Raw genomic sequence first — 56,710 nt, 5'->3', positions numbered from 1 at the left:
GCGTGGGCGAGCGCCGTCAGATCGCCCTCGAAGACGGCAGCCAGTTGCAGCTCAACAGCAACTCGGCGGTGGACGTGAAATTCGACGGTCACCAACGGGTGATCGAACTGCTGCAAGGCGAACTCTGGGTTGACGTGGCCAAGGACGTGCAACGGCCCTTCGTGGTGCGCACCGACCAAGGCACGGCGACCGCCCTGGGCACGCGTTACCTGGTCAAGCGTGCGCCAGACGGCACGACGGTGGTGACGGTGATCGAGTCCACCGTGGCGGTCGAAGGTGATGCCCGCGAAGGCGTCAAGGTCAGCGCCGGCCAGCGGTCGATCCTCGACCATGGCCGCGCCCAGCCACCCGAGGCCATCGGCAACGCCGACCCGGACGCCTGGACCCGTGGCCTGCTCAGGGTCAACGACCAACCGCTGAGCGAGGTGTTGCAAACCCTGGCCAGCTACCGCCACGGCCTGCTGCGCTTCGACCCCCAGGCCCTGCAGAACCTGCGGGTGACGGGGGTGTTCAAGCTGGATGACACGGCGGCGGCGCTGTCGACCCTGGCGGATAACCTGCCGATCCAGGTGGAGTACTTCACCGACCTGCTGGTGGTGGTCAAGCCACGCTGAGGCCTCTCCCCGCATATCCACCATCACACAAATCCGTAGCAGCTGCCGAGCGCAAGCGAGGCTGCGTTGGCGGTGTGTCAGGCATAACGCAAACGCAGCCTCGCTTGCGCTCGGCAGCTGCTACGGGGGGCGCGATGGGTGGCTACGTGCGTTCAGTCATTGCCTTGGCGCAGGCGCTTGTACAGGGTGTTGCGGCTCACCCCCAGCTCCCGCGCCAGGTGGGAAATGTTCCCACCGGCCGCCTTCAATCGCTGGCTCAGGTCGATGCTGTCATCCGGGTACTCATTGGCGGGCAGCGGTGCCGTCACTTTCAAATCGACAAAAAAATCATCCGGCAGATGCTCCGGGCGAATCGGCTGTTCCTCGGCCATCGCCAGCGCCACCTGCAGCACGCTGCTCACCTGGCGCAGGTTGCCCGGCCATGGGTGCTGTTCGAACAGCGCCAGCACCTCGGCACTGAGCCCGGCCCATTGGCTTGGCTCACGGTGTTGCTGCCACAACTGCTGGAACAGCGCCCGCTTGTCGCTGCGTTCGCGTAATGGCGGCAATTCAAGGGTCAGGCCGCCGATGCGGTAGTACAAATCCTCGCGAAAACGCCCGGCCTGGACCCGCTCGCGCAGGGCCCGGTTAGTGGCCGAGATGATGCGCAAATCCACCGGGAACAACTCGCTGCTGCCCACCGGTTGCACGCAACGCTCCTGCAATACCCGTAGCAGGCGCGCTTGCGTCGGCAGCGGCATATCGCCGATTTCATCGAGGAACAGCGTGCCCTTGTCGGCCTTGCGGATCAGGCCGATGCTGCCTTTCTGGTTGGCGCCGGTAAACGCGCCTTTTTCGTAGCCGAACAGTTCCGATTCCACCAGCTCCGCGGGAATCGCCGCACAATTCACTGCGATAAAGGCCTGCTGGCTGCGGGAACTGGCCTGGTGCAGGGCCTTGACGAAGACTTCCTTGCCCACGCCGGTTTCACCGTGGATCAGCAGCGGGATGTCCTTTTCCAACAAACGCTCGGCCTGGCGCACGGCTTTTTCCACGCGCACATCGCCAAAGTGCAAGGTCTTCAAGCCAATCGCAGCGGGCTTTGGCGCAACGGGCTCACTGAACACCCGCGCCTGCACCGGCATCTGCTTCGGCCGTTTCAGCAGGCACTGGAAGCGATTGCGCCCCGCCGCCTGCAACGAAAAGGGCAGGCCCTCCGGCTGATTGAGCAACTCCAGCAGCGACACCTTGAACAAACTGTCGATCATCACCCGCGACAGACTGATGCCCAGCAAATTGTCGGCCCGACGGTTGGCCGAGAGCACCTGGCCGCTCTCGTCAAAGATCAGCAGCCCGGCCCATTGGCTGTCGAGGTTGCTCAGGCCGGTGTTGAACGTCAGTTGGAAGTGTTCACCGCGAAACAGGTTGAGGATCAGCCGGTTTTCCACGGTCTGGCTCATCATCTTGACCATGCCCAAGGTGTGGGAGGGCGGCAGGTAGCTGTCGCTGGACACATCCAGCACCGCGATGATTTCGCGCTGGGCATCGAAGATCGGCGCCGCCGAGCCGGTCATGAAGCGGTTGGCCTTGAGGAAGTGTTCGTCATGCTCGATATGCACCGCCTGGGCGCAGGCCAGTGCGGTGCCGATGGCGTTGGTGCCGCTGGAGCGTTCCATCCAACTGGCGCCGGCGCTGAAGCCACGGGCCAGCTTGGGCTCGATAAAGCGCTGGGTGCCCCAACTGGTCAACACCTGGCCCTGATTGTCGGCGAGCATGATCAGGCAGTTGGAATTGCTCAGGATATTTTCGTAATAGGGCAGGACTTCCTGGTGCGTGGTCTGCACCAGGGAATGCTGGCTTTCCAGCAATTGGCTGATGCCCTCGGCGGGCAGTTGATCGAAGCTGGGCGTGCTCTGGTGGTCCAGGCCGAAGGCGCGGCAACGGCGCCAGGATTCCTGGATAAGGGTGTCGTGAGCCAGGGGTTCGGCCATGGGGCGACCTTCTTTTTATTGTTTTGGGGTCTTGCACAATCCAGCGGATGTAACCAGATCAATCGGGTTCAAAGAGTGTTGTTCAGAACTGTTCATTGTCAACCCCCGGATTGTTCAGTTGTTCAGCCCGACCTGTTCATTTCTGTTCGCTCCTGAACATCCCGTTCAGCTCATTGCCTTATGGATCAAGCACCTGCCATTTTTGGCACGAAACTCGCTCTGACGACTGGCCAGATTCATTCCAATAATAAAAAGGTCGTGTCATGTCATTGACCCTGGAACATGTCTCCCGCGTCGTCGAAGGCCAAACCTGGATCGACGATGCCAACCTGCGCTTCGAAGCCGGTTCCTTCAACGTCTTGCTTGGCCGCACCCTGTCCGGCAAGACCAGCCTGATGCGCCTGATGGCTGGCCTGGACAAGCCCGACAGCGGCCGCATCCTGATGAACGGCGTGGACGTCACGCAAAAGCCGGTGCGCCTGCGCAACGTGTCGATGGTGTATCAGCAGTTCATCAACTACCCGACCATGACCGTGTTCGAAAACATCGCCTCGCCGTTGCGCCAGGCCGGTGTATCCAACGAGCTGATCCAGAGCAAAGTGCTGGAAACCGCAAAGATGCTGCGCATCGAGAAATTCCTGCAGCGCCACCCGTTGGAATTGTCCGGTGGCCAGCAGCAACGCACGGCCATGGCCCGGGCCTTGGTCAAAGACGCCGAACTGATCCTGTTCGACGAGCCGCTGGTGAACCTGGACTACAAACTGCGCGAAGAGCTGCGTCAGGAAATGCGCGAGCTGTTCAAGGCGCGGCATACCATTGCCATCTACGCCACCACCGAGCCCAACGAGGCCCTGGCCCTGGGCGGCACCACTACCATTCTTCATGAAGGCCGGGTGATCCAGAGCGGCAAGGCTGCCGAGGTCTATCACCAGCCACAAACCGTGTTGGCCGCCGAGCTGTTTTCCGAGCCGCCGATCAACTTGATGCCGGGGCGTATCAGCGGTAACGAGGTGAGCTTCGCCAATTTCGTGCACTTCCCGCTGAACGTCGACCTGCGCCCCATCGGCGAAGGCGAGTTCCGCTTCGGCGTGCGCCCCAGCCATATCAGCCTGGTGCCGAGCAACGATGACGACCTGGAACTGGCCGTGACCGTGGAAGTCGCCGAGATCAGCGGCTCGGAAACCTTCCTGCATGTGCGCAGCGAACATTTCCTGCTGGTGCTGCACCTGCCGGGGGTACATGAGTACGACGTCGACGCGCCGATCAGAGTGTATATCCCCACCCATAAACTGTTTGTGTTCGATGGCCAGGGCCGTTTGGTCCAGGCCCCCGGGCGTCGCGTCGCGAGGGTTGCCTGATGGCCGAGATCCATTTGCAGAACCTGGCGCACAGCTACAGCCCTACACCGAACGGGCCTGAGGACTACGCGATCCGGGAAATGAACCACATCTGGGAGCAGGGCGGTGCCTACGCCTTGCTCGGGCCGTCGGGCTGCGGCAAGTCGACCCTGCTCAATATTATCTCCGGCCTGCTGAGCCCGTCCGAAGGCCAGGTGCTGTTCGACACCCAGGTGGTCAACGACCTCACCCCGGAAAAACGCAACATCGCCCAGGTGTTCCAGTTCCCGGTGGTGTACGACACCATGACCGTGTTCGATAACCTGGCCTTTCCCCTGCGGAACCAGGGTATGGCCGAGGCGAAAATTCACAGCAAGGTGCAGGAAATTGCCGAAGTCCTCGACCTGCAAACCCTGCTGAGCAAAAAGGCGCGCAACCTTACTGCCGACGAAAAACAGAAAGTCTCCATGGGCCGTGGCCTGGTGCGTGACGATGTGTCGGCAATCCTTTTCGACGAACCGCTGACGGTGATCGACCCGCACCTGAAATGGAAGCTGCGGCGCAAGCTCAAGCAGATTCACGAGCAGTTCAATATCACCATGGTCTACGTCACCCATGACCAGCTCGAGGCCTCGACCTTCGCCGACAAGATCGCGGTGATGTACGGCGGGCAGATCGTGCAGTTCGGCACGCCCCGTGAGTTGTTCGAACGGCCAAGCCACACCTTTGTCGGCTATTTCATCGGCAGCCCTGGGATGAATCTGATCGAAGTGCAGGCCGAGGCCGGCGGTGTGCGGTTTGCCAGCACGCTTCTGCCGTTATCCGAGGCTTTGCAACAACGCATCGCCGGCACCGACTACAAGAAGCTGCAGGTGGGCATCCGCCCGGAATTTATCCACGTCTGGGACGAGTACAACCCTGACGCCCTGCAGGCCGATGTCACTCACCTCGAAGACCTCGGCACCTACAAGATCATGACCCTCAACCTCGACGGCGCCACGCTGAAGATACGCCTGGCCGAAGACAAACCGGTGCCGGAGGGCAAGGCCTGTATCAGCTTCCCCGCGCAGTGGCTGATGGTGTATGCCGACGACTACCTGCTGGAGGTGCTGCCATGAACAAGGTGCAGAACAACAAAGCCTGGTGGCTGGTGCTGCCGGTGTTCCTGCTGGTGGCGTTCAGCGCGGTGATCCCGATGATGACCGTGGTCAACTATTCGGTGCAGGACATCTTCGACCAGTCCAGCCGTTACTTCGTCGGCGCCGACTGGTACAAACAGGTGCTGCTCGACCCGCGCCTGCATGACTCGCTGCTGCGCCAGTTCATCTATTCGGCCTGCGTGCTGCTGATCGAAATCCCCCTGGGCATCGCCATCGCCCTGACCATGCCGACCAAGGGCCGCTGGTCGTCGCTGGTGCTGATCATCCTCGCCATTCCGCTGCTGATTCCGTGGAACGTGGTGGGCACCATCTGGCAGATCTTCGGCCGCGCCGATATCGGCCTGTTGGGCTACAGCCTCAACGCCCTGGGCATCAGCTACAACTACGCGGCCAACACCATGGACGCCTGGGTCACAGTGCTGGTGATGGATGTGTGGCACTGGACCTCGCTGGTGGCGCTGCTGTGCTACTCCGGGCTGCGGGCCATCCCGGATGTGTACTACCAGGCGGCGCGTATCGATCGGGCTTCGGCGTGGGCGGTGTTCCGACATATCCAGTTGCCGAAGATGAAAAGCGTGCTGCTGATCGCGGTGATGCTGCGCTTCATGGACAGCTTCATGATCTACACCGAACCCTTCGTCCTCACGGGCGGGGGGCCGGGTAATGCCACCACCTTCCTCAGTCAGACGCTGACCCAGATGGCCGTAGGCCAATTCGACCTGGGCCCGGCGGCGGCGTTTTCCCTGGTGTATTTCCTGATCATCCTGTTGGTGTCCTGGCTGTTCTACACCGCCATGACCCACTCCGACGCCAACCGCTGAGGCCGCCAACATGAGCAAGCGCAAGGTTATTCCGCTGCTGATCTACATCCTGTTCCTGCTGGTGCCGATCTACTGGCTGCTGAACATGTCCTTCAAGAGCAACACCGAAATCCTCGGCGGGCTGACCCTGTTTCCGCAGGATTTCACCCTGGCCAACTACAAGGTGATCTTCACCGACCCGAGCTGGTACACCGGTTACCTCAACTCGCTGTACTACGTGAGCCTGAACACGGTGATTTCCCTGAGCGTGGCGTTGCCGGCAGCCTATGCCTTCTCGCGCTACCGCTTCCTGGGTGACAAGCACCTGTTTTTCTGGCTGCTGACCAACCGCATGGCGCCACCCGCAGTGTTCCTGCTGCCGTTTTTCCAGCTGTATTCGTCCATCGGCCTGTTCGATACGCACATCGCCGTGGCCCTGGCCCACTGCCTGTTCAACGTACCGCTGGCGGTGTGGATCCTGGAGGGCTTCATGTCCGGGGTGCCCAAGGAAATCGACGAAACTGCCTACATCGACGGCTACAGTTTTCCCAAGTTCTTCGTGAAGATTTTTATCCCGTTGATCGGCTCCGGCATCGGTGTGACGGCGTTTTTCTGCTTCATGTTTTCCTGGGTCGAGTTGCTGCTGGCGCGTACCCTGACCTCGGTCAACGCCAAGCCTATCGCGGCGGTGATGACCCGCACGGTGTCGGCGTCGGGGATCGATTGGGGCGTGCTGGCAGCGGCGGGGGTGTTGACCATCCTGCCCGGCATGCTGGTGATCTGGTTTGTTCGCAACCACGTGGCCAAGGGCTTTGCCCTGGGCCGGGTCTGAGGAGTCGATGATGGAATGGATGGCCTGGACCACCCCCACTGCACTGTTCTTTGGCGGCATTGCCCTGATTCTGGCGGGCATGACCACCTGGGAGCTGCGCTCGCCGAGCATCCCTCGGCGCGGCTTGCTACCGATCAGCACCACCCGTGGTGATCGCTTGTTTATCGGTCTTCTCGGCAGCGCCTACCTGCATTTGCTGGTGATCGGCGTTACCGACTGGAGCATCTGGGTAGCGTCCGCGCTCTCCCTGGTATGGCTGTTGAGTGTGATGCGTTGGGGCTAGTGCCCTTATGAATAAACAACCAGGAGGTCTCTATGTTGAATAAAAACAATAAGCTGCGACATAGCATTTCATTGGCCGCCGTACTGGCCCTCAGCGGTTTGAGCGCCACGGCCTGGGCCGATGCGTACGAAGATGCCGCGAAAAAATGGATCGGCAGCGAGTTCAAACCGTCCACGCTCACCGAAGCCCAGCAGCTCGAAGAGTTGAAGTGGTTTATCAAGGCGGCGGAACCGTTTCGTGGGATGAAGATCAACGTGGTGTCGGAAACCCTCACCACCCACGAGTACGAGTCCAAGGTGCTGGCCAAGGCCTTCAGTGAAATCACCGGCATCAAGCTGACCCACGACCTGCTGCAGGAAGGCGACGTGGTGGAGAAGCTGCAGACCCAGATGCAGTCCGACAAGAATATCTATGACGGCTGGGTCAACGATTCCGACTTGATCGGTACGCACTTTCGCTATGGCAAGACCGAATCCATTACCGACCTGATGGCCAACGAAGGCAAGGCCTTCACCTCGCCCACCCTGGATATCAAGGACTTTATCGGCATCTCCTTCACCACCGCGCCGGACGGCAAGGTCTACCAACTGCCCGACCAGCAATTCGCCAACCTCTATTGGTTCCGCGCCGACTGGTTCGAGCGTCCGGAGCTGAAAGCCAAGTTCAAGGAAAAATACGGCTATGAGCTGGGCGTGCCGGTGAACTGGTCGGCCTACGAAGACATCGCCAAATTCTTCAGTGAAGACGTCAAGGAAATCGACGGCAAGCGCATCTATGGGCACATGGACTACGGCAAGAAAGACCCGTCCCTGGGCTGGCGTTTCACCGATGCCTGGTTCTCCATGGCCGGTGGCGGCGACAAGGGCCTGCCCAACGGTTTGCCGGTGGACGAGTGGGGCATCCGCGTGGAGGACTGCCACCCGGTGGGCTCCAGCGTGACCCGTGGCGGTGACACCAACGGCCCTGCCGCGGTGTTCGCCACGCAGAAATACGTGGACTGGATGAAAGCCTACGCGCCACCGGAAGCGGCGGGCATGACCTTCTCCGAATCCGGCCCGGTGCCGTCCCAGGGCAACATCGCCCAGCAGATCTTCTGGTACACCGCGTTTACCGCCGATATGACCAAGCCGGGCCTGCCGGTGGTGAACGCCGACGGCACGCCGAAGTGGCGCATGGCGCCGTCGCCGGTCGGGCCGTATTGGGAAAAGGGCATGAAGAAGGGGTATCAGGACGTGGGTTCCTGGACGTTCCTCAAGTCGACGCCGGAGAAGCAGAAACTCGCGGCCTGGCTGTATGCGCAGTTCGTGACCTCGAAAACCGTGTCGCTGAAGAAAACCATCGTCGGCCTGACGCCGATTCGTGAGTCCGACATCAACTCACAGGCCATGACCGACATGGCGCCGAAACTCGGTGGCCTGGTGGAGTTCTACCGCAGCCCGGCGCGGGTCGAGTGGACCCCGACCGGCACCAACGTGCCGGACTACCCGCGCCTGGCGCAACTGTGGTGGAGCAACATCGCCGCCGCCGCCAGCGGCGAGAAAACCCCGCAACAGGCCCTCGACAACCTGGCCAAGGAGCAGGACGCGATCATGACGCGCCTGGAACGCTCCAAGGTGCAGCCGGTATGCGGCCCGAAAATGAACCCCGAGCGTGACGCGCAATACTGGTTCGACCAGCCGGGCGCGCCGAAACCGAAACTGGCCAACGAGAAACCAAAAGGCGAAACCGTGGCCTACGGCGACCTGCTCAAGCAGTGGGAGGCAGCGCGTAAGTAAACGTCCCCGGGCGTGGAACACAAAACGGCACCCAGGTGCCGTTTTGTTTTGTTGCAAACATAAAGCTGCTGCGCGCGTTAGTCAGGCAATCCTGAGTATGGGTAGCTTACTCTCGTGGAGGCCTTCGGGCCGACCATGTCGTTGGCTTTGACCGAGTACATATCCGTTGCTGCGGTAACGGCTGCCTATGGTTCCGCTCTTACAGCGGGTCACTTTTGGAAAGACCCAAAAGTAACCAAAAGGTCTTCGCCCCAACACTCGGCACCTCGCCTAGGCTCGGTGTGCCCTCACTCCGGCTTTGGAGCGTGGGCCGCCGCGATGGGCCATCCATGGCCCAGCGCGGCTAACCCGGCGTCCTGCCGGGTTACCCACGCTCCAAAGCCTGCGTTCGGCCAGCGTGTTTGACGGGGCGATTTGAGATCAAAAGCCAAAGCGCGGCGGCCTTAGAGCCGACCGGAGTTGGGTCTGGTGTACTGGGTTAAAAATGTGGGAGGGGGCTTGCCCCCGATAGCGATGAGTCAGTCAACCCAAGTATCACTGACCCACCCTCATCGGGGGCAAGTCGAATCGTCGCACCGCCCCTCCCACATTTGGATCTCCATCCAGCAGGTAGACCTCAGCCTGCTTTTGCTCTGCTTTTGCTCTGGCTTTTGATCTTGATCCTAGGCGCCCCGTTAACCACGCTGGCCGAACGCAGGCTTGAATCCGTGGGTAACCCGGCAGGACGCCGGGTTAGCCGTCCTGGGCCAAGGATGGCCCATGACGGCGGCCCACGGATTCAAGCCTTCGTTCGGGCATACCGAGCCTAGGCGAGGTACCGAGTGGTGGGGCAAGAGCCCTTTGGTTACTTTGGGGCTCTTTTCCAAAGTGACCCGCCGTAAGGGCGGAACCAATATCAGCCGTTACCGCAGCAACGGATATGTACTCGATAAAACCCAACGACATGGTCGGCCCAAAGGCCGCCACGGAACCAACCTCCCTCACCACAGCGAGATTTTTCAGCCTGAAAGACAGACTCGCTAGCCAGCGCTGCAACAACCCCCTGTTCCGTAAACCACCGCTGATCCTTCAGCAACAAGGCTCCAGGACTGCCAAGCCTGTCACCCACCGGTCATAAACCAGACGGAAGGCACCTAAGTCGCCTCAAGTTGCGAGGTACCGAGCAGATAATAACTAAGTCACCTACATCCGCAACAACGTTCAAGGATCGAACTCATGCCCCAGCGCCATTCCAGCAGCATGCCTCTTCCCGTTTATCCACGTTTTCGCTGGTTCGCTTTGATCCCGGTCGTGCCTGCCGTTTTGTGGATACTCGTGCAATCAACCTCGCCGGCCAATCTGTTGGCCTGCACAGTACTGGTGCTGATCGGCATCGGTGCCTGTGCCTGGAGCGCGGGTTCGCAGCGCAACGCCATGCTGCGAGCGATTGCGCGGGCGCAGGCGGATCAGTCAGAGGTGGACGCGGCGCACAACGGCATGGCCTCTCGTGCACAGCTCGATGAGGTATTGCTGGGCGCCATGCCGATCTGGGCCAAGCAGGTGGAAAGCTCGCGGCATCAGACCGAAGAAGCGATTGTGAGCCTGGCCAACCGTTTCACCGGGATCGCCGCACGATTGCAGGAAACGGTACAAGCCTCGCAGCACGCGGCCGGCGAACTGGATGGGCAGGCCGCCGACGGCGCGCTCGAGGTGCTGGCCCGCAGTGACAGCGAGCTGAGCCAGGTGATCAATTCGCTCAAGGCCACTCAAACCAGCCGTGACCAGACCCTGGCCCAGGTCCGCAGCCTTACCGCCTACACCGGCGAACTGCGCACCATGGCCGCCGATGTGGCGGCGATTGCCGCACAAACCAACCTGCTGGCCCTCAACGCAGCCATCGAGGCGGCGCGGGCCGGTGAGGCCGGGCGCGGCTTCGCGGTGGTGGCCGATGCGGTGCGCAGCCTGTCGAGCAAATCCAGTGAAACCGGCCAGCAGATGTCGGCCAAGGTCGACATCATCAATAACGCCATTACTCAATTGGTGCAGGCCGCGTCCAGCAATGCCGACCAGGACAGTCATTCAGTGGCCGAGTCCGAAAACAGTATTCAAGTGGTGCTCGAACGCTTCCAGAACATCACCGGGCGTTTGGCCGAATCCGCTGACCTGCTCAAGCAGGAAAGCTACGGCATCCGGGATGAGATGACTGAGGTGTTGGTCAACCTGCAGTTCCAGGACCGGGTCAGCCAGATCCTCAGCCACGTGCGAGACAACATGCACGCCCTGCATGACCACCTCCTGCAGGCCAGCCAGGCCCCGGACCAGGCGGTGGCCGTCGACGCCCGCCAATGGCTGGCGCGCATGGAAGCCACCTATGCCACCGACGAGCAACGGCGCCTCCATCGTGGCGAAGCGGCCGTGCAGCAGAATTCTCAAGACATTACTTTCTTTTAGGAGCACATCATGGCGAAGAATGTATTAGTGGTCGACGACTCCAGCAGCGTGCGGCAGGTGGTCGGCATTGCCTTGAAAAGCGCCGGTTACGACGTTATCGAGGCCAGCGACGGCAAGGATGCCCTGGGTAAGCTGACCGGGCAGAAAGTGCACCTGATCATCAGCGACGTGAACATGCCCAACATGGACGGCATCACCTTCGTCAAGGAGGTCAAGAAGCTGGCCAACTACAAGTTCACCCCGATCATCATGCTGACCACCGAATCCCAGGAGTCGAAGAAGGCCGAGGGCCAGGCCGCCGGCGCCAAGGCGTGGGTGGTCAAGCCGTTCCAGCCGGCGCAGATGTTGGCAGCGGTGTCTAAACTGATCCTGCCCTGATCCCCGGCGCCAGGGAGGCTCCCATGCCGATAAGCACTGAAACAGTCGACGACACTGCCCGCGTGTGCATTGACGGCGAGCTTACGATCTACACCGTAGCGGAACTGGCGGGTGCGTTGCTGCCGCAGATAGGCGCGGCACCCCGCCTGGAGTTGGACCTGTCGCAGGTCACGGAAATGGATGGCGCCGGCCTGCAGTTGCTCGCCGTCATCGGGCGTGAAGCCGGCATCGCCGGTACAGCCTTGAGCGTGACCGGCCAGAGCCAGGTGGTTATGCAGGCGCTCCAACTGTGTCGCAGCGCGGCTTCATAGTCAGCGCTTCCCACGTTTTTTGATCGACAAGGAAAGTCCCGGTGAGCATCAATCTCGATCAGGCACAGCAGACATTTATCGTAGAGGCGCGCGAGCTGTTGCAGGCCATGGAGCAATCCCTGCTGCAACTGGAAAGCGAGCCCGGCGACCAGGATGCCATCGGCGCGATTTTCCGCGCCGCGCACACCATCAAGGGTTCGGCGGGCCTTTTCGGTCTGGCGTCGATCGTGGGGTTCACGCATATCGTCGAAGACGTGCTTGACCGCCTGCGCGAAGGCAATGTGGCGGTGGACGCCGCATTGATCGCGCTGCTGCTCAAGTGCGGCGACCACATGCTCGAACTGGTCGAAGTGGTCGCCAACCGCGGTGAGGTGCCGACGCCTGCCGCGCTGGAGCGCGGTGAGGCATTGCGCGAGGCACTGAGTGCCTATCAGCCGATGCGAACCGCCACTGCCAGCGTCGAAACCGTCGAGGTGGCCGACGACGCGGCGGTCGAAGTGCTCTGGCACATCTCCCTGCGCTTCGGCGTGGACGTGTTCCGTAATGGCATGGACCCACTGTCATTCCTGCGCTACCTCGAGACCTTGGGGCAGGTGATGCAGGTCCTCACCCTGACCGATAGCATCCCGCCAATCGACAGCTGGGACCCGGAAAGCTGCTACCTGGGGTTCGAGATCGAGCTGCGCTCCACGGCCAGCCACGCCACCCTCAACGAAGTGTTCGACTTCGTGCGTGACGACTGTGAAGTGCACATCAGTGCTGTCGACGAAACGCCCGACAACACGGCGGCCATGGCTGACGACCGGGGCACGCAGGCAGAGCCCGGCCTTGTGAGCGCCGCACCGCAGCGTCCGGCAGCCAGCGAGGCGAAAAATCGCGACGGCAATTACGTGCGCGTCAACGCCGACAAGCTCGACGAGTTGATCAACCTGGTCGGCGAGCTGGTCATCGCCAGCGCCGGCGCGAACCTGCTGGCCCGTTCCAGTAACAACGACCCCTTGCAAGAGGCCGCCTCGACGGTATCGGGGCTGGTCGAAGAGATCCTCGATGGCGCCCTGCATTTGCGCATGATCCCCATCGGCGACACGTTCAACCGCTTCCGCCGCGTGGTGCGCGATATCAGTCAGGAGCTGGGCAAGGACATCGAACTGATCATCAGCGGCGCGGAAACCGAACTGGACAAGACCGTGGTCGAGAAGATCGGCGATCCGCTGATGCACCTGCTGCGCAACGCCATGGACCACGGTATCGAAAGCGCCGATGCGCGGCGTGCGGCCGGCAAGTCGGCCAAGGGCCATCTGAGTCTCAATGCCTACCATGACTCGGGGAGCATCGTCATCGAGATCGCCGACGACGGCGCCGGGCTCAACCGCGAACGCATCCTGCAAAAGGCCCAGGAACGCGGGCTGGTGGCCAGCGGCGCGGTGCTCACCGACCAGGAGATCTATAACCTGATCTTCGAGGCGGGGTTCTCCACCGCCGAGGCGGTGACCAACCTGTCCGGGCGCGGCGTCGGCATGGACGTGGTCAAGCGCAATATCACCTTGTTGCGCGGCACCGTCGACCTCGACAGCCGTCCCGGCCAGGGCACCGTGGTGCGCATTCGCCTGCCGCTGACCCTGGCGATCATCAATGGGTTCCTGGTCGGCATCGACCAATCCACCTACGTGATTCCGCTGGACATGGTCCAGGAATGTATCGAGCTGGATCAACACCAGCGCCAGTCCAGCCGCGACACGGGCTATCTGGACCTGCGTGGCGAGGTGTTGCCGCTGGTGCACCTGCGTGACCACTTCAGCCATGAGGGCCCCGTGGCCCGACGCCAGAATGTGGTGGTGGTGCGCTACGCCGAGCATAAGGCCGGGCTGGTGGTGGATGACCTGCTCGGTGAGTTCCAGACCGTGATCAAACCCCTGGGCAAGTTGTTTGGCGCACTGCGTGGCATCAGCGGCTCGACCATATTGGGCAGCGGCGCGGTGGCCCTGATCCTGGATGTACCGGCACTGCTCAACCAAATCGTACAACTGGAAGCCCGCACGCCCCAGGCGCCTCAATCGCCGTCGGTCGTCGCTCGCTGACGTCTTTGCAATTCCATGGAGGTTCCCCCGATGAAATGGTTCTACGATCTAAAAATTTCCACCAAGTTGATCTGCTCATTCCTGGTGGTTTTGGCGCTCACTGCGGGCATGGGCGGCTTCGCCATCCTTCAGCTCGGTGCCGTGAACCAGGCCGCCCAGGACATCAAGGGCAACTGGATGCCCTCCATGCGCGCAGCAGCCGGCATGCGTTTTTTTGCCGCCAGCTATCGCTTGAAAGAAAATCGCCACATCGGTACCGATATTGCCGAGGAAAAGGCCCAGGCCGAACGCGAAGCCGCCGAAGTGCGCCAACAGTTCGAAACCCGCATGGGTACCTACGAGCAATTGCTGTCGAATGATGAAGATCGGCAGCTCCTGACCAGCGTCAAAAGCGCTTGGGACGCCTACCTTGCAAGCAGCAAGCAGGTGCTTGAGTTTTCCCGGCAGAACCAGGAAGACCAGGCGCGCGGTTTGCTCAGGGGAGAGTCCAAGGGGCATTTCGATGAGATGACCGCCCGCCTGCAGAAAATGGTCGAGCTCAATGACGCCGGTGCGACTGCTGCGGGTGACAAGGGCTCGGCGCTGTATGAAAGCGCCCGCCTGTCGATCATCGCGGTACTGGTCGCGGCCCTGTTGATCGGCCTGGGCCTGGCGATATTCATCGCACGGATCATTTCCCGTCCGTTGCGCCAGGCCGCGAGCGCCGCCGAGCAATTGGCCGAAGGCAACCTTAACGCGCACATCGAGCCCGGAGGGAAAGATGAAACCGGCATGGTGCTCAACGCCATGCGCAACATGGTCGGCAAGCTGGCACATATCATCGGTGAAGTGCGCAATGCCGCCGATAACCTGGCCAGTGCCTCCGAGGAGGTCAGCGCCACCGCGCAATCGATGAGCCAGGCCACCAGTGAACAGGCCGCCAGCGTCGAGGAAACCAGTGCGTCGGTCGAGCAGATGAGCGCCAGCATCAACCAGAACACCGAAAACGCCAAGGTCACCGATGGCATGGCCAGCAAGGCCGCCAAGGAAGCCACCGAGGGCGGCGAATCGGTCCAGCAGACGGTGGTGGCGATGAAGAAAATCGCCCAGCGCATCAGCATCATCGATGACATCGCCTACCAGACCAATCTGCTCGCGCTCAATGCCGCCATCGAGGCCGCTCGGGCCGGCGAGCACGGCAAGGGGTTCGCCGTGGTAGCCGCCGAAGTGCGCAAGCTGGCCGAACGCAGCCAGGTAGCCGCCCAGGAAATCGGTGAACTGTCCTCCAGCAGCGTGGACATGGCCGAGAAAGCCGGCAAGTTGCTCGACGAAATGGTGCCTTCCATCAACAAGACGTCCGACCTTGTGCAGGAAATCAGCGCCGCGTCCGAGGAACAGGCCGCCGGTGTCGCGCAGATCAACACGGCGATGACCCAGCTCAACCAGGTGACCCAGCAAAATGCCTCGAGCAGCGAGGAACTGGCGGCCACGGCCGAAGAAATGAGCAGCCAGGCCGAGCAACTGCAACAGGCCATGAGCTTCTTCGTGCTGGATTCAGCGCCCAAGGCCGCGGTTCAAAACAGCAGCGTGGACAGCCCTGGCAGCAAGCCCAACCGTCAGGTGCCACGTCCAAAACCACCGGCGCAGCGCAAGGCGTTCGCCTACACCATGGCCAGTGCCCCGGACGAAGCGGATTTCACCCGCTTCTGATCGCACGATCAATACGGCCTACTAGGGAGAGTGACATGGGCGCAGTAATGACGACTCGGCAGACCGCGGTGGCGGTAGATGAGGATGCGCAGTACCTGACCTTCATGCTCGGCGGCGAAATGTTCGCCATCGGCATTCTGGGGATCAAGGAAATTATCGAATACGGCAGCCTGACCGTGGTGCCGATGATGCCCGCTTTCGTGCGCGGGGTGATCAACCTGCGCGGCGCGGTGGTGCCGGTGGTGGACCTGTCGGCACGCTTTGGGCGGGCCAACTCGGCGATCACTCGGCGCTCCTGCGTGGTCATCATCGAAGCGCGTAGCGAAAATGGCCAGCCCCAGGACATCGGGCTGCTGGTCGATACGGTGTCTGCCGTGCAAGAAATCCCGGCCACGCAAATCGAGCCGCCGCCCAGTTTCGGCGCGCGCATTCGCGCTGATTTCATCAGCGGCATGGCCAAGGTCGACGGCAAGTTCGTGATCGTGCTGGAGGTGGACAAGGTGCTGTCCATCGATGAGATGTCCAGCCTCGCCGAGGGTGGCCAGGCGCCGGCCCTCGACCTCGACCCGCGTTGAGGCCAGACCATGCCAGACACCGCCTCCATCGATGATCGTGAATTCGGTCAGTTCCAGACCTGGCTGTACCGCGCGGCCGGTATCAACCTGTCGCCGGCCAAGAAAGCCCTGGTGGCCGGGCGCCTGTTCAAACGCCTCAAGCACTATGAGCTGCAGAGCTATGGTGAGTATTTCAAGCTGATCATGAATGGTGAGCGCAAGGGCGAACTGCAGGTTGCGCTGGATTTGCTGACCACCAACGAAACCTATTTTTTTCGCGAGCCCAAGCACTTCGAGTTCCTGCGTCAGCAGGTGCTGCCCCATGCCGCGCCGGGCAAGGTGTTTCGCGTGTGGAGCGCGGCCAGTTCCTCGGGCGAAGAGCCCTACAGCCTGGCGATGACCCTGGCCGAAAGCCTTGGCAGCACGCCCTGGGAAGTGACCGGCTCGGACATCAGCACCCAAGTGCTGGCCAAGGCGCGCACTGGCCATTACTCCATGGAACGCACCGAGACATTGCCCCAGCCGCTGCTGACCAAATACTGCCTCAAGGGCATTGGCCGCCAGGAGGGCACCTTCCTGATCGACAAGGCCTTGCGTAACCGCGTCAAATTTGTCCAGGTCAACCTCAACGAAGCGCTGCCCGCCCTGGGGGAATTCGAGGTGATCTTCCTGCGCAACGTGATGATTTATTTCGATCAGCAAACCAAGAGCCAGGTGGTCGCGCGCCTGCTGCCGCTGCTCAAGCCCGGCGGCTACTTGATCATCAGTCACTCGGAAAGCCTCCACGGCGTCAATGACACCTTGAAACTGGTGGCGCCGTCGATTTATCGCAAGCCATGAAAAAGCCTGTCGGTACGGCCGAAGTGGTCTTGGCACCTGGGCAGGTCAGCTTTGCGACGCGGTCGACGCGCCTGCGCACCTTGCTCGGTTCCTGCGTGGCGATCACGTTTTGGCACCCGCAACGGCTGATCGGCGGCATGTGTCACTTCATGCTGCCGGGGCGCCTGCGCGACCATCAGCCCCTGGATGGCCGATATGCCGACGAAGCCCTGGAACTGCTGCTGCGCCACGCCGAGGGCAATGGCACGCATGCACGGGATTACCAGGTCAAGTTGTTCGGCGGCGGCAAGATGTTTCCCGAGCAGCAGCGCCGCCTGCCAACGCAGGACGTGGCCAGCCTGAATATTCGCGCGGCGCTGGACCTGGCTGAGCACTATCACCTGCACCTGACGGCCCAGGACATGGGCAGTACCGGTTACCGCACGATCATGTTCGACCTGTGGAACGGCAACGTCTGGGTCCGGCACCAACCAATGGGAATACTTCAACAAGATGCCTACCAAAAAAATCAGTGTGCTGCTCGTCGATGATTCGGCCGTGGTGCGCCAGGTACTGCTGGCGATTCTCAGCGATACGCCGGATATCCACGTCATGGGCGCCGCCTCCGACCCGATTTTCGCCATGGACAAGCTCGCCCGGGAATGGCCGGATGTGATCGTGCTGGACGTAGAAATGCCGCGCATGGACGGCATCACCTTTCTCAAGAAAATCATGAGCGAGCGGCCGACGCCGGTGGTGATCTGTTCCTCGCTGACCCAGAAAGGCGCGGAAACCTCCCTGCAGGCGCTGTCGGCGGGCGCTGTGGAAATCATCACCAAGCCCTCCACCGGGTTGAAGAGTTTCCTGATCGAGTCGGCGGCCGAGTTGGTGGCAGCGATCCGCGCCGCAGCGAACTCCAACGTCAGGAACCTGGGCAAGCGCAGCGCCAGCCCGGCGCCGTCACTGGCACCGGCCAGCAAGCTCACCGCCGATGCGATCCTGCCCGCCGCCAATGGCCATGCCATGGCGCAGACCACCGAGCGTATCGTCGCCATCGGCACGTCTACCGGCGGTACGCAAGCGTTGGAGGCAGTACTGACGGCATTGCCGAGGGTGTGCCCAGGCATGGTGATCGTGCAGCACATGCCAGAAAAATTCACCGCCTCGTTTGCCGAGCGCCTCAACAGCGTGTGCGAGATCGAGGTGCGCGAAGCGCGCAACAACGACCGCATCCTGCCAGGCCTGGCGCTGATCGCCCCAGGCGGTAAGCACCTGATGGTCACCCGCAGCGGCGCCTATTATCACGCCCAGGTCATTGATGGACCGTTGGTCAACCGGCACCGGCCATCAGTGGATGTGCTGTTTCGCTCGGTGGCCAAGTTCGCCGGCAGGAACGCCACCGGCATTATCATGACCGGCATGGGCGACGACGGCGCGCGCGGACTCAAGGAGATGCTCGAGGCCGGAGCCGCCACGGTGGCCCAGGACGAGGCCAGTTGCGTGGTGTTCGGCATGCCCAAGGAAGCCATCAAGCTCAACGCGGCCCAGCGCATCATGGCGCTGGAGGATATCCATCAGGCGATCTTGTATAAGTGAAGTTGAGCGCTGGCCGGTGTTCACTGTCCTTTGCTCTGTGCCAGGATCCGCGCCGTGTCCCGCGCCGGTGGCAGCCCGAACACGCGCGCATAATCACGGCTGAACTGGGTCGCGCTTTCATACCCCACTTCAAACGCAGCCTTGGTCACGCTGCTCGCGCTGGCCAACATCAACATGCGCGCGTTTAACAGGCGCACGCGTTTCTGGTACTGCAACGGGCTCAAGTTGGTCACCGCCTTGAAGTGCCGGTGAAAGGCCGAAACACTCATCACCGCCTTCTGTGCCAAGGCCTCCACCCGGATCGGTTCGGCATAGTCCCGGCGTATCCACTGGATCGCCTGGCTGACCCGCGCCAGGGCGGTATCCGGCGCGGCGATTTCCCGCAGCATCCAGCCATGGGGACCTTGCAGCACGTGGTAGAGAATTTCCCGCTCATACACCGGCGCCAAGGCCGCGATGGCCACCGGGTCGCCCATCAGGCGCAGCATGCGCACCCAGGCGTCCATCAACGCAGGCGTCACCGTCGCCACTGAAAACCCCGCGTCCTGTTTTCCGCGACCGCTTGGCGCGGGCAGGTCATTGAGCAAGGTGGTGAGCACCGCCGGGTCCAGGGTCAGGCTGACCGCCAGGTAGGGTTCGCCCGTACTCGCCGGGTTGACCACGCCCACGGCGGGCAACTCGATGGACATCACAAAATACGTCGCCGGGTCGTAATGGAGCGTGCGGTCACCCACCGTCAGGGATTTGCTGCCCTGCAGGATCAGGTTGATCATCGGGTCATACACCGCCGCGAGCATATGCTCAGGAATCTCGCCCTGAACCATCGCCACCCGCGGGATACCGGTCTCGGTGCGGCGGTTTTCGGCCTTGGCGGCCAGGGTGCGCAGTTCGATCAATTGAGTATTCATGCTGGCCATGCTGTGCCTTCCTGCAGACCTTGCGCAAGCAAAAAGCAGAAACAGGCAGGATTGGAGTAGGAACGGCTGCGTCACAGGGGAGGGCGGTGGCTATTGTGGTCACTCGACTTTTCGACAGTGGAGCAAGCCATGAGCGTTATCGTGATTACCGGAGGCAGCCGTGGTATCGGCGCCAGCACCGCCGAACTGTGTGCCCGCCAAGGTCACGGCGTGATCCTCACTTACAACCGCAACCCCGAGGCGGCACGTGCGGTGGTCAGGCGCATCGAGTCGGCCGGCGGCAAAGCGGCGGCGCTGCAACTGGACGTCAGCGCTACCGGCACATTCGCAGCGTTCCGTGACGCCGTGGTGCAGACCCTGCGTACCACCTGGGGCGCGAACACCCTGGGCGGGCTGGTCAACAATGCCGGCTATGGCCTGTTCAACCCGCTTGAAAGCGTGACCGAAGCGCAATTCGACGGCCTGTTCAACGTCCATCTCAAGGGCCCGTTCTTCCTCACCCAGACCCTGCTGCCGCTGCTGGAAGAACACGCCAGCATCGTCAACCTCACCAGCGCCACCACCCGCGTCGCTACCGCCGGCGTGGCGCCGTATGCCGCGTTCAAGGGTGGCCTTGACGTGCTCACCCGCTACATGGCCAAGGAATTCGGCGAACGCCGTATCCGTGCCAACGCGGTGTCACCCGGCGCCATCCGCACCGAACTGGGCGGTGGCTTGAACGATGAGTTCGAAGCGCTGCTGGCCGGGCAAACCGCCCTCGGCCGTGTAGGCGAACCGGAAGACGTGGCACGGGTTATCGCCATGCTGCTGTCGGAAGAAGGTCGCTGGATCAATGCCCAGACAATTGAGGTCGCGGGCGGCTACATCATTTGAATCGCGAGGCTACAGCATGCTTGATCATCTCTTTCTTTCAGTCAGCGACATCCCGCGTTCCGTGGGTTTCTACACCGCCGCGCTGACGCCCCTGGGCATCACCGCTCGTCATGACTTCGATGGCAAGGACGGGCCTGCCGGTCACCCGGATCTCAAAGGGTTCGGAGCCCATGGCCGCATGTTTTTCTGGCTGCGCGAGGGTGTCGTTGAAGGCCGTTCGGTGCATGTGGGGTTCGTCGCCAGCAGCCGTGCCGAGGTCGACGCCGCCTATGCCGCCGCCCTGGCCCATGGCGCCCGCGATAACGGCGCGCCCGGCGCACGCTTGCACTACGACCCCAATTACTACGCCGCCAACGTACTGGACCCGGACGGGTACAGCCTCGAATTCGTCTACAAGAACTGGCAGCACACCCTATGAAGACCTTGATGATCTACGGCGCCACCGGCTATACCGGGCGCATGGCCGCCGAACACGCCAAAAAACTGGGCCTGGACCTGGTGATCGCCGGGCGCAATGCGGAAAGACTGGCGCCACTCGCGGCCCAACTCGACGTGCAATACCGCGTCTTCACCGCGCAGGCACCTACCGCTGAGGCCCTGGACGGTATCGATGTGCTGCTCAATGTCGCCGGGCCCTTCGCGCACACGGCGGGCACATTGATGCAGGCCTGTATCAAGGCCGGGGTCGATTACCTGGATATCACCGCCGAGATCAACGTCTATCGCTTGGCCGAACAACTCGGCACCGACGCCGCCGCAGCCGGCGTCATGTTGCTGCCCGGTGTTGGCTGGGACGTCGTGCCCACCGACTGCCTGGCCATGCACGTCGCCCAGCGCGTACGGCAGCCCCAATCGCTGCGCATCGCCCTGCAAGTGCCGGGCTCGATGTCTCGAGGCTCGGCGCTGAGCGTTGGCGAAATCATCGGCGCGGGCGTTATGGCAAGGGTCGACGGCCAACTGATCGCGACCCCGGACGCCCAGCCCCAGCTATTGGACTTTGGCGATGGCCCGGTGCTGTGCGCGCCGCTGTCCTTCGGCGACCTGGTGACCGCCTGGCATTCCACCGCGATCCCGGATATTGCGATGTTCGTGCACATCAGTGGCGACGCCTTCCCCGAGGGTGACCTGTCGCAACTGCCCGACGGCCCCACGCAGGGCGAGCGTGACGCCCATCGCGCCCGCGCCATCGCCGAAGTGACCGGCGCGGATGGCAGCGTGGCGCGCTCGGTGATCGAGACCGTCAATGGCTACAGCTACACGCCCCTCGCCGCAGTAGAAGCCGCGCGACGGGTGCTTGGCGGCGAGCGCCGTAGCGGCTTTGAAAGCCCCGCACACCTGTTTGGCGTGGGCTTTGCCCAGACGATTGCAGGCACCCGCATCCTCGATTTCTAACCTCCAGGCAGTGCCGGTGGGCGTCTAGACCTTGAACCTTGGGTTATCCGTGCCTCGGGTGGCGTGGGCTACCAGCGACCACTGATCCGCACCCGCACAACCCCGATTGAATTTTCCGCATGCCCGCAGGTTCTGCATTTTAGACGCGTGTGGTGTTGAGCGCGCTTGCGGGGCCTCCATGTCGGGAGGCCTGGTTGTATCGGACTTTGCGGAAACTGCCATCATGACGCTTCTTACAGCGCTGTCGGGCCAGCCGGCCTCCATCACACAACCGGGTCAGTACCAGCGGTTGTACCAACAACTGTATGGCGAAACCGCCGGCGCTGAAGAGGCTGCGCGGGCATTTGTTCGCGCGCAATTGGCGCACGTGCGCGCCGCACCCAGTGAGCTGCCCCCGATACCTGAACAACTGCCTGCCTGGATCGAACAGCGCTGCGCCGACGTTGCCCAGGCCTATGCCGATTACCTTGAGCAACGCCAGCAGGGCCGGCCGCGTCGCTACTTCCAGAATAAAGCCCATGCGTTGTATTTCCTCCAGCGTGTGGCGCCGACCAAACAGGTCGACGGTGCCTGGCTCAATGGCCTGCTGCGCTATTGGTACGACCCACGCTTCGACGGCTTGCTCACCACCTATCTCGAGGAGTTGGGCGATGGTGAAGCGGCGCAAAACCATGTGGTGATCTACCGCAAATTACTCAGCGAGCATGATGCCGACAGCGACGCCGGCCTTGAGGACGACCATTACCTGCAAGGTGCCCTGCAACTGGCGCTGGGCCTGTGCGCCGACGACTTCCTGCCGGAGGTCATCGGCTACAACCTGGGCTATGAGCAGCTGCCGTTGCACCTGCTCATCACCGCGTATGAGTTGAGCGAACTGGGCATCGACCCGTATTACTTCACCCTCCACGTCACCATCGACAACGCCAGCAGCGGCCACGCCTGCAAGGCCGCGCAATCGGTGTTGAACCTGCTGCCATTGGGCGAGGGCAGGGAAGACTTCTACCGCCGGGTGGCCGAGGGTTATCGCCTGAATGACCTCGGCCCGGGGACCAACGCCGTTATCCACCCCTTCAACCTGCAGGACGAAGTGGTTGCCATGCTTGAGCGCAAGCGCACCTTCGGCCAGCACATGCATTCGGACTACTGCCGCTTTGAAGGCAAGACCGTCAACCAATGGCTGGCCCAGCCAGGGCAGATCGGCGCGTTTCTCCAGGCCCTGGAAGACAAGGGCTGGATCAAGCGCAACCAGGATCCGGCCGAGAGTCGCTTCTGGCAATTGATCGAAGGCGCGGGCGCGGCGATGTTCGGCGTGTTCAGCGGTTATGAGAAACAGCTGCTGCGCGATTGGATCGCGGGCGAGTGGATCAGCGCTCAACGCGTGGCGCCAGTAAGGCCAGGACGCGGCAGCCGCTTCTCCCGCGAGCAGCACCGCCCGGTCGACCCGGACACCCAGGCGTTGGTGGATTCGCTGTGGAACCTGCCCGATGAGCAGCAGCTCAATGGGCTGATCCCGTGGCTGTCGGCGCGACGTCACTGTACGCCCGCCGGGCTGTATGCCACTCGCCGCTTTATCCAACTGCGTGCGCGCCTGCGCTAAGGAATTCGCCCATGTCTGCACAACAACTCGCCGACCGCGCCCTGCTGAACCTGGGGCGAGGCTTGAAGGAAAGTCGCTACCGGTTCATTACGCCAACGCCCTTGACCCATGAACGGTTTTTTCAGCGTATGGGGACGCCGCTGGCGAGGGACCTGCGCGATGTATTCGGCTGGTCGTTGCCGTTTGACGGCGAGCTGTTGCCCGAGGCGTTTCGTGAGGAGCTGCAGCAGGCCGATGTAGTCGAAAAACACGCTGCGCTGTGGCGCAGTGCGGTGCGTTGGTCGAGCCTGGACGACCTGCTGTTTGCCCACTCGGCGTACCCCACCACCCAAGCGGACGCGGTGTTTTTCGGGCCTGACAGCTATCGGTTTGCGCACCTGATCGAAGCCCATTTGCAACAGCGCTTCGAGCCGATCAAGCGCGCCGTCGACATCGGCTGCGGCGCCGGTGTAGGCGCGTTGGTGGTCGCCCGGGCGCGGCCTGACGCCGAGGTGCTGGCGGTGGACATCAACCCGCGCGCCCTGCGCCTGACGGCGGTGAATGCAGAGCTGGCCGGACTGGCGAACGTCACCGCGTACCACAGCGATGTGCTGGGCAGCGTCGAAGGGACGTTCGACCTGATCGTCGCCAACCCGCCTTATATGAATGACGATCGCCAGCGTGCCTACCGGCATGGTGGCGGGGCACTGGGCGAGCAACTGTCGGTGCGCATCACCGCCGAATCCCTTGGGCGCCTGGCCCTGGGCGGCAGCCTGGTGCTCTACACCGGCGTGGCGATTGTCGCCGGGGAAGACCCGTTCCTGGCCGCCGTCAAGCCGTTGCTGGGCAGCGATGCGTTTGGTTGGACCTACCGCGAGCTGGACCCCGATGTGTTCGGCGAAGAACTGGCCAAGCCCGGCTATGAGCGTGTGGAGCGGATCGCAGTGGTGGCACTCACCGTCACCCGTTTGCGCTGACGCTCATCTATCCCCCGTAGCAGCTGCCGAGCGCAAGCGAGGCTGTGTCAGGCGCGCTGCCGATTCAGGTTCTAGTCGCGGCCGACGCAGCCTCGCTTGGGCTCGACAGCTGCTACGCGACGATTTGATTCAGGGAGAAGGCGTCAGGCCGTGGCTTGTGGCTGCAGGTGCAACTCGCCGTCCACGTCCTTGGCCAAACCACTGGCCAGAAACAGTGGCGCCAGGCGCTTGTGCAATTGCGGTTCGACAAACTCCTTCACCGTCTCCAGCGCCAGCGCGCCACTCGAAGGCAGCTCGGCCTTGGTGTACGACAACCAGGCCTTTTTCAGTGCCATCAACACATCACTGCCCGCCGTGGAGGCAAAGCGGCGCTGGGTCGGTTTGCCGTCGAAGCTGAACGTGTGCTGGAACGCGTAACCGGCTTCGTCACCACCACTGGCGACGCAACGTATGCAGGTGCACGCGCCATCGCCGAAGGCGCTGCGCAGGTAGCTGTTGAAGTCCACCACGGGCTTGAGTGACAGGCGCTTATCCACCTCGAACAGGTCCCCGGTCATTTTTTCGTCAGTGTTCAACGTGCATTTCCTCGCAGTGTGCGGCTGTTTTTTCAAAGCGCGGCACAATACCAGCCGCGCGCCGTTTTGGGGGTATTTGCATAACAATAGACCCCGATATTCTTTTGCTGTCTAAAAAACCGCAGCTACGCTCCATCACCTTCTCGAAAACGCGGCAGATTCCCCATGACTTTCAAGCGTTCCTCCCTGACTCTTTTGGCCGCCGCCAGCGCGTTGCTCAGCCACGGCGCCCAGGCCGAGGGCAAGATCAGCATCGCCCAGCAATTCGGTATCGGCTACCTGATCCTCGATGTGGTGCGTGACCAGCACCTGATCGAAAAACACGGCAAGGCCCAGAGCCTGGACATCCAGGTCGAATGGAACAGCATTTCCGGCGCCACCGCCATGAATGAATCGCTGCTGGCCGGTGCCCTGGATGTGGTGTCGGCCGGTGTGCCGCCGATGCTCACCCTGTGGGACCGTACCAAGGGCAAGCAGAACGTCAAGGCCATCGCCTCCTTAGGCTCAATGCCCAACTACCTGCTGACCAACAACCCCAAGGTGAAGACCCTCAAGGACTTCAGCGAGAAAGACCGCATCGCCGTGCCCGCCGCTGGCGTGGGTTTCCAGTCGCGCACTTTGCAGATCGAAACCGCCAAGCAGTTCGGCGATGCCAACTACAAGAAGTTCGATGACATCTCCATCAGCCTGGCGCACCCCGACGCCACCGCCGCGTTGATTGCCGGTGGTTCGGAGATCAACGCGCACTTCTCCAGCCCGCCGTTCCAGTACCAGGAACTGTTGAACCCCAACGTGCACAAGGTGCTCAGTTCCTACGACATCCTCGGCGGCCCGGCGACGTTCAACGTGCTGTACACCACGCAGAAATTCCACGACGAAAACCCCAAGACCTACCAGGCGTTCTACGCCGCGTTGGCCGAAGCCGAGCAGATCATCAAGGCCGACAAGCCCGCAGCGGCCAAGGCGTACATCCGCGTAGAACAGTCGAAGCTGCCATTGGACCTGGTGGAAAAAATCGTCCAGGACCCGGAAATCGACTTCACCATCGTGCCGCAGCGTACCTATATCTATGCCGAGAAATTGCAGGAATTGGGCGTACTGAAAAACAAGGCGGCGAGCTGGAAGGACTACTTTTTCGAAGAGGCTCATGGCGGTAACGGCAGCTGAACGTCGATCCCCATTGGAAATACGCTCAACTTTGTGGGAGGGGGCTTGCCCTAATACCGGTCAGTTAAGGAGGAACACTGTAACTGTGGCGCGTTCAGCGTTTGAAGTGTCAGCGGAAGAACTCACCCGGCGTGGCATCGAACTGCTGCCGAAACGCGTTGATAAACGCCGAGGTGGACTCATAGCCACAGTTCAACGCCACATCCGTGACCCGCTCGCCTTGCTCCAGGGCGGGCAGGGCGCTCAGTAACCTTAAACGCTGGCGCCAGGCCCGAAACGTCAGGCCGGTGTCACGCAAGAACAACCGGCTCAGCGTCTTCTCACTCACCCCCAGCTTCTGGCTCCAGTGCCCCAGGGTGGTCTGCTGTTCCGGGTGCAGGTTCAGGCTGCGATAGATTTGCCGCAGGCGCGGGTCCAGCGGCAAGGGCAGCATCAGGTCCACCTGGGGCGCTGCCGCTAACTGGTCCAGCACCACCTGGGCCAAGCGCCCATCCGGGCCATCCTCGGCATATTCCACCGGCAGCTCGCTGAAACTGCGGATCAACTCGCGCAGCAGGCTGCTTACCTCCAGCACCTGGCAGCGCTCTGCGGCCCAGGCGGTGACGCTGCAATCAAGGTACAGGCTGCGCATCTCGGTATGGGGCGAGCTGTACACCCGATGCGGCATGCCCGCCGGGATCCACACCGCCCGCTGGGGCGGCGCGACGAAGCGGCCGGCGCTGGTCTGGATCTCCAGCACCCCGGAAATCGCGTAGGACAATTGCACCCACGGGTGGCTGTGCCGACGGGTCAGCGCGCGGTTGGGCAGCGATTCAGTGCGCCCATACACCGGCCGTGGCAGGCTGGAAAGCCCAGGCACACTGCGGCGCACGGTATTGGCATGTCCTTTAGGCGGCATTTACTGGCTCATTGGCGTTAGTCGGTAACAAGCCGTTACGTTAGAGTCGCGATGACGCTCTTGGCAACCCCGGAAGATTCGCTTATGACTCGCCCCCGTTTTCTGCCCGACAACTTCACCCTGACCCTGATCGCCACGGTGATCCTCGCCTCCCTGCTGCCCGCCAGCGGCCAGACCGCCGTGGCCTTCGGCTGGGTCACCAACCTGGCCATCGCGCTGCTGTTTTTCCTGCACGGCGCCAAGCTGTCGCGCCAGGCCATCGTCGCCGGTGCTGGCCACTGGCGCCTGCACCTGCTGGTGTTCAGCCTGACCTTTGTGCTGTTCCCACTACTGGGCCTGGCGCTCAAACCGCTGTTGTCGCCGCTGATCGGTAAAGACCTGTACATGGGCATGCTCTACCTCTGCGCCTTGCCGGCCACGGTGCAATCGGCAATTGCCTTCACCTCGCTGGCGCGCGGCAACATCCCGGCGGCGATCTGCAGCGCGGCGGCCTCCAGCCTGTTCGGCATCTTCCTGACGCCGTTGCTGGTGACGCTGTTGCTCAATGTGCACGGCGAAGGCAGCTCCACGGTCGATGCGATCCTGAAAATCAGCGTGCAACTGCTGCTGCCGTTCATTGCCGGGCAGATCGCCCGCCGCTGGATCGGTGCGTGGGTGGGGCGCAATAAAGCCTGGCTGAAGTTCGTCGACCAGGGCTCGATCCTGCTGGTGGTGTACGGCGCGTTCAGTGAAGCGGTCAACGAAGGCATCTGGCACCAGATCCCGCTGTGGGAACTGGGCGGTCTGGTGGTGGCCTGCTGCGTGTTGCTGGCGCTGGTGTTGGTGGCGTCCACCGTGCTGGGCAAGGCCTTTGGTTTTAACCAGGAAGACCGCATCACCATCCTGTTCTGCGGTTCGAAGAAAAGCCTGGCCACTGGCGTGCCGATGGCCCAGGTGCTGTTCGCCGGGGCGAGCATGGGCGTGCTGATTTTGCCGTTGATGCTGTTTCACCAGATCCAGTTGATGGTCTGTGCGGCGTTGGCGCAGCGTTATGCCAAGCGGCCGGAGTCAATCCCGGAACTGATGGCACAGGTGGATCCTTGAAGGTCCGTGTTACTATTTTTCCGCGCTGCTCAAGGGCTGGCATTGGGCCGCCTTGACCCGCGCGGAAACCGAGTACGACGACCTGTAAATGAGCATTTCAGCCGCAACCCCCCAAGCCAACTGGCAACCGGTCATCGCCCTCGCGTTGGCCGCGTTTGTGTTCAATACCACTGAATTCGTCCCCGTCGGGCTGCTCAGCGCCATTGGCGCCAGCTTCGACATGCCCGTGTCCAGCGTCGGCCTGATGCTCACCATTTATGCCTGGATCGTGTCCCTGACCTCGCTGCCGGTGATGCTGCTGACGCGTAACGTCGAGCGACGCAAGCTGCTGATCGTGCTGTTCTGCCTGTTTATCGCCAGCCACATCTTGTCCAGCGTCGCCACCAGCTTCGGCCTGTTGATGGTCAGTCGCGTCGGCATTGCCTTGTCCCATGCACTGTTCTGGTCGATCACCGCCTCCCTGGCGGTGCGCCTGGCGCCGGAAGGCAAGCAGGTGCAAGCCCTCGGCCTGCTCGCCACCGGTACGTCCCTGGCGATGGTGCTGGGTATTCCCCTGGGGCGTCTGCTCGGCGAAGCCATGGGCTGGCGCACCACGTTCCTGGTGATCGGCGCGTTCGCCGCCGCCCTGGTGTTCTGGCTGGCGCGCACCTTGCCGTTGCTGCCGAGCCAGAACTCCGGCTCCCTGCGCAGCCTGCCACTGCTGTTCAAGCGTCCGGCGCTGGTGGCGTTGTATGTGCTCACCGCCATGACTGTGACCGCGCAATTCACCGCCTACAGCTACATCGAACCTTTCGTCGAAGGCGTGGCCGGCATGAGCGGCAGCGCGGTGACCCTGATCCTGCTGGTGTTCGGCGGCGCGGGCATCATCGGCTCGCTGTTGTTCAGCCTGGTGCACCGCTTCAACCCCCACCTGTTCGTGGTCGGCGCGGTGTTTATCCTGGCCGCGTGCCTGGCGCTGATGCTGCCCTTGAGCGGCGCCGAGTCGTACCTGGTGATCCTCAGCGTGTTCTGGGGCATGGCGATCATGGGCTTCGGCCTCGCCATGCAATCCAAGGTGCTGGTGCTGGCCCCGGACGCCACCGACGTGGCCATGGCGATGTTCTCCGGTATCTACAACATCGGCATTGGCGGTGGCGCCCTGATGGGCAGTTGGGTCGGCAGCCACTTCGGCTTCGCCTGGGTCGGCGTGGCGGGCGGGTTGCTGGCGGCGCTGGCATTGATCGGGTATTGCCTGGCGATTCGCAAGTTTGGGACGGGTGTCGCGCAAAGCTGAGGCAGGAGCGAGCCTGATCGCTCCTGGCATTTATGCTCGCCAGCAAACAGTGGGCTGGCGGGCACCGGGTGTGGGGCGTCAGGCCACCGGAATCAGCGGGTCAGCCGCCGCCAGGGCGGTGGCCCGTTCGGCGGCTGGCGGGTAGATCCACACCGTGTTGATCTGCTGCTTGAGCTCCTTGGCTTCCTGGCCCACCAGCTTGAGTTGACGATCCCAGCCCTCGGTGTACACCGCGCCCCAGGCCCCGAGGTCGAGGCAGGTGACGTATTTGGGCTGGCTGTAGGTCATCGGGGCCACGCCGATCAGGTCGGCGGCGACGTTGTTGCCGGCGTAGCGGCCCAGGGCGATGGCGTGCTGGCAGGACATGCCGGCGAAGTGACCGAGATCGTCGGTGGCGGCGTAGGCCACATCACCGGCGGCAAAGACATCGGCCTGGCCCTTCACCTTGAGGTTGCCGTCCACATGCAGGCGGCCCTGGGGGTCAAGGGTGCCGCTGACTTGTTCGGTCAGCGGGTTGGCGCGAAAGCCGATGGTCCAGATCACGGTGCTGGACTCGATGCGCTGCCCATCGGCCAGGGTCACGCCGCCGGCATCCACCGCGGCCACGGAGGTGTTCAATCGCCATTCGAGGCCCAGGTGTTGGCTGGCTTCGACGATGGACGGGCGAATGCCATCGCCCATGGATGCCCCGATCTGCGGGCCACGGTCCACCACGATCACACGGATAGTGGCGTCGTCACCCAGTGCTGCGCGCAGGCGTACCGGCATTTCGGTGGCGGTCTCGATCCCGGTAAACCCGCCGCCGGCCACCACCACGGTGTTGCGTGCCGGGCTGTCGGGCAGGTTTTTCAAACCCTTGATATGGGCTTCGAGGCGCGTGGCGTCTTCGATCTGGTCCACATCGAACACGTGCTGGAGGCCTTCCATCTGCGGGCGATTGAGACGACTGCCGGCGGCCAGCACCAGGCGGTCGTACTTGAGGGTGGTGGGGATGCCTGCTGCGTTGCGGTAGGTCACCTGCTTGCCGTGTTCATCGATGCGGTCGGCGGCGCCCTCGATGAAGTCCACGCCGACTGCCGCAAACAGTGGGCCCAGCGGTGCCTGCATGGCATGCACGTCGGCCTCGTAGAAACGTGGGCGAATACGTAGCGCCGGCTGTGGGGCCAGGACGCTGATCTGCACGTCATGGCGATCATGTTTATCCAGCAGGCGCGCGGCGCTCAAGGCGCTCCAGACACCGCCGAACCCGGCGCCGATGATAAGGATGTGCTGCTTCATGGGGATGCTCCAGGGACCAGGTCGATACGATTGCTCAAGGCGCAATGCGTTACCGGCCTACTCTAAGAGCGCCGCGGTTTGGCGGGTAGGACAGAAAACCCTGAATAACTGCCAAGCGGCCTGCCGTCAGCGGGAAAAGCGCGCGCGGTAGTCGCGAGGGGAAATCGCAAGGTGGCGATGGAAGGTGTAGCGCATGCGTTCTTCATCGCCAAAGCCACACAGGTGCGCCACCTGGTCGATGTTGCGCTGGGAGTCTTCCAGCAGGCGCCGTGCGGCTTCCACGCGAAACAACTCGATGGCTTTGGCCGGGGTGCGCCCGGTTTTTTGCTTGTAGACCCGGGCGAAGTTGCGTGGGCTCATGCGACTTTGTTCCGCCAGGCGCTCCACCGTAAGCTCGCTGTCGCTGAGGTTGTCGGCGATCCACAGGTGCAAGGCGTCGAAACCGGCAGTGTCGTCGGTCTGGGCTTGCAGCAGTTGGCTGAACTGGGCCTGGCCGCCGGGCCTTTTGAGAAACACCACCAGTTCCCGCGCCACTTGCAGGGCGACGTGACGCCCGCAATCGGCCTCTACCAACGCCAGCGCAAGGTCGATGCCGGCACTCACGCCTGCCGATGTCCACACATTGCCTTGCTGGACAAAGATCGCGTCCATGTCCACATCGATGCTGGGGAACCCGCGCTTGAGCATGTCGCACATCGCCCAGTGCGTGGCAGCACGTCGTCCCTGGAGCAAGCCGGCCTGGGCCAGCAGGAAGGTGCCGCTGCACACCGAGGCCGTGCGCCGGGCCCGAGTGGAGGCGTGACGCAGCCAGTCCACCAGGTCGGTGTTGGCGGCCAGCGCCTGTTGAATGGCGGGGGCGCCGGGTACGATCAAGGTGTCCAGGGCGGCGGGGTCAAATTGCGCCAATGGCAGGGTGTCGACGCTCAATCCTTCGGCCGTTGGCATCAAGCCGCCCGGCAGGCTGGCGGTGTGCACCACATAGCCTGGCAGGCCACGCTCGACCATGGCCTTGGTGGCAGCCCAGAACACGGTCTGGGCACCGGTCAGGTCGAGCAGGCCCATTTGCGGGTAGGCCAGGAACACCAAGGTGCGCGACTGGCCGAGCGGCTGGACGGGGGTCATAGCGCCGACAACACTGCCTCGAGTTTTTCCTGGTCCCGCGCAAACTGTCGAATCCCTTCCGCCAGCTTCTCCGTGGCCATCGCATCTTCATTCGACGCCCAGCGGAACTGCGCTTCGTTCATTGGCTGGCGCGCTTCGCCTTCGGTCACCGGTACCAATTTGCGCGCCAACGTGCCCTGGTCTTCGTCGAGCTTCTGCAGCAGTTCCGGGCTGATGGTCAGGCGATCACAACCCGCCAGCTGTTCGATCTGGCTGAGGGTGCGGAAGCTCGCGCCCATCACCACGGTGTTGATCTGGTTGGCCTTGTAGTAGTTGTAGATGCGCGTCACCGATTGCACGCCTGGGTCATCAACGCCGGTGTAGTCCAGGCCAGTGTTCTTGCGGTACCAGTCGTAGATGCGGCCCACGAATGGCGAGATCAGGAACACCCCTGCATCGGCGCACGCGGCGGCCTGGGCGAAGGAGAACAGCAGGGTGAGGTTGGTCTGGATGCCGGCTTTTTCCAGGCGCTCGGCGGTGCGGATGCCTTCCCAGGTGGAGGCCAGTTTGATCAGCACGCGGTCGCGGCTGATACCGGCCTGGTCGTACAGGGCGATCAACTGGTTGGCCTTGGCCCACAGCGCGTCTTCATCGAAGGACAGGCGCGCGTCGACTTCGGTGGAAATACGCCCGGGGATGACCTTCAAAATGCCGGCACCGACGGACACCGCGAAGTGGTCGCAGGCCAGGCCGACGTCGCCTTTGGCTATGTTGACGGCATTGCGCAGCAGCTCGGCGTATTCCGGGATGGCGGCGGCCTTGAGCAGCAGCGACGGGTTGGTGGTGGCGTCCACCGGGCGCAGGCGGCTGATGGCTTCGAGGTCGCCGGTGTCGCAGACCACGGTGGTGAATTGCTTGAGTTGTTCGAGCTTGGACGTCATGAGCGGCAGTCTCCAGAAATAGGGTTAGTGGTTCAGGGCCTGTGCGGTGTCCAGGTCGGTGATCAGGATGTCCAGGTAACCGCCCTTGAGCGCGCCACGAATGGCCTGGACCTTGTTCAGCCCGCCGGCCAGGCCGAGCACGCGGTGGATACCGCGCAGCTTGGGCAGCGCCACCGAGACCACGAATTCTTCATCTTCTTCCAGCACCGGCTTGCCCTGGGCATCGAAGTAGCGCAGGCAGATGTCGCCCACCGCGCCACGCTCGGCCAGCAGGCGCAGCATGTCCTCGGTGTAGTAGTTGCCGCTGTTGCGCAGCAGCTGCGAGGGTTCCAGGTCGCCGATGCCGACGATCGCCAGGGTGATGCTGTCAAAGCGTTGCAGCACCTCCTTGACCTCTTCCATCTGCACGATGCGTTGCTTGCTCTGCACCGATTGCTCGATGCTTTGCGACGGCAGCAAATACGCCGGGCAGTTGAGCAGGGTGGCCAGGCGTTGGGTGAGGAGGGTGGCTTCAAACGCGCCTTTGTTGCCGACGCCGCCCAACAGTTGTACCACTTCCTGGGCACCTTGTTTGCCCGGTTGGGCATGCAAGTGGCCGACCATGGCGCGAATGGTGCTGCTCCACGACGAAATGCCGATATGGTCCTGGGGCGACAGGCTGGTCTCCAGGTAATGCGCAGCTGCCGAGCCGATGGCTTGCTTGATGCTTTCATCGTTGCCGGGCTCGGTGGCTTCCACCACGATCACCTGGCGCACGTCGTAGCGGCGTTGCAATTGGTTTTCCAGCTCCAGGTGCAGGCCTTGCAGGCGCATCACGCTGATCTTCACCACGCCTTCCTGCAGTGCCCGGCGCAGGGCGCGGCTGATAAAGGATTGGGACAGGTCCAGCTGGGCGGAAATCTCGGACTGCTTGAGCCCTTCTTCGTAATAGAGGCTCGCGATCTTGGTGATCAGGCGCTGTTCTTCGATCTGGCTCATGAAAGCCTCGGTTGTTGACACAATGGCCGTGAGGATACCAAACCCTTACGACATGATCAGGCCGCCGTCGATATTGATCGCCTGGCCGGTCAGGTAGGCCGCGTCATCCGAGGCCAGGAACGCCACCAGGCCCGCCACATCCGAGGGCTTGCCGGCCCGGCGCAGGGGGATGTTCTTGACCCATTCGGCCATCAATTCACCCTTGCCGTAGCGTTTTTCGTCGGTGCTGAGGATCTCGCCCCACACGCGGTCGTTGTAGTCCCACATCTCGCTTTCGATGATGCCGGGGCAGAATGCGTTGACGGTGATGTTATGCCGCGCCAGTTCCAGCGCCAGGCTCTGGGTAATGCCGATCACGCCCATTTTGCTCGCGGCGTAGTGCGGGGTGTAGATAAACCCCTGGCGGCCCTGGCCGGACGAGGTGTTGATCAAGCGCCCACTGCCTTGTTTGACCATGTACTTGGCCGCTTCCCGGCAGCCCAGCCACACGCCGGTGGTGTTGACCTGCAGCACCTTGTCGAAGTCGGCGCGGGGCATTTTGTCGTAGTGGTCGATGGTGATGATGCCGGCATTCTGTACCGACACGTCGATGCTGCCGAAGCGCGCGTGGCCTTCGCGGTAGAGCGTTTCGATGTCGTCTTCGCTGGTCACGTCGATGCCCAGGGCCAGGGCGTCGACTTTATATTCCCGGGCCAATTGGTCGGCGGTGAACGTCACGCGCTCCAGGTCGTTGGAGGCCAGCACCAGGTTGGCGCCTTCCTGGGCGAAGCGCTCGGCAATGCCGGCACCAATGCCACGGCAGGCACCGGTGATCACGATGGTTTTACCGCTGAAACGTTGCGACATGACAAAACTCCTTACCAGCAGACAAAACCACCATCGACCAACAGGTCGACACCTGTGCAGAAAGACGACGCCTGGCTGACCAGGAAAATCGCCGGGCCGACCATTTCTTCCACGCTGGCCATGCGGCCCATGGGCGTGGTCTGTTCAAAGATCTTCACCTGGTCGGCGACTTCCGGGCGTGAGTTCATCGGCGTGGCGGTGTAGCCGGGGCTGATGCAGTTGACGCGCAGGCCCTTGTCGGCCCATTCCATCGCCAGGCTTTTGCTCAGGTGGATCACCCCGGCCTTGGAGGTGTTGTAGTGCGCCTGTAACAGGCCGCGGTTGACGATGCTGCCGGACATGGAGGCGATATTGACGATGGCGCCTTTGCCACGCGGCAACATCACCGCAGCCTGGGCCTGGCAACTGAGGAAGATGCCGGTGAGGTTGATGTCCAGGGTGGTTTGCCAGCGTTGCAGCTCCAGGTCTTCGGCGGCCTGGGCATTGGCGATGCCGGCGCAGTTGACGGCGACGCTGAGTGGACCAAGTTCTTGTTCGGTTTGCGCGACCGCTGCATCCAGGGCGGCGCGCTCGGTGACGGTACCGCTCAACGCCAAGGCGCGACGGCCCAGCGCCTGGATGCGTTCTACCGTGCTGGCAATGCCGGGGCTGCCCGGAAGATCAAAGCAGGCTACATCCGCGCCCGCTTCGGCGAGCCCGACGGCGATAGCCTGGCCAATGCCGCTGCCGGCGCCGGTGACAAAGGCCACTTGGCCCTGAAGACTGAAAAGTTGCATGGATAACTCCGTTATTTGAAATCACAGTGGACCCCGTGGGAGGGGCGGTGCGACGACTCGGCTTGCTCCCGATAGCAGTGGTTCAGTTACAGATACATCTACTGACACTCCCTCATCGGGGGCAAGCCCCCTCCCACAGTTGGATCTTTGTAGGTCTTTGCTTATGCGGTGGCCATTTCCATCACCGACACCGGCGTCGCCTCGCCACGCTCCAGAATCCCCATCTGCCGCCCTCGGCTCATCACCATCACCCGATGGGACAACCCCAGCACTTCATCCAGGTCGGAACTGACCACAATCACCGCCATGCCCTTGGCCGCCAGATCCGCGATCACTTCATAAATCGCCGCCCGGGCGCCCACGTCGATGCCGCGTGTCGGCTCATCGAGGATGAACACCTTGGGGTTGCGCGCCAGCCACTTGGCGATGATCACCTTCTGCTGGTTACCGCCAGACAGGCTGGAAATCCGCGACTGCGGTGCACCTTTCACCCCCAGCCGCGCCACCGCCGTGCGTGCAAATTCGCGCAGTGGGGCAGGGAACACCCAACCGCGCTTATCGAGCAAATCGGTGTTGCCATAAATCAGGTTGTCTTCGATGCGATGTTCCACCACCACGCCTTGCTGCTTGCGGTCTTCCGGCACCAGCACTACGCCGGCCTGGATCGCCTCGAAGGGCGAGCGCAACTGGCGGACCTCGCCATCCAACACCATATGGCCGCGAATATCCTGGGCCGCACCGGCAATGGTGCGCACCAGCTCGGTTCGCCCGGCGCCGACCACCCCGGCAATGCCGAATACCTCGCCGGCGCGCACGTTGAAGTCGATGCCATGCAGGGCAAATTCGCGACAACTCAAGTCTTTGACCTGCAACATCACGTGGTCCTGCGGCGCCTGCAACGCCGGGAAGATCCGCTCCAGGCTGCGCCCGACCATCTGCTCCACCAACTCACGCACCGGCACCTGGGCCGTGGCGTGCAGGGCGATCTGGCGACCGTCGCGCAGCACCAGTACGCGGTCGGCGATGCGTGCGATTTCTTCCAGGCGGTGGCTGATATAGATAAACGACACGCCCTCGGCTTTCAGCCGTTCCACCTGCTTGAACAGCAGTTCGGTTTCCTCGCCACCCAATGCGGCGGTGGGTTCATCGAGGATCAACAGGCTGGCCTTCAGCGTCAGCGCCTTGGCGATCTCCACCAGTTGCTGGGCCGCCACGCTCAGGCCTTCGACCTTGCGCGAGGCCGGCACCCTGAGCCCCAGGCGTTCAAGTTGGATCTGCGCCTGGGCCTCCATGTACTCGCGGTCCACCCGCCCACGACGCATGGGCAGGCGGCCGACGAAGATATTCTCGGCGATCGACAATTGCGGCAGCAGGCGGATTTCCTGGTGGATCAGGCCGATCCCGGCCCCCAGCGCGGCCCCCGGTGAAGCGGGTGCGTAGGGCGCGCCGAGCCAGGTCATGCTGCCCCCGGCTTCCGGTTGCACCAGCCCGGCGATGATCGACGACAAGGTCGACTTGCCCGCGCCGTTTTCACCGAGCAAGGCCAGTACTTCACCGGGGCGAATGTCCACGTTGACCTGCGACAACACCTGCACCGGCCCGTAGGCTTTGCTGATATTGCGCAGGCACAGCACCGCGTCAGATTGAGCGGTGTCCACGGCTGCTGCTTGCATGACGACCTCCAAGGCTTACGGGTGCTGTTGCAGGAACGGCGCGACGTTTTCTTTGGTGGTCAGCACGGTGGGCAACAACTGCTCCTTGGGCAAGGTCTTGCCGGCTTTGAGGTCGATGGCCGAGGCCACGGCCAGGCGCCCCATTTTCTGCGTCTGCTGGGTCATGGTTGCGTTCAGCACACCGCTTTGCACGGCCTTGAGCCCGGCCACGTCACCGTCGAAACCGACCACGACCACCTTGTGATCGAGGTTGCCGACTTTCACCGCCTGGGCAGCGCCCAAGGCCATGGCGTCCGCACGGCCGAAGAACACGGTGATGTTCGGGTCACGCTGGAGCAGGTCCTGGGCCACCGCGAAGCCTTTGTCCTGGGCCCATTCGGCCGGTTGCTGGGCGACGACCTTGAGGTCCGGGAAGGCTTTCAGGCCCTCCTCAAACCCCTTGGCGCGATCATTCTCCGGCGTGGTGCCGATCTGGCCTTGCAGGATCGCAATGCGGCCCTTGCCGTCGGTGATCTTGCCCACGTACTCGGCCAGGGTCTTGGCGCCAGCCACGCTGTCGCTGGCGATAAAGGTGTCGCCCGGTGCGTCGGGGGCGTTGCGGTCCACGGCGATCACCGGGATACCCGCAGCCTTGGCGGCTTTCACCGGCACACCGGCGGCGGTGGCACCGGCCGGGATGTAGATCAGCACATCGATCTGGCGGGTGATCAGGTCTTCAATCTGGCTGACCTGGGTGGACGAGTTGCCCTGGGCGTCCACGGTGATCACCTTGACCCCCTTGGCCTTGCCCTCGGCTTCCACCGATTGCTTGATCTGGTTGAAGAAGTCGGCCTGCAGGTTGGCCACGGCCAGGCCGATGGTCAAATCCTTGGCCCAGGTGGTGCCGGCAGCGGTGAGGGTGGCGGCGGCGAGAGCGGTGGCCAACAGCAATTTCTTGGGGCTGAACATGTCGGTGACTCCTGGTTTTATTGTTGGAGGGTGTCAACTGTCGAACAGGTTTAACGGGCAGTGCTGGAGCGGCGTCGCAGGGTGTCGATGGTGACGGCGAGGGCGATGACCACACCGATTACCACTTGTTGAATAAAGGGCGAAACTCCCAGCAGGTTGAGGCCATTGCGCAATACGCCAATGATCAGCACGCCCACCAGGGTGCCGCCGATGCTGCCGACGCCACCACTGAGGCTGGCGCCGCCAATCACCACGGCGGCGATGGCGTCCAGCTCCAGGCTCAGCCCGGCGCTCGGTTGCGAGGAGTCCAGGCGCGCGGCCAGGGTCACGGCGGCGATGCCGGCCAGCGCACCGCTGATGGCGTACACCCACAAGGTAATCGCACGCACCTTGATGCCCGACAACCGCGCCACTTCCGGGCTGCCGCCCATGGCGTAGAGGTTGCGGCCACCGGCACGAAAGCGCAGGAACACCCAGGCCACCACCAGCATCACCAGGAACAGGCCCACGGTGGCCGAGAGGAAACCAAAGTGGCGCACCGTGGCCAGGCTGGTGAACCAGTCCGGGTAGCCGACTATCTGCCGGCCTTCGGTAAGGATATTCGCCAGGCCACGGGCCACCGACATCATGGTCAGCGTGGCAATAAAGGGTGGCAGCTTGGCGTAGGTGATCAACGCGCCGGAGACCAGCCCTGCGAGCATGCCGCTGGCAATCGAGATCGGAATCGCAAAGCCCAGCGGCACCGCCTGATCCTGATACAGCCAGCCGAGCATCATCATCGAGAAGGCCAGCACCGAACCAACCGACAGGTCGATGCCGCCGATCACGATCACCGCTGTCATGCCGATCGCCAGGATGCCCAGCACCGTGACCTGATCAAGGATGTTCAGGCCATTGCGCAATGAGAAGAAGAATTCGGAACTGAAGGAGAAGACCAGCACCAGTAGCACCAGCCCGATCAACGGGCCGCCAATGTTGCTGGGCAGCAGTTTCACAATACGTGGGCGGGGTGGCGGCTTGAGTTCGGCCGGGTGCTGGACAATAGCTTTGGCGTCCACAGTGTTCTCCTGAGTTATTTTTTTTGGAGTGCTTTCAGGCGTCTTGAATATTTATGCGTGCCTGACTGTTAATTCAGATTCCAGTGACACCGTGTCAAAGTCAAGCGCTTAATTTTTCTTGTGTGCCTCTTATCCGATGTTTTTGCACGGCGCAAAGCCACGGGCTAGATAAGCCGGCGTAGGATTTTGGCCGTTTGTCCGAGGGGTTTTTCCGGGGTTTATTTGATTTTTCGGCGGTTCGCTCACTTGACCTGCTGGAGGATCGGCGTCTAAATAGAAATATATTGTCACTGCTGAATAAATATTCAAAGACAGCTTTGGACACTTTTACCCCGCGTGGTCAGCCTCAAAGGAGCCGCTGCATGAATGCCTTCCAGTACGACGCCCACCAGATCAAGGAACAGGCCCGCCTGATCCGTCGCCATGTGATCCGCCTGAACGCCGACTCACCGGCCGGCGGCCACACCGGGGCGGATCTTTCCGAAACCGACATCCTCGCCACCCTGTATTTCCGCATCCTCAACACCGGCCCGGAACGCACCGAAGACCCCGAGCGCGATATTTATATCCAGAGCAAGGGCCATGGCGTCGGCGGTTTGTACTGCTGCCTGGCGCAGGCGGGCTACATCCCCACCGAGTGGCTGCCCACCTACCAGCACTTCAACTCGCATTTGCCCGGCCACCCGGTACGCCAGAAAACCCCTGGCATCGAACTGAACACCGGCGCCCTCGGCCACGGTTTGCCGGTGGCGGTCGGGCTGGCCTTGGCGGCGAAGATGTCCGGCAGCAAAAAACGCATCTACGTGCTGACCGGCGACGGCGAACTGGCCGAAGGCTCCAACTGGGAGGCGGCGATGGCGGCGGCCAAGTACGGCCTGGATAACCTGTTTGTGATCGTCGACAAGAACAAGCTGCAACTGGCGGGGTTGACCGCCGACATCATGCCGCTGGACCCGCTGGACGTGAAATGGGCGGCCTTCGGCTTCCGTGTCAGCGAGTGCGACGGTAACGATGTCGGCCAATTGATCGAAGCCCTGGAAAGCATGCAGACCAAGACCGGCGTGCCCCAGGTGCTGATCGCCCACACCATTAAAGGCAAGGGCGTGTCGTTTATCGAAGCCCGCCCCGAATGGCACCACCGCGTGCCCAAGGGTGATGAAATCAACGCAGCACTGGAGGAGTTGAACCATGGCGAGTGAACATTTGGCGAGCGTCATGGTGCAAGCGTTTATCGCTGCCGTCGATGCCGGGCTGGACGTAGTGCCGGTGGTCAGCGACTCCACCTCCACGGCCAAGATCGGCCCGTTTGCCCAGCGTTTCCCCGAACGCCTGATCAACGTCGGCATTGCCGAGCAATCCTTGGTCAGCGTCGCGGCGGGCCTGGCCCTGGGCGGCAAGATCGCCGCCACCTGCAACGCGGCGCCGTTCCTGATCTCGCGGGCCAATGAGCAGATCAAGGTGGACGTCTGCTACAACCAGGCCAACGTGAAGATGTTCGGCCTGAATGCCGGCACCAGTTATGGCCCGCTCGCCAGCACCCACCACAGCCTCGACGATATTGCGGTGATGCGCGGGTTTGGCAATGTGCAGATCTTCGCCCCCGCCGATGCCGTCGAGTGCCGTCAGATTGTCGATTACGCGCTGCGCTACCACGGCCCGGTGTATATCCGCCTCGACGGCAAAGCCTTGCCCGACGTGCACGGCGCCGACTATCAGTTTGTGCCCGGTCAGGTCGACATCCTGCGCCAGGGCGCCGATGTGAGCATCGTGGCCCTGGGCTCGGTGGTGCATGAGGCGGTGGATGCGGCGGCGTTGCTGGCGGAGCAGGGCATCCAGGCGCAGGTGATCAACCTGTCGTCGATCCGGCCCTTGCAGCGTGATGTGTTGCTCAGCGCCTTGAGCGGCACGCGCGCGGTTATCAGCGTGGAAGAACACAACATCAATGGCGGCGTCGGCAGCCTGGTCGCCGAAGTGCTGGCCGAAGCCGGGTTGGGCATTGCCCTGATCCGCCTGGGTATCGGCGATGGCGAGTACGCCGCCGCCGGGGCCCGCGAACCGACCCGCGCCTTGCATAACATCGACGCGGCTGGGATCGTGGCGGCTGCCACTCGGTTGCGGTGAACTCAATGAATAACAACACCCCGCTGATCCTGGCGATAGATGAAGGCACCAGCAACGCCAAGGCAGTCCTGGTCAACGAACTTGGCCAGGTGATTGCGCGCGGTTCGCGGCCCTTGAGCATCAGCCATCCCCAGGCCGGGTTTTCCGAGCAGGACCCGCTGCTGATCTGGCAAAACACGTTGGCGGCGATTGAAGAATGCCTGGCCCAGGTGGATCGTCCGATTACTGCGCTCGCGATCAGCAACCAGCGTGAATCGGTGGTGGCTTGGGATAGGCATACCGGTGAGCCATTGTCGCCGTGCATCAGTTGGCAATGCCGACGCTCTACGGCGTTGTGCACGCAACTGCATGAGCAGGGCCATGAGGCGCTGATCCTGGAAAAGACCGGGCTGGCGTTGGACCCGATGTTCTCGGCGGGCAAGTTCCGCTGGATTCTCGATCACCTTGAGGATGGCCATGCCCGCGCCGCTGCCGGGGAGATCTGCCTGGGCACGGTCGATAGCTGGCTGTTGTGGCAACTCAGCGGCGGCCAGGTGTTCGCCACCGACTATTCCAACGCCGCGCGCACCCAACTGTTCAACCTGCACACCTGCGCCTGGGATCCTGAGCTGTTGGCGCTGTTCGGCATTCCTGCTGCGGCCTTGGCGCCGATCCAGCCGAGCGCCGGTTTCTTCGCCGAAACCGTCGCGTTGGGCGGCTTGCCCGCCGGTATCCCGGTGATGTCGATGATCGGCGACTCCCATGCGGCGCTGTACGGGCAGGGCGGTTTTGCCCCGGGGCTGGTCAAGGCCACCCTCGGCACCGGTTCGTCCTTGATGACGCCCATGAGCGGGCCGATTGCCTCCACCCATGGCCTGTCGACCACCCTGGCCTGGCACGACGGCAGCCAACCTACTTTCGGCATGGAAGGCAATATCGTCCATACCGGCGCTGCCGTGCAGTGGGCGTCGAAGCTGGTGGCGGGAGAATCCCTGGATACGCTGACCGAACAGGCCGCGCAACTGCCGGATAACGGCGGCGTGTATTTTGTCCCGGCGCTGTCCGGCCTCGGCGCACCCCACTGGAAGGCCGACGCCCGTGGGCTGATCTGCGGGTTGACCGAAGCCACGTCCGGCGCGCACATCCTGCGCGCGTCGCTGGAGTCCATCGGCTACCAGATTCGCGATGTGTTCGAGGCCATGCAGCAAGACATCGGCAGCCCGCTCAAGGAACTGTGGGTGGATGGCGGCGCCACGCGCAACCGCTGGCTGATGCAGTTTCTGGCCAACCTGCTGCAACGCCCGGTGGTGCGCAGCCTGTCGCCGGAAGTCTCGGCACTGGGCGCAGCGCACCTGGCGGGGCGGGCGTTGGGTGTATGGGCGAGTGATACGGCGCTGGGGCAGTTGGAGCGCCAGCGCGAGCGGTTTGAGCCGCAGGAGGATCCGGCGATGGCAGGGCGTTACGCAGAGTGGAAAAAGGCTTTAGCCCGCACACTTCTCTAATGTCACATGCAAATCAACTGTGGGAGGGGCGATGCGACGATTCGACTTGCCCTCGATGAACATGAGTGTCTACACAACTTCAATAGAATAGTGCGTAGCAGCTGTCGAGCCTTGGCGAGGCTGCGTCGGCCGCGACTCGAGCTTGAATCGGCAGCGCGCCTGACGCAGCCTCGCTTGCGCTCGGCAGCTGCTACGGATTTGCGCGGTTGGATAAGACGGTATCTATGCGGAAGACGCTCAAGTTGTGTAGATACCCATGGCCATCGGGGGCAAGTCGAATCGCCCACCGCCCCTCCCACATTTAGATCACACCAGCCTTCAAGGCCTCCACGTCTGCACATCCTTGGCATCCACCGCCTTCGGCAATAACCCCGCCTTGAAGAACGCATCGGCAATCTTCTGCTGCTCACCCAGCTGATCCACCGTCACTGGCTGCACCTGATAACTTCGGTGCGCGTTCGCCGCTTCCACCGTGGCTACATCCAGGTTGCCCCACAGCGGGCCGAGCACTTTCGCCGCGTCCTGCGGGTTGGTTTTTATCCAGTGGCCGGCTTTTTCCAGCTGCGCATACACCACTTTCAATACCTGCGGATGCGCCTTGGCGTAAGGCGTGCCGGTCAGGTAGTAGCGCTTGTAGCTGGCCAGCCCGGCGCCGTCCGCCAGGGTGCGCGTCGGCAGTTGGCGCTGCACGCTGGTGAGGAAGGGTTCCCAGGTGACCCAGGCATCCACCTTGTTGTTCTCGAACGCCGCACGGCCATCGGCAGGCGACAGGTACGCCGGCTCGATATCCGAGAACGCCAGCCCGGCCTTGGCCAACGCGGCGATCAACAGGTAGTGGGTGCCGGCGGCCTTGGTCACCGCGATCTTCTTGCCCTTCAAGTCCGCCAACTGTTGGATCGGCGAGTCCTTGCGCACCACGATGGCCTGGGCCGAAGGCGAGGGCGCTTCCTGGGCGAAGTAGGTGAGTTTGGCCTGGGCGGCCTGGGCGAAGATCGGCACGGTGTCGGCCACGTCGGCGCTGATGTCGACGTTGCCGACGTTCAGCGCTTCCAGCAGCGGCAGGCCGCTGGGGAATTCGTGCCAGCTCACCTCGATGTTGTCGGCCTTGAGGGCTTTCTCCAGGGTGCCCTGGGTCTTCAGCAGGGTGATCAGCGTGGAGGATTTCTGGTAACCAATGCGTACGGTTTCCTGGGCTTGCGCACTGACGGCAACGGAAAAGGCCAGCAATCCTAATACAGCGGCGAGGGGACGACGAAGGGACATGGTGGGCTCGATCTTCAACGAAATAGACCCAAGCTTAATGATCTAAAAATCATTCGATAAATACTCTTTCGATCTGAGCTTAGGACGCTTTTATCCGGTCCCTGCCCATCGGGCATAACCATAGAATTATACGGTTCTTTCATAAAAGTCAGTCGTTAATATAATCAAAATGGCATTTTTGACGCTTTCGGCCTTTCTCTGGAGCGAGCTGATCAATTAAATAGGGATACTTCGCATGGCTACTTTTGATCACCTGACCCGTCGTCGCCTCCTGGGCCTGGCCGGCCTTACCCTGGCCAGCCTGTCGCTGCCGCGCCTGGGTTTTTCCGCCGACGCCCACGCCGGCCATAACACCGCCCAGGAGCCTGCTGGCACCGGTGAGTTCATCCGCCTCGACGCGCCGCGCAAACTCAAGCTGGCGGTCAACCTCAACGCCGTGTGCCTGGCGCCGGTGGTGATCGCCCATGGGCAGGGCTTTTTCACCAAGCACAACCTGGACGTGGAGTTGGTCAACTTCGGCAACTCCACCGAGGTCCTGCTGGAAGCCATCGCCACCGGCAAGGCCGACGCGGGCGTGGGCATGGCCTTGCGCTGGCTCAAGGCTCTGGAGCAGGGCTTTGACGTGAAGCTCACCGCCGGCACCCATGGCGGTTGCCTGCGTTTGCTCAGTGCTGCAAACGGCGGCGTGAGCAAGCTGGAGGATCTCAAGGGCAAGGCCATCGGCGTCACCGACATGGCCAGCCCGGACCGCAATTTCTTCTCGATCCTGCTGAAAAAACACGGCGTCGACCCGGTGCGCGATGTGGAGTGGCGCCTGTACCCGGCCGACCTGCTCGGCACGGCGCTGGAGCGTGGTGAAGTGCAGGCGGTGAGCGGCAGTGACCCGTTCATGTACCGCCTGATCAAGTCCGGCGTGGCGCGGGAATTGTCCACCAACCTGGTGGAGGAATACGCCAATCTCAGTTGCTGCGTGGTCGGCGTCACCGGCAAATTGGTACGTGAAGACAAGCGCGTGGTCGCGGCGCTGACCCAGGCGATCCTCGAAGCCCATGACTATTGCGTGCAGCACCCGGAGGAAGTCGCCAAAGGCTTCCAAGCCTACGCACTGAACACCTCCACCGAAGAAGTCCAGGCGATCCTCCACGACCACACCCACGGCCACCACGCGGTAGGCGCGGCGCTGACCCAGGAGATCACCACCTACGTCACCGACCTGAAAACCGTGGAAGTGATCAGCAAAGGCACCGACCCGATAGCGTTTGCCAAGGAGATCACCGCCGATGTCTTCAGCTGACGCAACCACCCTCAACCCGCCCGTGGCGCTCAAGGTCGGATGGCAGGGCGCCGCGGTGGTGGCGGCCTGGGTGGCCGTCGCGCTGCTGATCAGTTATTGGCCCAACGCGGTGCGCAACTGGCCGATGACCCAAGGCTTGGCCAATCTCTGTGTGGGCGTGGCGGCGTTGTTCATCGTGCTGAGCCTGCTGGGCCGCAGGCTGTCGAAACTCGGGCTGCGCTTGCGTACGGCCGCACCCTGGCTGATCGCCTTGCCGGTATTGCTGGGCATCTGGGAATTGCTCACCGCCAAGCTTGCGCTGTTGCCGGTGCCGTTCTTCGCACCACCCCAAGCCTTGCTCGCGGTGTATATCGAAGACTACGCACGCCTGGCCGACAGCCTGCTGCATTCGGCGCTGCTGCTGGGCTCGGGGGTGGCGCTGGGCGCGGCCACCGGGTTTGTCGCCGGCGTCGCCATTGGCTGGTCCACGCGTATCGGCTACTGGCTGCACCCGGTGCTGCGCATCCTCGGCCCGGTGCCGTCGACGGCGTTGTTGCCGCTGTGCTTTTTCCTGTTTCCCAGCAGTTGGAGTGCGAGTGTATTTTTGATCGCCCTGGCCACCTGGTTTCCGGTCACGGTGCTCACCTGGTCCGGCGTGGCCAGCGTCGATAAAGCCTATTACGACGTGGCGCGCACCCTCGGCGCCCGGCAAGGTTTTCTGATTTTCAAAGTGGCGATTCCCGCCGCGTTGCCCCACGTATTCGTCGGCCTGTTCATGGGCCTGGGCGCGTCGTTTTCCACTTTGGTGGTGGCGGAAATGATGGGGGTCAAATCCGGCATCGGCTGGTACCTGCAATGGGCCCAGGGCTGGGCCGCCTACGCGAACATGTACGCCGCACTGCTGATCATGGCGCTGGCCTGTTCGGGGTTGATCACCGGGCTATTCCTGGTGCGTGATCGGCTGCTGGCCTGGCAGAAAGGAGCGATGAAATGGTAGCCCTGGCACACGCGGTATCAGCTTCGGAAGGATTGGCGCTGCGCATAGAAAACCTCAGCCATGGTTTTGCTCTGGACGGCCAGCATTTGCCGGTGTTGGAGCGGGTGTCCCTGGACGTGGCGCCGGGAGAGTTTGTTGCTTTGCTCGGGCCTTCGGGTTGCGGCAAGTCCACCTTGCTGCGCCTGGTGGCGGGGCTGGAACCGGCGGACGCCGGCCGACTGCTGGCCGATGGCGTGCCCATCACCGGGCCGGACCCGAGCCGCGTGGTGGTGTTCCAGGACCCGACCCTGTACCCATGGCGCCGCGTGTGGGACAACGTTGCCCTCGGCCTCGAAGCCCAGGGCCTGCTCAAGCGCCATTCGGCGAAGGTCGATGAGGCCCTGGACAAGGTCGGCCTCGGTCAGTTCGCCCGCGCCTATCCCCGGCAGTTGTCCGGCGGCATGGCCCAGCGTGTGGCGTTGGCCCGTGCACTGGTCAATCAGCCGCGATTGCTGATCCTCGACGAACCCTTGGGCAAACTCGACTCCCTGACCCGCATCACCATGCAAAAGGAACTGATCGACCTGTGGCAGCGCCAGGGCTACACGGCGCTGCTGGTGACCCACGATGTGGAAGAAGCCTTGCTGCTGGCCAACCGGGTGATTGTGTTCAGCGACCGCCCGGCGAAGATCCAGGCGCAGTTGAGCATCGACAGGCCCTATCCACGGCACCGGGATGATCCTTACTTGGTGGACCTGCGACGGCAGATACTGGGGCTGCTGGGGTTGGGCGAAAACTGGTAGTCAGTGGGCGTCTTTCAGCGCGATGGTTTGGGTGGTCGCGCTGAGCACCCCCGCACGGTCCGCCAGGTAACGCGCCGGCGGCTGGCCCACCGCCTTGCGGAACATGGTGATGAAGCCGCTGGCGTTTTCATAACCCAGGTCCAGCGCCACCCGCTGCACACTTTCCCCCTTGGCCAGTCGTTGCAGGGACAGGATCACATGCAACTGCCGGCGCCAGCGGCCGAAACTCAGGCCCAGTTCCTCCAGTAGCAGGCGGGTCATGCTGCGTTCGCTCATGCCGATGCGCACTGCCCATTGGCCGAGGGTGGCTTTGTCGGTCGGGTCGGCCAGCAGGCTATTGGCCAGGCGTCGTAAGCGTGCGTCCTGGGGCATGGGCAGGTGCAGGGCTTCGACCGGCGCGGCGGCCAGTTCATCCAGCAACGTGTTGATCAAGCGGCCTTGGGCGCCGGCCTCGTCATAGAGTTGCGGGAAGCTTACTGCCTTGCTGATCAGCTCATGCAGCAACCCGGACACGGCCAGGGTGCAGCATTTTGGGGGCAGGGCGTGGGCGGCGTCGGGCTCGATCAACAGGCAATACACCTCCGCTTCGCCTGACCCGCGTGCCGAATGTGGCGTGCCGCCAGGAATCCACAGTGCACACTGGGGCGGCACGATCCAGATCCCCGCTTCGATTTCACAGTGGATGACCCCGCGCAGGGTGTACATCAACTGGCCCTTGCGGTGGGCGTGCTGGGCATGTTCCCAGGTGTCCGACGTACTGGTGGCGCCCACGGCCACCACGGCGCGGGGGAACAGATCGGCGTCCTTGGCCATCAGCGGGTCGAGCAGGTCAAGACGGTGGCGCTTCATGGTGGGGATCGCAGGTTGGCCGGATTGCGAAACAGTCTGGCTATTCTGTGCAATGCCGTCCAGTGGATCGAGCTTTATATTGAGATCCACTCTCATTAAGGAGCTTTGCCATGCGACTCGACAGTACAACGTTCCCTGTGGTGAAAATCGTCTTCGATGCGCCGAACCAAGACGGGCCGGAGGATGCCTTCCGGGTCTTTGAAGACCTGTTGGCACGGCAGCAATCCTTCCTGCTGCTGCACGAAAAAGCCGCGGACGAGAACAACCACGAACATTCCCATGAACAGCGCAAGCAAGCCTCGATCTGGATGAAGAAGCACCGACAGGCGTTGCACACGTTCGTCAAAGGCATGATCCAGGTCGAGCCCAGCGCGGCCAAACGCCTGGCACTCAAACCGTTTGCGCTGATGTTTAGCAAGGCCTGGGGCTACCCGTTGCTGGTGGTGGAATCCAAGGAGCAGGCATGGGCGCTGGCGCGGGATGTGCTGGATGAGCGGGTGTCGGATGTGGCGCATTTTTGAAGGGGGACAACGTCGACCTGTGGTGAGGGGGGCAGGCTTTTCTCGCCGGTTGGGGAGCGGTGCAGGGGCAATTGAACTACTTTGATTGACGAGCGATCCCTACCCGGTACTGACCTATGCGCACGTTATGGACGCGATATTTAGCCCTGCTGGAAAACGACCTGAGCACGCAGATCTTCGACAACGTCAAAAACCTGCTGGTGTGCGCGCTGCTGTTTGCGGCGGGCACCAATACCCTCGTGGGGCAGCAGGACCTGTTTATTGGGGTGTTTGCCTCCAGCGTGGCAGGGTGGGGGCTGATCATTCTCTCGACGGTGCTGATGCTGTTGAACGTCAGCGATGGCATTCGCCGGCTGGCCAAGCTGCGTTATCACCTGGCATTGCAACTGTTGCTGATCCTGGTTTATCTGGTGGTGGCCGAGCGGGTGGTGGAGATTGTGTGGGGCTTCCGCGCCCATTGAAGTATCCTCCGCCCCCCGCTTTCCACTGATTCAAACACAGATGACAGGACAAGATATGCAGGCGCTGCTGGAGTCGATCCTCGACGAAGTACGCCCCCTGATCGGCCTCGGCAAAGTCGCCGACTACATTCCCGCGCTGGCCGATGTGCCGGCCAACCAACTGGGCATCGCGGTATACGGCAATGACGGCTCGGCCTACCGCGCCGGTGACGCCGATACGCTGTTCTCGGTGCAAAGTATTTCCAAGGTGTTCAGCCTGGTGCAGGCCATCGACCACGGTGGTGAAACCATCTGGGAACGCCTGGGGCACGAGCCTTCGGGGCAGCCGTTCAACTCGTTGGTGCAACTGGAATTCGAACGCGGCCGCCCGCGTAACCCCTTCATCAATGCCGGCGCGCTGGTGATCTGCGACATCAACCAGTCACGCTTTGCCGTGCCGATCCTGTCGATGCGCGACTTCGTGCGGCGCCTGTCGGGCAACCCGCAGATCCTGGTCAACAGCGTCGTCGCCGACTCCGAAGCCCAGCACGGCGCGCGCAATGCGGCCATGGCCTACCTGATGAAATCCTTCGGTAACTTCCACAACGACGTGGATGCGGTGCTGCACAGCTACTTCAACTACTGCGCCTTGCAGATGAGCTGCCTGGACTTGGCCAAGGCGTTCAGCTTCCTCGCCAACGAGGGCACCAGCGCCCACAGCGGCGAGCAGATCCTGAGCGCGCGGCAGACCAAGCAAGTCAACTCGATCATGGCCACCAGTGGGCTGTATGACGAGGCGGGCAATTTTGCCTATCGGGTGGGCTTGCCGGGCAAGAGCGGTGTGGGCGGCGGCATTGTCGCGGTGGTGCCGGGGCAGTTTACGGTGTGCGTGTGGTCGCCGGAGTTGAACGCGGCGGGCAACTCGCTGGCGGGGATCAAGGCGTTGGAGTTGTTGAGTGAGCGGATTGGGTGGTCGGTGTTTTGAGCTCGTTCCCACGCGCGTGGGAACGATGATCTGGGTGTCATGCCGCTGGATGGGCGTCATCCAATGCTTTGTCCACCAACAGTTGCACACCTTCAAGCATTCGGCAGATGCCCAACGCCACATTGCGTTGCGCACCGTCGATTTCAAAGGCCAGGTGAGTGGCGATGTCGGTGATGGAGGATAGATCCTGGGATGCGTTGACCAGCAGGGTTTCGGTGCCCAGGTTGGGGCGTACGGTGAAGAGTTTATCTGGGGGATTGGGGCTGTCTTTAATCATGGTGAAGCTCCGTCGACAAGTGGAGCCGTCAGCGTTCGCGGTCAAACGAAGAGGGTGGCAGCTGTACGCGGGTTGACCGACCGGTTGTCAACGAACCCGGCATACCCGAAGGTATCCCGCGCACAACTGCCGCGACACGATACCTCAGGCACAAAAAAAACGCCTGGGATAGGTGCAGGGCGTAGCAGTTCGTTAACAAGGCCGGACGGTCAAATCCGGTCGCTGAATTGGCAGCGACGGCGGAGAGATTAGTCAGCCGCGTTCCGAGCGACTACCTGAAACAGTCGTGGGAAAACTCCTAGGGATCTCATGGCCAGACGCTACATCCTGTGGCGAGGGAGGTCCCACTACTTCTTCGACGTAGCGCTGTCGTGCAGCAAACTAGGATCTCTGTGGCGAGCGGGCTTGCCCCGCGTTGGGGGGCGAAGCGCCCCTGATGAAGACGAATGCGGTGTATCAGGCACTCCTCTGCGCCTGATTTTGGGGCTGCTGCGCACCCCAACGCAGGCGGTGCGACGATTCGACAAGCCCGCTCGCCACAAAGGCCTATTCAGCGTCTTTTTTGCGTGACTTCGACCACGGCAAAATCATGCCCACCTCCTGCTGGTATCGCCGATACCGTTCACCAAACAACGCCACCAGGTCCTTTTCTTCAAAGCTGGCGCCAATGAAGAGGTAAACCGTCATCCCTGTCGCAAACAACAGGTGCCCAGCAGTCATGGACGGCGTTGCCCAAAAGGCGATCAGGAAGCCCAGGTACAGCGGGTGGCGCACGATCCTGTAAAACAGCGGTGTTGTGAAGACGGGTGCTTGTTGTGCAGTGTCGCGCCAACGGTCAAGGGCTTGCTTGAGTCCGAACAGCTCGAAGTGATTGATCAGAAAGGTCGACAGCAGCGCAATGCCCCAGCCCATCCAGAACAAGCCGATCAACAGGGTCTTGGCCCAGGTCCCTTCGACCTCCCACACCGTGAGCGTGATGGGTTGCCATAGCCAGAAGATCAACCCAAGCACCAGGCTGCTGAGCACTACATACGTGGAGCGTTCAACCGGCGCAGGCATGAATGCCGCCAGCCACTGCTTAAAGCCTCTACGTGCCATGACCGTGTGCTGGACGCCGAACAGCAGGATCAGCGCGCAGTTGATCAGCACGGCGATTGGCCACGCGACGAGGGGGCCATCGTTGATGTTCTTGGGCACCGCCACGCTGCCGACGAAGCCGATCAAATATAAGCACGTGATGAGGAACACCACGTAGCAGCAGGCGCTGTACACCAGCCCGATGGCACGGGCGGTGCGGTTATTGTCGAGGAGCATGAGCGTGCCTTTCCCACAGGGTGACTGGGCCATGGCTAAGCCTAGCGCGTTTTGCGTGCGCGGTAAGCTGGGAGAATGGACAGCTCTCAGCGTTGCGGGCAGTAGGATTCAGCTGATAGTGGGCCGATTGGCAAGTCATACGGCATTCCCCGAATAGCGCGCAGAGATCGCCGATGGTTCTACAAAAATGAAGTACGTTGGCGTAAGCCATTACTTAATGATGACCTCGCACCTTCACATCCTTCAGCATTTGCCAGACAATGTGCGCCCTGTTCCGGAGTAGTTCAGCGGTAGAACACTCGGCTCTTAACCGGGTGGGCGCTGGTTCGAATCCAGCCTCCGGACCCATCACATCACAAGGCAATCTGGACACATCCCCAGAACACACGGAGTGACCGGTATGGGCGAGGGTTATGCGGTTTTCCACCTGTCCAAAGCGCTGATAGCGCACGATAAAAATTGCGCTCACCTCGCTCGCTTTAAAGCCAGCAGACGTATTTCACAGTGGCAGCAGGTAATTGCTCACATGCTGCAAGGCACCGCTGAGTACGGCTCGCGCGCTCCGATTACCGGGCTTCCCGCCTGGGTTACGCTGGAAGTCGTTACGGGGGGCTTTGCTACCGGCAACCTTTTGGCCGGTGGCGAACTGACCGACTATGAGCGTGAATTGGCCGTCTCTATTCCGGGTGTCCGCCCGGGGTTCGAGCGGTTGGACATCAATGCCTGGCACCTGACGGATGATGGCCTTGACGCGTTGCACCAGCGTCTGACCGCTTGTGACTATAGCGTTGAGGTACCGGAAGAGGCCGCGTTACTGACAGTGGCCTGGCTGTCAGGCCAGCAGCGCAACGATGAAGCCAGGGCACTGATAGACCTGATTGTTCCGTTCTTCGATCGATTGCGTTTCTTTCCGTCAATCTCCGCGCAGCTCCCGATTTCAGCCACACAGGTTCATATAGTTGATGCCGGTGAGGTCAAGGAATTGCTTTCAACCTTGCCGCCTCAGGCTCAGATCGTTGCTCAAAAACAGAGTATTGAAGCTCGTCTGCCCCTATATGATTCAGCCGTTGCGCATTTCCTCCTGACTTATCAGGCTGGATGGCCGTGCCGCAGTTACCCGGTTCAGTGGCACGAGCAGGCAGCCGAATTAGATGCACGTTATAAAAGCCTTGGACTCAACAAACGCACCCCCGATCGTGTGGAGGAATTGTTTCTTCTGCTCGAGCAATGCGCCCGCGATGCGGAATCGCTCACAGGGCGTCAGGTAGGTCGCATCAGGCGAATTGTCGGTGACTTCGTGCGCAAGTATGGCGTGCCGGATTCGGTCTCTCACCTTGCGTTCCGTGCGAATCAGCTTCGCCAGGTTGCGGGGCCAGAGCATCACCTGATTGCGCATGCCGTGGCAAAGCGCTTCTCCAAGTATCCGGCGCAAAGTGGTATTTCGGATTTTGTCGATTTGGTTGTTCCGCTCACTGCTGAGGAGGCCTTGGAGTGCGCGCAAGGCAAATGTGTCGCGATACCCGCGGCAATCCTGCGGCGAGTTCAACGCTGTCGCAGTGGGACAATCAGCGAATTGATCGAGCATGGGCTCATCACTTCGGGTGACACAGTCGCACGGCTGCTGCCCGCGATGACAGCTCAGCTCAGTAGCTCGGGGTTACGCGACGAAGCACTGAGGATGGTCTACGCCTCGACCTACCAGGCTTTCCGTCGACGGCGTTCGTTATTGCTATTGAACCTTCAGCGTCAGGTCGGCTTCAGTGAGTTGCCATGGGTTAGTGCAATTGAAGGTGACCGGCAGTCAGGCGTTGGTGCAGCGAGTGCCGCCAGGCAATCTCTTGTTGAATCATCGGCATTGACGATTCATGCCTTTCCTTATGCCATCCTTCCTAACAAGCTTCTCCAGGAGTTTGGAGCGCTGGCGGACACTGCGGGGCTAGATCTTCCCTTCGTGGAGGAGGTCGCTGCAGATATCTTCATGGGGCAGTTTTCACGTAAGTTCGCTGACAATGCCCGGCGAGCGGGAGGGGTGATCGCAGGCACCCTATACGCACGTTACTACGCGATTGATACTGATGAACTGGCCCGTCTGGCCACCACAGGGCGACGACATGCGCGAGTTTCAAGCGATGCCTTCGCCGCCTTATGCGCGAAGCGCGCGGAGGCTAGGTTGGGCGCGTGGCACCCTGCAATCAATGGCACCATCCTTGAGCAGCAGCAGATTTTAACCACTCAAAACCTTGCACTTCTTTTCGATGAGCTTGGATTGAACGTTTTACTGAAGCCTCGACTAGGGAGCATGGTCCAGGCGTGTTTTGAGTGGATCTGCAAACGGCACCAGATGCAGACTGAGCACTATCATGCTCGGTTGATAATGCTGAAGAACACGGCCTATGCCTGGCGTCAGATGGTGTTTTACCTTGCGATGCTTGACGAATATGAATGCCAAGATACGTTGAGGTCTGTCGAGGCTTATTTCGCCACGCAGCCTGTGGCTTTCCGAGAAAAATTTCTACCGTTGATGAGTGGCTTGCGCAAGGCCGTTGCAGGCGAAGTATTGCCTCAGCAGGGTCCAACAGCCGATGGTGCGAGGGTATTTCTGGGATGGACCACTACACGTCACTGGCTACTACCTCCGCAGCACGTTGAATCAAGCCGGGCCGTTGAGCCGTAGGTAATCCGTTGTTTGATGCTGACGGGTTTGAACTGCTCGCAGGCTTAGACTCATTTGGCCCGGAACCTGGAGTAACGAACACTGCCCCACCTACATTGGATTTTGAGTGTCTTGGAGATACGTATCCGCCCAAACAAAAAATGCGCCCCTGAGGGCGCATTTTTTGTTCGGTCGGCTATCGCCTATCAGGCCATTGCATCCCAGGCTCGATCACCGTGCTCGTCCTTGATCCGAGTCGGCAAGCCCATTACGTCCAGCGCCTTGAGGAACGGTTCAGCCGGCAGTTCCTCGACGTTGGCCATGTGTTTCACATCCCACTCGCCACGGGCTACCAGCAGCGCTGCGGCTACCGGTGGAACGCCTGCGGTGTAGGAGATGCCCTGGCTGTCCGTCTCGGCAAAGGCTTCTTCGTGGCACGCCACGTTGTAGATGAACATCTCGCGTGGCTGGCCATCCTTGGTGCCTTTGACCAGGTCGCCGATGCAGGTCTTGCCGGTGTAGCCCGGGGCGAGCGAAGACGGGTCGGGCAGCACGGCCTTGACCACTTTCAACGGCACCACTTCCAGGCCTTCGGCGGTGGTGACCGGCTTCTCGGAGAGCAGGCCGAGGTTTTTCAGCACGGTGAACACGTTGATGTAGTGTTCGCCGAAGCTCATCCAGAACCGCACGTTGGGCACGTCGAGGTTTTTCGACAGCGAGTGCACTTCATCGTGGCCGGTGAGGTAGAGGTTCTGCGAACCCACGACCGGCAGGTCGTCGGTGCGTTTGACTTCGAACATGGTGTTGCTGGTCCACTGGCTGTTCTGCCAGCTCCACACCTGCCCGGTGAATTCGCGGAAGTTGATTTCCGGATCGAAATTGGTGGCGAAGTATTTGCCATGGGAGCCGGCATTGACGTCGAGGATGTCGATCGAATCAATGCGGTCGAAATGCTGTTGCTGCGCCAGCGCGGCATACGCGTTGACGACACCCGGGTCGAAGCCCACGCCAAGGATGGCGGTGATGTTCTTCTGTTTGCACTCTTCCAGGTGGTTCCATTCGTAGTTGCCGTACCACGGCGGGGTCTCGCAGACCTTGCCCGGCTCTTCGTGGATGGCGGTATCGAGGTACGCAACGCCCGTGTCGATGCAGGCACGCAGTACCGACATGTTGAGGAACGCGGAACCCACGTTGATGACGATCTGCGATTCGGTCTCGCGGATCAGGGCCTTGGTCGCTTCCACGTCCAGGGCGTTCAGCGCGAAGGCCTGGATGTCGGCGGGAACCTTGAGGCTACCCTTGGCCTTGACGCTGTCGATGATGGCCTGGCATTTGGAGATGTTGCGCGACGCGATAGCAATACGACCGAGTTCGTCGTTGTGCTGCGCGCACTTGTGGGCCACCACCTTGGCGACACCTCCTGCACCAATGATAAGAACGTTCTTTTTCAATTGCTTTATTTCTCCTATATCCGCCAGCTTACGAAAGGCTGGACAGGTAGTCGTCGTAACCAAATTCACGAACCACTTCGACTGTACCGTCGAGTTGTTTCACTACGATGGACGGCATTTTCAGGCCGTTGAACCAATTTTTCTTGACCATGGTGTAGCCCGCGGTGTCGATGAACGACAGCCGATCGCCGATGGCCAGCGGACGATCAAATTGATACTCGCCGAAGATGTCCCCGGCCAGGCAGGATTTGCCGCACACCATGTAGGTGTGTTCACCCTCGCTCGGCGCCAGCTTGGCATTGAGGCGGTAGATCAGCAGGTCCAGCAGGTGGGCTTCGATGGAGCTGTCCACGACGGCGAGGTTTTTGCCGTTGTAGAGGGTGTCGAGCACGGTGACTTCCAGGGAGGCGCTGTTGGTGATCGCCGCTTCGCCGGGTTCCAGGTAGACCTGCACGTCGTACTTCTGCGAGAACGCCTTGAGGCGCTGGCAGAAGGCGTCGATGGCATAGCCTTCACCGGTGAAGTGGATGCCGCCGCCGAGGCTGACCCAGTTGACCTTGTGCAGCAGCGCGCCGAAGCGTTCTTCGATGGTGTTGAGCATCTGGTCGAACAGGTTGAAATCGCCGTTCTCGCAGTTGTTGTGGAACATGAAGCCGGAGATCTGTTCGATCACGCCTTCGATCTTCACCGGGTCCCATTCGCCGAGGCGGCTGAACGGGCGCGCCGGGTCGGCCAGCAGGTAGTCGGAGCTGCTCACCTGCGGGTTGACGCGCAGGCCGCGGGTCTTGCCTTCGCTGCGTTCGGCAAAACGCTGCAGCTGGCTGATGGAGTTGAAGATGATCTTGTCGCAGTTAGCGAGCATCTCTTCGATTTCATCGTCGGCCCAGGCCACGCTGTAGGCGTGCGCCTCGCCTTCGAACTTCTGGCGACCGAGCTTCAACTCATACAGCGACGACGAGGTGGTGCCGTCCATGTATTCCTGCATCAGGTCGAACACCGACCAGGTGGCAAAGCACTTGAGCGCCAGCAGGGCCTTGGCGCCGGACTGCTCGCGCACGTAAGCAATCTTCTGCATGTTGACCAGAAGCTTCTGTTTATCGATGAGGTAGTACGGCGTTTTGATCATTTTTGAGAGCCTGCGGCGGTGCCTGCCAAAAAAGGACACGCATTGTGCCCGCACTTGGATCGAATCGAAAGGTTAGCCGGCGGATTTTGCTGCGCCGGTTTTTCAAGCATAGCCCCGGAGTATGACTATCTAAGGATATGCACTGTCCCGGTGTGGGAGGGGGCTTGCTCCCGATAGCGGTGTGTCAGGCACCCTATTGGCGGGCTGATCCACCGCTATCG

Annotated in this window: 53 protein-coding genes and 1 tRNA gene (1 of these 54 cut by a window edge); 35 read left to right on the top strand and 19 right to left on the bottom strand. The window is 61.9% G+C overall.

The genetic code is table 11. The features are described from left to right. Positions 1-614 carry the 3' portion of a FecR domain-containing protein gene (locus AB1462_RS28720; protein ID WP_367248634.1) on the top strand. It extends 319 nt beyond the left edge of the window, so only the last 614 of its 933 coding nucleotides appear in the window; its start codon lies beyond the left edge, outside the window; its stop codon occupies positions 612-614. 152 nt (positions 615-766) lie between these two features. Here the strand turns inward: AB1462_RS28720 and AB1462_RS28715 are convergent, their stop codons facing one another. After that, positions 767-2,584 carry a sigma-54-dependent Fis family transcriptional regulator gene (locus AB1462_RS28715; protein ID WP_259193137.1) on the bottom strand — a complete coding sequence of 606 codons (1,818 nt, stop codon included), beginning with the start codon at positions 2,582-2,584 and terminating at the stop codon, positions 767-769. 263 nt (positions 2,585-2,847) lie between these two features. On the opposite strand from AB1462_RS28715, the gene AB1462_RS28710 reads away from it, so the two are divergent. From AB1462_RS28710 to AB1462_RS28640, 15 genes are all read left to right on the top strand, one after another. Continuing rightward, positions 2,848-3,942, top strand: coding sequence for an ABC transporter ATP-binding protein (locus AB1462_RS28710; protein ID WP_090402916.1), 1,095 nt, complete (start codon positions 2,848-2,850; stop codon positions 3,940-3,942). After that, positions 3,942-5,039: an ABC transporter ATP-binding protein gene (locus AB1462_RS28705; protein ID WP_259193136.1), complete on the top strand. Its 1,098-nt coding sequence runs from the start codon at positions 3,942-3,944 to the stop codon at positions 5,037-5,039. The genes AB1462_RS28710 and AB1462_RS28705 overlap by 1 nt, the downstream gene beginning before the upstream one ends. Next, on the top strand, positions 5,036-5,902 hold the full coding sequence (locus tag AB1462_RS28700; RefSeq protein WP_025858174.1) for a carbohydrate ABC transporter permease: 867 nt from the start codon (positions 5,036-5,038) through the stop codon (positions 5,900-5,902). Before AB1462_RS28705 ends, AB1462_RS28700 begins: the two co-directional genes overlap by 4 nt. 10 nt (positions 5,903-5,912) lie before the next feature. After that, positions 5,913-6,713: a carbohydrate ABC transporter permease gene (locus AB1462_RS28695; RefSeq protein WP_003174634.1), complete on the top strand. Its 801-nt coding sequence runs from the start codon at positions 5,913-5,915 to the stop codon at positions 6,711-6,713. A 10-nt stretch (positions 6,714-6,723) separates the two neighbouring features. After that, complete coding sequence (locus AB1462_RS28690) at positions 6,724-6,996, top strand: DUF2160 domain-containing protein (protein ID WP_014718862.1); 273 nt, start codon at positions 6,724-6,726, stop codon at positions 6,994-6,996. Between the two features lie 32 nt (positions 6,997-7,028). After that, the gene (locus AB1462_RS28685; RefSeq protein WP_367248631.1) at positions 7,029-8,771 is read left to right on the top strand and encodes an ABC transporter substrate-binding protein; all 1,743 of its coding nucleotides are present in this window, start codon (positions 7,029-7,031) and stop codon (positions 8,769-8,771) included. Positions 8,772-9,986: 1,215 nt separating this feature from the next. Next, positions 9,987-11,201, top strand: a complete 1,215-nt coding sequence (locus tag AB1462_RS28680; protein WP_367248629.1) for a methyl-accepting chemotaxis protein — start codon at positions 9,987-9,989, stop codon at positions 11,199-11,201. 9 nt (positions 11,202-11,210) lie between these two features. Then, complete coding sequence (locus AB1462_RS28675; protein ID WP_065873103.1) at positions 11,211-11,579, top strand: response regulator; 369 nt, start codon at positions 11,211-11,213, stop codon at positions 11,577-11,579. A 23-nt stretch (positions 11,580-11,602) separates the two neighbouring features. Continuing rightward, the gene (locus AB1462_RS28670) at positions 11,603-11,890 is read left to right on the top strand and encodes a lipid asymmetry maintenance protein MlaB (protein WP_090402926.1); all 288 of its coding nucleotides are present in this window, start codon (positions 11,603-11,605) and stop codon (positions 11,888-11,890) included. Positions 11,891-11,931: 41 nt separating this feature from the next. After that, positions 11,932-13,968, top strand: coding sequence for a chemotaxis protein CheA (locus tag AB1462_RS28665; protein ID WP_259195031.1), 2,037 nt, complete (start codon positions 11,932-11,934; stop codon positions 13,966-13,968). A 30-nt stretch (positions 13,969-13,998) separates the two neighbouring features. Next, positions 13,999-15,657 carry a methyl-accepting chemotaxis protein gene (locus tag AB1462_RS28660; RefSeq protein ID WP_090402930.1) on the top strand — a complete coding sequence of 553 codons (1,659 nt, stop codon included), beginning with the start codon at positions 13,999-14,001 and terminating at the stop codon, positions 15,655-15,657. Between the two features lie 35 nt (positions 15,658-15,692). Further along, positions 15,693-16,232 (top strand): chemotaxis protein CheW, encoded by a 540-nt coding sequence (locus AB1462_RS28655; RefSeq protein ID WP_090402932.1) that lies wholly within the window; start codon positions 15,693-15,695, stop codon positions 16,230-16,232. 9 nt (positions 16,233-16,241) lie between these two features. Beyond that, complete coding sequence (locus AB1462_RS28650; RefSeq protein ID WP_315338383.1) at positions 16,242-17,051, top strand: protein-glutamate O-methyltransferase CheR; 810 nt, start codon at positions 16,242-16,244, stop codon at positions 17,049-17,051. Further along, positions 17,048-17,581 (top strand): chemoreceptor glutamine deamidase CheD, encoded by a 534-nt coding sequence (gene cheD / locus AB1462_RS28645; RefSeq protein WP_259195029.1) that lies wholly within the window; start codon positions 17,048-17,050, stop codon positions 17,579-17,581. The genes AB1462_RS28650 and cheD overlap by 4 nt, the downstream gene beginning before the upstream one ends. Further along, on the top strand, positions 17,544-18,626 hold the full coding sequence (locus tag AB1462_RS28640) for a chemotaxis response regulator protein-glutamate methylesterase (protein ID WP_259195028.1): 1,083 nt from the start codon (positions 17,544-17,546) through the stop codon (positions 18,624-18,626). Before cheD ends, AB1462_RS28640 begins: the two co-directional genes overlap by 38 nt. Positions 18,627-18,646: 20 nt before the next feature. Here the strand turns inward: AB1462_RS28640 and AB1462_RS28635 are convergent, their stop codons facing one another. After that, positions 18,647-19,534 (bottom strand): AraC family transcriptional regulator, encoded by an 888-nt coding sequence (locus AB1462_RS28635; protein WP_315338389.1) that lies wholly within the window; start codon positions 19,532-19,534, stop codon positions 18,647-18,649. Between the two features lie 138 nt (positions 19,535-19,672). Here AB1462_RS28635 and AB1462_RS28630 point away from each other — a divergent pair, with 138 nt between their 5' ends. The 5 genes from AB1462_RS28630 to AB1462_RS28610 all read left to right on the top strand — a co-directional run bounded on the left by AB1462_RS28630 (position 19,673) and on the right by AB1462_RS28610 (position 24,361). Further along, positions 19,673-20,416 carry an SDR family oxidoreductase gene (locus AB1462_RS28630; protein ID WP_090402941.1) on the top strand — a complete coding sequence of 248 codons (744 nt, stop codon included), beginning with the start codon at positions 19,673-19,675 and terminating at the stop codon, positions 20,414-20,416. Positions 20,417-20,432: 16 nt separating this feature from the next. Next, complete coding sequence (locus AB1462_RS28625) at positions 20,433-20,834, top strand: VOC family protein (protein ID WP_090402943.1); 402 nt, start codon at positions 20,433-20,435, stop codon at positions 20,832-20,834. Next, entirely contained in the window at positions 20,831-21,808 is a 978-nt protein-coding gene (locus tag AB1462_RS28620) for a trans-acting enoyl reductase family protein (RefSeq protein ID WP_090402945.1), read from the top strand. The genes AB1462_RS28625 and AB1462_RS28620 overlap by 4 nt, the downstream gene beginning before the upstream one ends. A gap of 223 nt (positions 21,809-22,031) precedes the next feature. Next, positions 22,032-23,405 (top strand): iron-containing redox enzyme family protein, encoded by a 1,374-nt coding sequence (locus tag AB1462_RS28615; protein WP_367248625.1) that lies wholly within the window; start codon positions 22,032-22,034, stop codon positions 23,403-23,405. An 11-nt stretch (positions 23,406-23,416) separates the two neighbouring features. After that, positions 23,417-24,361, top strand: a complete 945-nt coding sequence (locus AB1462_RS28610) for a class I SAM-dependent methyltransferase (protein ID WP_090402946.1) — start codon at positions 23,417-23,419, stop codon at positions 24,359-24,361. Between the two features lie 143 nt (positions 24,362-24,504). Here the strand turns inward: AB1462_RS28610 and AB1462_RS28605 are convergent, their stop codons facing one another. Then, complete coding sequence (locus tag AB1462_RS28605; RefSeq protein WP_090402948.1) at positions 24,505-24,936, bottom strand: hypothetical protein; 432 nt, start codon at positions 24,934-24,936, stop codon at positions 24,505-24,507. Between the two features lie 165 nt (positions 24,937-25,101). Between AB1462_RS28605 and AB1462_RS28600 the strand changes: the two genes are divergently transcribed. After that, positions 25,102-26,103: an ABC transporter substrate-binding protein gene (locus AB1462_RS28600; protein ID WP_367248624.1), complete on the top strand. Its 1,002-nt coding sequence runs from the start codon at positions 25,102-25,104 to the stop codon at positions 26,101-26,103. A gap of 109 nt (positions 26,104-26,212) precedes the next feature. Here AB1462_RS28600 and AB1462_RS28595 read toward each other — a convergent pair whose 3' ends face one another. Continuing rightward, on the bottom strand, positions 26,213-27,001 hold the full coding sequence (locus AB1462_RS28595; protein ID WP_074847098.1) for a helix-turn-helix domain-containing protein: 789 nt from the start codon (positions 26,999-27,001) through the stop codon (positions 26,213-26,215). An 84-nt stretch (positions 27,002-27,085) separates the two neighbouring features. Here AB1462_RS28595 and AB1462_RS28590 point away from each other — a divergent pair, with 84 nt between their 5' ends. Beyond that, entirely contained in the window at positions 27,086-28,084 is a 999-nt protein-coding gene (locus AB1462_RS28590) for a bile acid:sodium symporter family protein (protein WP_367248622.1), read from the top strand. A gap of 88 nt (positions 28,085-28,172) precedes the next feature. Continuing rightward, positions 28,173-29,357: a sugar transporter gene (locus tag AB1462_RS28585; RefSeq protein ID WP_108572729.1), complete on the top strand. Its 1,185-nt coding sequence runs from the start codon at positions 28,173-28,175 to the stop codon at positions 29,355-29,357. A 78-nt stretch (positions 29,358-29,435) separates the two neighbouring features. Here the strand turns inward: AB1462_RS28585 and AB1462_RS28580 are convergent, their stop codons facing one another. The 9 genes from AB1462_RS28580 to AB1462_RS28540 form a co-directional block, all read right to left on the bottom strand. After that, on the bottom strand, positions 29,436-30,635 hold the full coding sequence (locus AB1462_RS28580; RefSeq protein ID WP_367248620.1) for an NAD(P)/FAD-dependent oxidoreductase: 1,200 nt from the start codon (positions 30,633-30,635) through the stop codon (positions 29,436-29,438). Between the two features lie 126 nt (positions 30,636-30,761). Continuing rightward, complete coding sequence (locus AB1462_RS28575; RefSeq protein WP_367248618.1) at positions 30,762-31,757, bottom strand: GlxA family transcriptional regulator; 996 nt, start codon at positions 31,755-31,757, stop codon at positions 30,762-30,764. Continuing rightward, entirely contained in the window at positions 31,754-32,677 is a 924-nt protein-coding gene (gene tal / locus AB1462_RS28570; RefSeq protein WP_367248616.1) for a transaldolase, read from the bottom strand. Before tal ends, AB1462_RS28575 begins: the two co-directional genes overlap by 4 nt. A gap of 24 nt (positions 32,678-32,701) precedes the next feature. Next, positions 32,702-33,655: a sugar-binding transcriptional regulator gene (locus AB1462_RS28565; protein ID WP_090402959.1), complete on the bottom strand. Its 954-nt coding sequence runs from the start codon at positions 33,653-33,655 to the stop codon at positions 32,702-32,704. Between the two features lie 45 nt (positions 33,656-33,700). Next, complete coding sequence (locus tag AB1462_RS28560; protein ID WP_367248614.1) at positions 33,701-34,501, bottom strand: SDR family oxidoreductase; 801 nt, start codon at positions 34,499-34,501, stop codon at positions 33,701-33,703. A gap of 11 nt (positions 34,502-34,512) precedes the next feature. After that, positions 34,513-35,292 (bottom strand): SDR family oxidoreductase, encoded by a 780-nt coding sequence (locus tag AB1462_RS28555; protein ID WP_256226794.1) that lies wholly within the window; start codon positions 35,290-35,292, stop codon positions 34,513-34,515. 146 nt (positions 35,293-35,438) lie between these two features. Further along, positions 35,439-36,950: a sugar ABC transporter ATP-binding protein gene (locus tag AB1462_RS28550; RefSeq protein WP_090402965.1), complete on the bottom strand. Its 1,512-nt coding sequence runs from the start codon at positions 36,948-36,950 to the stop codon at positions 35,439-35,441. Positions 36,951-36,965: 15 nt separating this feature from the next. Beyond that, positions 36,966-37,898, bottom strand: a complete 933-nt coding sequence (locus AB1462_RS28545) for a sugar ABC transporter substrate-binding protein (RefSeq protein WP_027607263.1) — start codon at positions 37,896-37,898, stop codon at positions 36,966-36,968. Between the two features lie 50 nt (positions 37,899-37,948). Further along, a complete protein-coding gene (locus AB1462_RS28540) occupies positions 37,949-38,956 on the bottom strand; it encodes an ABC transporter permease (RefSeq protein ID WP_027607262.1) in 1,008 nt (335 codons plus the stop codon). A 362-nt stretch (positions 38,957-39,318) separates the two neighbouring features. Between AB1462_RS28540 and AB1462_RS28535 the strand changes: the two genes are divergently transcribed. The 3 genes from AB1462_RS28535 to AB1462_RS28525 are packed head-to-tail and all read left to right on the top strand — an operon-like array spanning position 39,319 to position 42,558. Next, a complete protein-coding gene (locus AB1462_RS28535) occupies positions 39,319-40,155 on the top strand; it encodes a transketolase (RefSeq protein WP_367248612.1) in 837 nt (278 codons plus the stop codon). After that, positions 40,145-41,077 carry a transketolase C-terminal domain-containing protein gene (locus AB1462_RS28530; protein WP_053134371.1) on the top strand — a complete coding sequence of 311 codons (933 nt, stop codon included), beginning with the start codon at positions 40,145-40,147 and terminating at the stop codon, positions 41,075-41,077. Before AB1462_RS28535 ends, AB1462_RS28530 begins: the two co-directional genes overlap by 11 nt. A gap of 5 nt (positions 41,078-41,082) precedes the next feature. Continuing rightward, entirely contained in the window at positions 41,083-42,558 is a 1,476-nt protein-coding gene (locus AB1462_RS28525; RefSeq protein ID WP_367248610.1) for an FGGY family carbohydrate kinase, read from the top strand. A gap of 318 nt (positions 42,559-42,876) precedes the next feature. Here the strand turns inward: AB1462_RS28525 and AB1462_RS28520 are convergent, their stop codons facing one another. Next, positions 42,877-43,821, bottom strand: coding sequence for an aliphatic sulfonate ABC transporter substrate-binding protein (locus tag AB1462_RS28520; RefSeq protein WP_315338373.1), 945 nt, complete (start codon positions 43,819-43,821; stop codon positions 42,877-42,879). A gap of 235 nt (positions 43,822-44,056) precedes the next feature. Between AB1462_RS28520 and AB1462_RS28515 the strand changes: the two genes are divergently transcribed. The 3 genes from AB1462_RS28515 to AB1462_RS28505 are packed head-to-tail and all read left to right on the top strand — an operon-like array spanning position 44,057 to position 46,873. Next, positions 44,057-45,115: an ABC transporter substrate-binding protein gene (locus AB1462_RS28515; protein WP_315338372.1), complete on the top strand. Its 1,059-nt coding sequence runs from the start codon at positions 44,057-44,059 to the stop codon at positions 45,113-45,115. Next, entirely contained in the window at positions 45,102-46,091 is a 990-nt protein-coding gene (locus AB1462_RS28510) for an ABC transporter permease (protein ID WP_090402982.1), read from the top strand. The genes AB1462_RS28515 and AB1462_RS28510 overlap by 14 nt, the downstream gene beginning before the upstream one ends. Next, the gene (locus AB1462_RS28505; RefSeq protein ID WP_090402984.1) at positions 46,085-46,873 is read left to right on the top strand and encodes an ABC transporter ATP-binding protein; all 789 of its coding nucleotides are present in this window, start codon (positions 46,085-46,087) and stop codon (positions 46,871-46,873) included. Before AB1462_RS28510 ends, AB1462_RS28505 begins: the two co-directional genes overlap by 7 nt. On the opposite strand, the gene AB1462_RS28500 is transcribed toward AB1462_RS28505, so the two are convergent. Continuing rightward, positions 46,874-47,722, bottom strand: a complete 849-nt coding sequence (locus AB1462_RS28500; protein ID WP_259194746.1) for a helix-turn-helix domain-containing protein — start codon at positions 47,720-47,722, stop codon at positions 46,874-46,876. A gap of 110 nt (positions 47,723-47,832) precedes the next feature. Here AB1462_RS28500 and AB1462_RS28495 point away from each other — a divergent pair, with 110 nt between their 5' ends. The 3 genes from AB1462_RS28495 (at position 47,833) to glsB (ending at position 49,668) form a co-directional block, all read left to right on the top strand. Beyond that, entirely contained in the window at positions 47,833-48,243 is a 411-nt protein-coding gene (locus tag AB1462_RS28495) for a hypothetical protein (RefSeq protein WP_315338370.1), read from the top strand. 116 nt (positions 48,244-48,359) lie between these two features. After that, positions 48,360-48,704 (top strand): hypothetical protein, encoded by a 345-nt coding sequence (locus AB1462_RS28490; RefSeq protein ID WP_315338369.1) that lies wholly within the window; start codon positions 48,360-48,362, stop codon positions 48,702-48,704. Between the two features lie 55 nt (positions 48,705-48,759). Then, positions 48,760-49,668 carry a glutaminase B gene (glsB, locus tag AB1462_RS28485; protein WP_090402994.1) on the top strand — a complete coding sequence of 303 codons (909 nt, stop codon included), beginning with the start codon at positions 48,760-48,762 and terminating at the stop codon, positions 49,666-49,668. 37 nt (positions 49,669-49,705) lie between these two features. Here glsB and AB1462_RS28480 read toward each other — a convergent pair whose 3' ends face one another. Continuing rightward, a complete protein-coding gene (locus tag AB1462_RS28480; protein ID WP_367248607.1) occupies positions 49,706-49,945 on the bottom strand; it encodes a DUF6124 family protein in 240 nt (79 codons plus the stop codon). Positions 49,946-50,491: 546 nt separating this feature from the next. Continuing rightward, positions 50,492-51,259 (bottom strand): methanethiol S-methyltransferase, encoded by a 768-nt coding sequence (mddA, locus tag AB1462_RS28475; protein ID WP_259194731.1) that lies wholly within the window; start codon positions 51,257-51,259, stop codon positions 50,492-50,494. A 273-nt stretch (positions 51,260-51,532) separates the two neighbouring features. Between mddA and AB1462_RS28470 the strand changes: the two genes are divergently transcribed. Further along, positions 51,533-51,607: transfer RNA gene (locus tag AB1462_RS28470), tRNA-Lys, on the top strand. Between the two features lie 52 nt (positions 51,608-51,659). After that, entirely contained in the window at positions 51,660-53,933 is a 2,274-nt protein-coding gene (locus AB1462_RS28465; RefSeq protein ID WP_367248606.1) for a hypothetical protein, read from the top strand. 185 nt (positions 53,934-54,118) lie between these two features. Here AB1462_RS28465 and AB1462_RS28460 read toward each other — a convergent pair whose 3' ends face one another. Both AB1462_RS28460 and AB1462_RS28455 read right to left on the bottom strand, forming a co-directional pair. Further along, entirely contained in the window at positions 54,119-55,363 is a 1,245-nt protein-coding gene (locus AB1462_RS28460; protein ID WP_090402998.1) for a saccharopine dehydrogenase family protein, read from the bottom strand. A gap of 28 nt (positions 55,364-55,391) precedes the next feature. Further along, on the bottom strand, positions 55,392-56,489 hold the full coding sequence (locus tag AB1462_RS28455) for a carboxynorspermidine decarboxylase (RefSeq protein WP_048729495.1): 1,098 nt from the start codon (positions 56,487-56,489) through the stop codon (positions 55,392-55,394). Positions 56,490-56,710 lie beyond the last annotated feature (221 nt).

It is taken from the genome of Pseudomonas sp. SB113 (assembly GCF_040754745.1).
GTDB lineage: Bacteria > Pseudomonadota > Gammaproteobacteria > Pseudomonadales > Pseudomonadaceae > Aquipseudomonas > Aquipseudomonas grimontii.
Note: the sequence above shows the minus strand (reverse complement) of the source record. Positions and strands in the feature narration are given on the sequence as shown.

Bases quoted from the DNA above. Each gene is read 5' to 3' on its own strand.
- AB1462_RS28500 (WP_259194746.1), bottom strand. From the start codon at position 47,722: ATGAAGCGCCACCGTCTTGACCTGCTCGACCCGCTGATGGCCAAGGAC.
- AB1462_RS28530 (WP_053134371.1), top strand. From the start codon at position 40,145: ATGGCGAGTGAACATTTGGCGAGCGTCATGGTGCAAGCGTTTATCGCT.
- AB1462_RS28715 (WP_259193137.1), bottom strand. From the start codon at position 2,584: ATGGCCGAACCCCTGGCTCACGACACCCTTATCCAGGAATCCTGGCGC.
- AB1462_RS28675 (WP_065873103.1), top strand. From the start codon at position 11,211: ATGGCGAAGAATGTATTAGTGGTCGACGACTCCAGCAGCGTGCGGCAG.
- AB1462_RS28655 (WP_090402932.1), top strand. From the start codon at position 15,693: ATGGGCGCAGTAATGACGACTCGGCAGACCGCGGTGGCGGTAGATGAG.
- AB1462_RS28640 (WP_259195028.1), top strand. From the start codon at position 17,544: ATGCCTACCAAAAAAATCAGTGTGCTGCTCGTCGATGATTCGGCCGTG.
- AB1462_RS28565 (WP_090402959.1), bottom strand. From the start codon at position 33,655: ATGAGCCAGATCGAAGAACAGCGCCTGATCACCAAGATCGCGAGCCTC.
- mddA (WP_259194731.1), bottom strand. From the start codon at position 51,259: ATGCTCCTCGACAATAACCGCACCGCCCGTGCCATCGGGCTGGTGTAC.
- AB1462_RS28700 (WP_025858174.1), top strand. From the start codon at position 5,036: ATGAACAAGGTGCAGAACAACAAAGCCTGGTGGCTGGTGCTGCCGGTG.
- AB1462_RS28600 (WP_367248624.1), top strand. From the start codon at position 25,102: ATGACTTTCAAGCGTTCCTCCCTGACTCTTTTGGCCGCCGCCAGCGCG.
- AB1462_RS28625 (WP_090402943.1), top strand. From the start codon at position 20,433: ATGCTTGATCATCTCTTTCTTTCAGTCAGCGACATCCCGCGTTCCGTG.
- AB1462_RS28585 (WP_108572729.1), top strand. From the start codon at position 28,173: ATGAGCATTTCAGCCGCAACCCCCCAAGCCAACTGGCAACCGGTCATC.
- AB1462_RS28710 (WP_090402916.1), top strand. From the start codon at position 2,848: ATGTCATTGACCCTGGAACATGTCTCCCGCGTCGTCGAAGGCCAAACC.
- AB1462_RS28635 (WP_315338389.1), bottom strand. From the start codon at position 19,534: ATGAATACTCAATTGATCGAACTGCGCACCCTGGCCGCCAAGGCCGAA.
- glsB (WP_090402994.1), top strand. From the start codon at position 48,760: ATGCAGGCGCTGCTGGAGTCGATCCTCGACGAAGTACGCCCCCTGATC.
- AB1462_RS28705 (WP_259193136.1), top strand. From the start codon at position 3,942: ATGGCCGAGATCCATTTGCAGAACCTGGCGCACAGCTACAGCCCTACA.
- AB1462_RS28660 (WP_090402930.1), top strand. From the start codon at position 13,999: ATGAAATGGTTCTACGATCTAAAAATTTCCACCAAGTTGATCTGCTCA.
- AB1462_RS28495 (WP_315338370.1), top strand. From the start codon at position 47,833: ATGCGACTCGACAGTACAACGTTCCCTGTGGTGAAAATCGTCTTCGAT.
- AB1462_RS28520 (WP_315338373.1), bottom strand. From the start codon at position 43,821: ATGTCCCTTCGTCGTCCCCTCGCCGCTGTATTAGGATTGCTGGCCTTT.
- AB1462_RS28695 (WP_003174634.1), top strand. From the start codon at position 5,913: ATGAGCAAGCGCAAGGTTATTCCGCTGCTGATCTACATCCTGTTCCTG.
- AB1462_RS28535 (WP_367248612.1), top strand. From the start codon at position 39,319: ATGAATGCCTTCCAGTACGACGCCCACCAGATCAAGGAACAGGCCCGC.
- AB1462_RS28510 (WP_090402982.1), top strand. From the start codon at position 45,102: ATGTCTTCAGCTGACGCAACCACCCTCAACCCGCCCGTGGCGCTCAAG.
- AB1462_RS28670 (WP_090402926.1), top strand. From the start codon at position 11,603: ATGCCGATAAGCACTGAAACAGTCGACGACACTGCCCGCGTGTGCATT.
- AB1462_RS28490 (WP_315338369.1), top strand. From the start codon at position 48,360: ATGCGCACGTTATGGACGCGATATTTAGCCCTGCTGGAAAACGACCTG.
- AB1462_RS28620 (WP_090402945.1), top strand. From the start codon at position 20,831: ATGAAGACCTTGATGATCTACGGCGCCACCGGCTATACCGGGCGCATG.
- AB1462_RS28545 (WP_027607263.1), bottom strand. From the start codon at position 37,898: ATGTTCAGCCCCAAGAAATTGCTGTTGGCCACCGCTCTCGCCGCCGCC.
- AB1462_RS28575 (WP_367248618.1), bottom strand. From the start codon at position 31,757: ATGACCCCCGTCCAGCCGCTCGGCCAGTCGCGCACCTTGGTGTTCCTG.
- AB1462_RS28560 (WP_367248614.1), bottom strand. From the start codon at position 34,501: ATGTCGCAACGTTTCAGCGGTAAAACCATCGTGATCACCGGTGCCTGC.
- AB1462_RS28550 (WP_090402965.1), bottom strand. From the start codon at position 36,950: ATGCAAGCAGCAGCCGTGGACACCGCTCAATCTGACGCGGTGCTGTGC.
- AB1462_RS28505 (WP_090402984.1), top strand. From the start codon at position 46,085: ATGGTAGCCCTGGCACACGCGGTATCAGCTTCGGAAGGATTGGCGCTG.
- AB1462_RS28580 (WP_367248620.1), bottom strand. From the start codon at position 30,635: ATGAAGCAGCACATCCTTATCATCGGCGCCGGGTTCGGCGGTGTCTGG.
- AB1462_RS28525 (WP_367248610.1), top strand. From the start codon at position 41,083: ATGAATAACAACACCCCGCTGATCCTGGCGATAGATGAAGGCACCAGC.
- AB1462_RS28680 (WP_367248629.1), top strand. From the start codon at position 9,987: ATGCCCCAGCGCCATTCCAGCAGCATGCCTCTTCCCGTTTATCCACGT.
- AB1462_RS28590 (WP_367248622.1), top strand. From the start codon at position 27,086: ATGACTCGCCCCCGTTTTCTGCCCGACAACTTCACCCTGACCCTGATC.
- AB1462_RS28630 (WP_090402941.1), top strand. From the start codon at position 19,673: ATGAGCGTTATCGTGATTACCGGAGGCAGCCGTGGTATCGGCGCCAGC.
- AB1462_RS28455 (WP_048729495.1), bottom strand. From the start codon at position 56,489: ATGATCAAAACGCCGTACTACCTCATCGATAAACAGAAGCTTCTGGTC.
- AB1462_RS28615 (WP_367248625.1), top strand. From the start codon at position 22,032: ATGACGCTTCTTACAGCGCTGTCGGGCCAGCCGGCCTCCATCACACAA.
- AB1462_RS28690 (WP_014718862.1), top strand. From the start codon at position 6,724: ATGGAATGGATGGCCTGGACCACCCCCACTGCACTGTTCTTTGGCGGC.
- AB1462_RS28480 (WP_367248607.1), bottom strand. From the start codon at position 49,945: ATGATTAAAGACAGCCCCAATCCCCCAGATAAACTCTTCACCGTACGC.
- tal (WP_367248616.1), bottom strand. From the start codon at position 32,677: ATGACGTCCAAGCTCGAACAACTCAAGCAATTCACCACCGTGGTCTGC.
- AB1462_RS28610 (WP_090402946.1), top strand. From the start codon at position 23,417: ATGTCTGCACAACAACTCGCCGACCGCGCCCTGCTGAACCTGGGGCGA.
- AB1462_RS28685 (WP_367248631.1), top strand. From the start codon at position 7,029: ATGTTGAATAAAAACAATAAGCTGCGACATAGCATTTCATTGGCCGCC.
- AB1462_RS28650 (WP_315338383.1), top strand. From the start codon at position 16,242: ATGCCAGACACCGCCTCCATCGATGATCGTGAATTCGGTCAGTTCCAG.
- cheD (WP_259195029.1), top strand. From the start codon at position 17,048: ATGAAAAAGCCTGTCGGTACGGCCGAAGTGGTCTTGGCACCTGGGCAG.
- AB1462_RS28515 (WP_315338372.1), top strand. From the start codon at position 44,057: ATGGCTACTTTTGATCACCTGACCCGTCGTCGCCTCCTGGGCCTGGCC.
- AB1462_RS28595 (WP_074847098.1), bottom strand. From the start codon at position 27,001: ATGCCGCCTAAAGGACATGCCAATACCGTGCGCCGCAGTGTGCCTGGG.
- AB1462_RS28465 (WP_367248606.1), top strand. From the start codon at position 51,660: ATGGGCGAGGGTTATGCGGTTTTCCACCTGTCCAAAGCGCTGATAGCG.